General features: G+C 70.5%; 26 protein-coding genes (1 of these 26 running past the window's edge). 14 read left to right on the top strand and 12 right to left on the bottom strand.

What is annotated here, in order from left to right:
• The 4 genes from ACFWHU_RS00130 to ACFWHU_RS00115 form a co-directional block, all read left to right on the top strand.
• On the top strand, window positions 1-1108 hold the 3' portion of the coding sequence (locus tag ACFWHU_RS00130) for an FAD-dependent oxidoreductase (protein WP_385793356.1). The gene continues 494 nt to the left of window position 1, outside the view; only the last 1108 of its 1602 coding nucleotides appear in the window; its start codon lies beyond the left edge, outside the window; the stop codon is at window positions 1106-1108.
• 36 nt (window positions 1109-1144) lie between these two features.
• Window positions 1145-3316 carry a glycoside hydrolase family 3 N-terminal domain-containing protein gene (locus tag ACFWHU_RS00125; protein WP_385793357.1) on the top strand — a complete coding sequence of 724 codons (2172 nt, stop codon included), beginning with the start codon at window positions 1145-1147 and terminating at the stop codon, window positions 3314-3316.
• A 189-nt stretch (window positions 3317-3505) separates the two neighbouring features.
• Window positions 3506-5212 carry a right-handed parallel beta-helix repeat-containing protein gene (locus ACFWHU_RS00120; protein WP_387222685.1) on the top strand — a complete coding sequence of 569 codons (1707 nt, stop codon included), beginning with the start codon at window positions 3506-3508 and terminating at the stop codon, window positions 5210-5212.
• A gap of 248 nt (window positions 5213-5460) precedes the next feature.
• Window positions 5461-7110, top strand: a complete 1650-nt coding sequence (locus ACFWHU_RS00115; protein WP_387222683.1) for a protein kinase — start codon at window positions 5461-5463, stop codon at window positions 7108-7110.
• A gap of 29 nt (window positions 7111-7139) precedes the next feature.
• On the opposite strand, the gene ACFWHU_RS00110 is transcribed toward ACFWHU_RS00115, so the two are convergent.
• Window positions 7140-7760, bottom strand: coding sequence for a transcriptional regulator (locus tag ACFWHU_RS00110; RefSeq protein ID WP_385793361.1), 621 nt, complete (start codon window positions 7758-7760; stop codon window positions 7140-7142).
• Window positions 7757-8902 carry a pyridoxal-phosphate dependent enzyme gene (locus tag ACFWHU_RS00105; protein WP_387222681.1) on the bottom strand — a complete coding sequence of 382 codons (1146 nt, stop codon included), beginning with the start codon at window positions 8900-8902 and terminating at the stop codon, window positions 7757-7759. Before ACFWHU_RS00105 ends, ACFWHU_RS00110 begins: the two co-directional genes overlap by 4 nt.
• Window positions 8903-9148: 246 nt before the next feature.
• On the opposite strand from ACFWHU_RS00105, the gene ACFWHU_RS00100 reads away from it, so the two are divergent.
• A complete protein-coding gene (locus tag ACFWHU_RS00100) occupies window positions 9149-9895 on the top strand; it encodes a class I SAM-dependent methyltransferase (RefSeq protein ID WP_385793364.1) in 747 nt (248 codons plus the stop codon).
• 729 nt (window positions 9896-10624) lie between these two features.
• Complete coding sequence (locus ACFWHU_RS00095; RefSeq protein ID WP_387222678.1) at window positions 10625-13378, top strand: AAA family ATPase; 2754 nt, start codon at window positions 10625-10627, stop codon at window positions 13376-13378.
• 49 nt (window positions 13379-13427) lie between these two features.
• Here ACFWHU_RS00095 and ACFWHU_RS00090 read toward each other — a convergent pair whose 3' ends face one another.
• A complete protein-coding gene (locus tag ACFWHU_RS00090; protein ID WP_385793366.1) occupies window positions 13428-13691 on the bottom strand; it encodes a hypothetical protein in 264 nt (87 codons plus the stop codon).
• Between the two features lie 262 nt (window positions 13692-13953).
• Between ACFWHU_RS00090 and ACFWHU_RS00085 the strand changes: the two genes are divergently transcribed.
• Both ACFWHU_RS00085 and ACFWHU_RS00080 read left to right on the top strand, forming a co-directional pair.
• Window positions 13954-15048: a hypothetical protein gene (locus tag ACFWHU_RS00085; protein ID WP_387222675.1), complete on the top strand. Its 1095-nt coding sequence runs from the start codon at window positions 13954-13956 to the stop codon at window positions 15046-15048.
• Entirely contained in the window at window positions 15045-15662 is a 618-nt protein-coding gene (locus ACFWHU_RS00080) for a TetR/AcrR family transcriptional regulator (RefSeq protein WP_385793368.1), read from the top strand. The genes ACFWHU_RS00085 and ACFWHU_RS00080 overlap by 4 nt, the downstream gene beginning before the upstream one ends.
• Before the next feature lie 24 nt (window positions 15663-15686).
• Here the strand turns inward: ACFWHU_RS00080 and ACFWHU_RS00075 are convergent, their stop codons facing one another.
• Window positions 15687-17438 (bottom strand): fatty acyl-AMP ligase, encoded by a 1752-nt coding sequence (locus ACFWHU_RS00075; RefSeq protein WP_385793369.1) that lies wholly within the window; start codon window positions 17436-17438, stop codon window positions 15687-15689.
• A gap of 280 nt (window positions 17439-17718) precedes the next feature.
• On the opposite strand from ACFWHU_RS00075, the gene fabD reads away from it, so the two are divergent.
• The 3 genes from fabD to ACFWHU_RS00060 all read left to right on the top strand — a co-directional run bounded on the left by fabD (window position 17719) and on the right by ACFWHU_RS00060 (window position 30639).
• A complete protein-coding gene (gene fabD, locus ACFWHU_RS00070) occupies window positions 17719-25197 on the top strand; it encodes an ACP S-malonyltransferase (RefSeq protein WP_387222673.1) in 7479 nt (2492 codons plus the stop codon).
• 125 nt (window positions 25198-25322) lie between these two features.
• Entirely contained in the window at window positions 25323-29831 is a 4509-nt protein-coding gene (locus ACFWHU_RS00065; RefSeq protein ID WP_387222670.1) for a beta-ketoacyl synthase N-terminal-like domain-containing protein, read from the top strand.
• 40 nt (window positions 29832-29871) lie between these two features.
• Window positions 29872-30639, top strand: a complete 768-nt coding sequence (locus ACFWHU_RS00060) for a thioesterase II family protein (protein WP_387222667.1) — start codon at window positions 29872-29874, stop codon at window positions 30637-30639.
• Between the two features lie 63 nt (window positions 30640-30702).
• Here ACFWHU_RS00060 and ACFWHU_RS00055 read toward each other — a convergent pair whose 3' ends face one another.
• From ACFWHU_RS00055 to ACFWHU_RS00025, 7 genes are all read right to left on the bottom strand, one after another.
• Window positions 30703-30906, bottom strand: a complete 204-nt coding sequence (locus ACFWHU_RS00055; RefSeq protein WP_329037610.1) for a ferredoxin — start codon at window positions 30904-30906, stop codon at window positions 30703-30705.
• A complete protein-coding gene (locus ACFWHU_RS00050) occupies window positions 30903-32165 on the bottom strand; it encodes a cytochrome P450 (RefSeq protein WP_387222664.1) in 1263 nt (420 codons plus the stop codon). Before ACFWHU_RS00050 ends, ACFWHU_RS00055 begins: the two co-directional genes overlap by 4 nt.
• A gap of 12 nt (window positions 32166-32177) precedes the next feature.
• Entirely contained in the window at window positions 32178-33740 is a 1563-nt protein-coding gene (locus tag ACFWHU_RS00045) for a long-chain-fatty-acid--CoA ligase (protein WP_387222661.1), read from the bottom strand.
• Window positions 33737-40036 carry an SDR family NAD(P)-dependent oxidoreductase gene (locus tag ACFWHU_RS00040; RefSeq protein ID WP_387222657.1) on the bottom strand — a complete coding sequence of 2100 codons (6300 nt, stop codon included), beginning with the start codon at window positions 40034-40036 and terminating at the stop codon, window positions 33737-33739. Before ACFWHU_RS00040 ends, ACFWHU_RS00045 begins: the two co-directional genes overlap by 4 nt.
• 73 nt (window positions 40037-40109) lie before the next feature.
• The gene (locus tag ACFWHU_RS00035; protein ID WP_387222654.1) at window positions 40110-40652 is read right to left on the bottom strand and encodes an FcoT family thioesterase; all 543 of its coding nucleotides are present in this window, start codon (window positions 40650-40652) and stop codon (window positions 40110-40112) included.
• Between the two features lie 9 nt (window positions 40653-40661).
• The gene (locus ACFWHU_RS00030) at window positions 40662-41546 is read right to left on the bottom strand and encodes a TauD/TfdA dioxygenase family protein (RefSeq protein ID WP_387222651.1); all 885 of its coding nucleotides are present in this window, start codon (window positions 41544-41546) and stop codon (window positions 40662-40664) included.
• Between the two features lie 370 nt (window positions 41547-41916).
• Window positions 41917-42687 carry a BTAD domain-containing putative transcriptional regulator gene (locus tag ACFWHU_RS00025; RefSeq protein WP_385793380.1) on the bottom strand — a complete coding sequence of 257 codons (771 nt, stop codon included), beginning with the start codon at window positions 42685-42687 and terminating at the stop codon, window positions 41917-41919.
• 498 nt (window positions 42688-43185) lie between these two features.
• On the opposite strand from ACFWHU_RS00025, the gene ACFWHU_RS00020 reads away from it, so the two are divergent.
• Entirely contained in the window at window positions 43186-44103 is a 918-nt protein-coding gene (locus ACFWHU_RS00020) for an ATP-binding cassette domain-containing protein (RefSeq protein WP_385793381.1), read from the top strand.
• A complete protein-coding gene (locus ACFWHU_RS00015; protein WP_387222648.1) occupies window positions 44100-45722 on the top strand; it encodes an ABC transporter permease in 1623 nt (540 codons plus the stop codon). Before ACFWHU_RS00020 ends, ACFWHU_RS00015 begins: the two co-directional genes overlap by 4 nt.
• A gap of 227 nt (window positions 45723-45949) precedes the next feature.
• Here ACFWHU_RS00015 and ACFWHU_RS00010 read toward each other — a convergent pair whose 3' ends face one another.
• Window positions 45950-46444 (bottom strand): GbsR/MarR family transcriptional regulator, encoded by a 495-nt coding sequence (locus ACFWHU_RS00010; protein WP_385793384.1) that lies wholly within the window; start codon window positions 46442-46444, stop codon window positions 45950-45952.
• A 239-nt stretch (window positions 46445-46683) separates the two neighbouring features.
• Between ACFWHU_RS00010 and ACFWHU_RS00005 the strand changes: the two genes are divergently transcribed.
• On the top strand, window positions 46684-57671 hold a 10988-nt coding region (locus ACFWHU_RS00005), incomplete at its 3' end, for a type I polyketide synthase (protein ID WP_387222645.1).

Genomic DNA, 57671 nt, shown 5'->3' with positions numbered 1-57671 from the left:
CGTCGCCGACGCCACCGAGCTGGGCGACCTGCTGGAGCTGGCCGGCGTGGAGCACGTCATCGGCGCGGAGGGCCGCGACGAGACCGGGGAACCGCACGCGCCCGAGACCGCCGATCCCCTCGACCAGCAGGCCGTGTCCTGGTGCTTCGCCCTGGATCACCGCCCCGGTGAGAACCATGTGATCGACCGGCCCGCCTCCTACGACCACTGGCGCGACACCGTCGCCCCGTTCTGGCCCGGTCCGCAACTCTCCTTCACCGACATCGTCCCGATCACCCTCGAACAGCGCACCTGGGCGCTGATGGGGGCCGACCGGGAGGCCGGGGAACACTTCGACCTGTGGCAGTTCCGACGGGTCCTGGCCCGCGAGGCGTTCGCGCCCGGTGCCTTCGCCTCCGACGTCACCGTCGTCAACTGGCCGCAGATCGACTACTGGGAGGCGCCGCTGCTCGGCGTCGACGCGGCGGCCCGACAGGCGGCGCTCACGGCCGGCCGGGAGCTGTCGCTGTCCTTCCTGCACTGGCTCCAGACCGAGGCGCCCCGCCCTGACGGGGGCACCGGCTGGCCGGGCCTGCGCCTGCGGCCCGATGTCACCGGCACCGCCGACGGACTGGCCAAGGCGCCGTACATCCGCGAATCGCGCCGTATCAAGGCCGAGTTCACCGTCGCCGAACAGCACGTGGGCGTCGAGGCCCGCCCGCCCGGCTCGGGGAGCGAGGTGTTCCACGACAGTGTCGGCCTCGGCAGCTACCGCATCGACCTGCACCCCAGCACCGGCGGCCGCACCTACATCGACATCGAGTCCTACCCCTTCCAGATTCCGCTGGGCGCCCTGATCCCCGTACGTGTCGACAACCTCCTGCCGGCCAACAAGAACATCGGCACCACGCACATCACCAATGGGTGCTACCGGCTGCACCCGGTGGAGTGGGCCATCGGGGAGGCCGTGGGCGCCCTCGCCGGGTTCTGCCTCGAACGGGCCCTGCCGCCCCGCAAGGTCCGCTCCGACCAGGGCCAACTGGCCGACTACCAGCGGCTGCTCAGCCAGACCCTCGGCATCCAACTGGCCTGGCCGGAGGAGATCCGCAGCAGGCCGCACCACTACTGAGCCGCGGCCCCGATCCACACCTGAGAGGAACCTGCCATGAGCGGCCACGCCCACGAGTCCCGCGTCAAGGAACTCCTGGACCGGATGACCGTCGAGGAGAAACTCGGCCAACTCCAGCAGCTCGCCTGGGCCTGGGACACCGGACCGGGCGGCGGCGGCACCGAGTCGGCCGAGACCGCCGCCCGCGAGGGCCTGCTCGGCTCGGTGCTCAACGTCGTCGGCGCGGAGGCGAGCAACGCCCTTCAGCGCATCGCCGTCGAGGAATCCCGGCTGGGCATTCCCCTGGTCTTCGGCCTGGACGTGATCCACGGCTTCCACACCACCTTCCCGATCCCGCTCGCCCAGGCCGCCGCGTTCGACCCTGCGGTGACGGAGAAGGACGCCGAGGTCTCCGCGCGTGAGGCCCGTTCCAACGGCATCCACTGGACGTTCTCCCCGATGATGGACGTCACCCGCGAGCCGCGGTGGGGCCGGATCGCCGAGAGCACCGGTGAGGACCCGTATCTGACCACGTGTTACGCGGTGGCCAAGGTGCGCGGCTACCAGGGCGCCGACCTGACCGCGCCCGACCGGATCGCCGCCTGCGCCAAGCACTTCGTCGCCTACGGCGGCGCGGAGGGCGGGCGCGACTACAACACCGTCGACGTGTCCGAGCAGCGGCTGCGCAATCTCTACCTGCCGCCGTTCCGGGCCGCCGTCGAGGCGGGCGCCGCCACCGTCATGGCCGGCTTCAACACCGTCAGCGGCGTCCCGGCACACGCCAACCCGCACACCCTGACCGGCATTCTCAAGGAGGAGTGGGGCTTCGACGGCGTCGTCGTCAGCGACTGGACCGGCGTCCAGGAACTGATCGCGCACGGCAGCGCGGCGGACGAGGCCGAGGCGGCGCGGCGGGCACTGACCGCCGGAGTGGACATGGAGATGGTGTCCACCACCTTCGTCGACCACGGCCGGGAACTGCTCGCCGCCGGGACGCTGAGCGCGGAGCGGCTGGACGACGCCGTGGCCAGGGTGCTGCGTCTCAAGCTGCGACTCGGCCTGTTCGAGCGCCCTTACGTCGACGAATCCGTGGCCCTCACCGGCCCGACCGCCGAGACGCGTGCGGCGGCGCGCGAGGTCGCCGGGCGGTGCATGGTCCTGCTGAAGAACGACGACGGTGTCCTGCCCCTCGACGCACCGGCCCTGCGTTCACTCGCCGTCGTCGGCCCCTTCGCCGACTCCGATGATCTGCTGGGCACTTGGACCCTGCCCGGCGCACCCGCGTCGGCGCCCGTGCTGCGCGCCCTGCGCGAAGCACTGCCGTACGCCTCCATCACCCATGCCGTCGGAGTGTCCCCGGAGGGGTTCGACACCACCGGCATCCCGGAGGCCGTGGCCGCGACCGAGGCCGCCGACGCCGTCGTGATCGTCGTGGGCGAACCGCCCGCGATGAGCGGCGAGGCGGCGGTACGCGGTGAACTCGGCCTGCCCGGCGCCCAGGAGCGGTTGATCGACGCGGTCACCGCGACCGGCAAACCCTGTGTGGTGGTGCTGGTCGGCGGACGCCCGCTCACGATCGGCGCCTGGGCGCGGAGCGCGTCGGCGATCCTGATGGCCTGGCACCCGGGCATCGAGGCCGGCCCCGCCGTCGCGGACGTACTGACCGGTGCCGTGAACCCGGGCGGCAAGCTGCCGGTGACCTTCCCCCGGGCCGTCGGCCAGATCCCGCTCTACTACAACCACGAGCGGACCGGCCGCCCCTACGATCCGGCGGCACCCGAGGTGAAGTACGTCTCGAAGTATCTCGACATCGCCGACGGACCCGAGTTCACCTTCGGCCACGGCCTGAGCTACACCACCTTCACGCTGGGCGAACCGCTGCCGAGCCGGGAACGGATCGGGGCGCGGGAGTTGCGGGAGGGCGCGACGGTGGCGGTGACCGTCGCTGTCCGCAACACCGGCGACCGGGAGGGCGAGGAGGTCGTCCAGCTCTACGTCCAGGATCCCGCCGCGACGATCACCCAACCGGTGCGCCGGCTGCGTGGGTTCCGCAGGGTCCGGCTGGCGGCGGGGGAGGAGCGGGAGGTCAGCTTCACCCTGGGGGCCGACGACGTCGGTTACTGGACCAACGACCCGGCCGGGACCTTCACCGTGGAGCCGGGCGAGATCCACATCCACACCGGCGACAGCTCGCGGACACAGGCCCGGCGCACGCTCCTGATCACCTGACCACTTGGTCACATGACCACCGGGAACAGGCCGGCACCGGAAGGACCGTCTCGACCCGGACGCCCAAGCCGTCCGCCGAAGGGAGCGATGCGCCGAGGAGATTCACTCGACCGTTCTTTGAACCATGCCTCAACACGAGTCGTCATCTGCGGGTCCGTGCGTCGTCACGCTCCCGCAGTGAGGAGAAGCATGAAAGCGAAGACATGTGCGGCAGTGGTGGCCCAGGCAATGCTGGGCCTGCTGCTGGCGGGTGCCGCCACGGGCACCGCGCACGCCGCCGCCGCCACTTACTACGTGTCACCCAGTGGCAGTGACAGCAACAGCGGTCTGTCGCCGGACCAGGCCTGGAAGTCGACCGGGAAGGTCAACGGCTTCACGTTCCCGCAGGGTGGTGCGACCGTCTCGTTCCAGGGCGGGCAGACGTTCACCGGCTGCCTGGCCTTCAACGGGGACAAGGTGCCCGGGTCGTCGGCATCGACGCCCTTCAAGGTCACCTCCTACGGCACCGGACAGGCCACCATCAAGTCCAACTGCACGGGGGACTACTCGGCGGCGGTCGCCGCGGACAACGTGAGCGGCTTCCAGTTGCACAACCTGAAGCTCGTCAACGGCGGCACGACCGCGGCCGGTGTACTGCTGCAGAACCAGAAGACGTCGACGGCGACCAAGAGCCTCAAGGTGACCGGCTCCGACATCTCCGGCTTCGCCACGCCGAGCGGCAGCGGCAGTACCTTCGGCGGCCAGATCATGGTGCTCGGATACGCGGTGAACGCCAACAGCGGGCCGTTGGACGACGTGCAGATCCTCAACAACAAACTGCACGGTGCCAGTGTGACCTCGAACGCCGGACCGGGCATCTACGGCTGGGGTTCGGGGGTCAACATCACCAACGTCAGGGTCGAGGGCAACACCGTCTACAACCTCGGCATGGCGGCCCAGAGCACGGGAGCCGCGCTGACCGCAAACGGCTGGGACGGCGCGGTCATCCAGCGCAACCTGGTCCACGACATCGGTGCCAACGTGACGTCGTGCGGCGGCGCCAGCGGCATCATGACGTACACCTCGAACAACGTGAAGATCCGTCACAACGAGGTGTACAAGGTGCAGCCGGTTCCGGCCTTCACGGCCGGGTGCGACTGGGACGGGATCGACCTCGACGGCGGCACCACGAACTCGGTGGTCGAGTACAACTACACGCACGACAACGCGGGCAGCGGTCTGCTGGCCTACACCTCGACAGCCGGCTCGCGGGTGTGGGGACCGAACACCTACCGCTACAACGTCTCCGAGAACGACGACTGGGCGAACGCCCAGGGCGGTCTGTTCGACGTGGTGCCCAACGCGCCGAAGAACCCGCTGTCGATCTACGGCAACACCTTCTTCACCAACAAGGACCAGAGCGCGAACAAGCGGACGGGCGCCAGCGCGTGCTTCATGTTCGGTTACGCCTCCGGGACCTGGGCCAGTGGTTCGCAGATCAAGGACAACATCTGCCACATGGCCAACAAGGGCACGTACGGCAAGACCGGCCAGCTCTACTACAACCCCAACGGGCAGACCGGGATGACGCTGTCGAACAACCTGTACTACGGGACGAACACCGGCGGTTGGCGCTGGGGCGGTACGACACACGCCGACTTCGCCGCGTGGAAGGCGACCGGCCTGGAGTCGGGCTCGGTGTGGGGTGACCCCCTGTTCACCTCGCCCGGTGCGGGTGGCGTCTGCTCGTGGTCGCCGACCTCGGGCACGGGGCCGCAGCCGTGCCCGCAGGCCTACACCCTCAAGTCCGGTTCCCCGGCGCTCAAAGCGGGCACGGCCGTGTCCGGCAACGCCGGGGTGGACTACTACGGGACGGCCATCCCGGGCACCCCGAACATCGGGGCCGACGCCGGATAGGCCCTGACCGCACCTCGACCGGCGGTCGGCATCGGCCCGCGACGCCCACGGCGACAAGGGCCGGCGCCGACCGCGCGTGAGATCACAGCGTCCAAGAAGCGGGCGTGCTCTGTTACGGGCTCTGCCGCGACGGGCCGGCCGTCGCGACGGCGGCTGATCCTTCACCACTCGGTCACGCCTCCGACGCCCCACGGCCATCAGTAGCGCCCAACTGCGGCTTTGTCGTTGGCAGTTCGTATGATGCCGCAATGGCAAGTCACGGGGATCTCATAGCGGGGCGCTACCGCATCACGACGCCGCTCGGACGCGGCGGCATGGGCACGGTCTGGCGGGCGGAGGACGAACTGCTCGGCCGGGCCGTCGCCGTGAAGGAGCTGCACATCGACGCGGGCCTCTCGCCCGTCGAAGCGGAGAACAGGCGCGGACGCACTCTGCGCGAGGCGCGCTCGGTCGCGCAGGTGAAACATCCGGGCGTCCTCGTCCTGCACGACATCGTCCAGCACGACGAGCAGCCCTGGCTCGTGATGGAGCTGATCGACGGCTGCTCGCTCGCCGACCGGATCGTGGAGGAGGGCCCGGTCGCGCCCGCCGAGGCCGCCCGGATCGGCCTCGCCCTGCTGGCCGCGCTGCGCGCCGCGCACACGGCCGGAGTGCTGCACCGTGACATCAAGCCCGCGAACGTACTCCTGGAGGCGGCCACCGGGCGGGTGGTGCTCTCCGACTTCGGGATCGCGCAGGTCGACGGGCAGGCGACACTGACGGAGACGGGCGCGTTCGTCGGCTCCCCGGAGTACACCGCTCCGGAGCGGATGTCGGGGAAGCGAACCGGTCCGGAGTCCGATCTGTGGTCGCTCGGCGTGCTGCTCTGCGCCGCCGTCGAGGGCGAGTCGCCGTTCCGCCGCGATTCGGTGGTGGGGGTGCTGCACGCGGTCGTGATCGACGAGATCAAGGTGCCCGACTCGGCCGGTCCGCTGCTTCCCGTCCTGAGCGGACTCCTTGAGCGGGATCCCGGCCGGCGGCTCGGTACGGACGAGGCGGAGCGGGCGCTGCGCGGTTTCCTCGCGGAGGAGCGGCTGCCCACCGTGGCCCACACGCCGGTGGCCCGCGTGTCCGGTGCGCCGCTGCCTTCCGGAGATCCGGTCGTGCTCGGCGCCACCTCGGCACCGGCCGCGCGCACCCGGGTCCGTACGGCGCTCCTCGTCGGAGCCCTGGTGACCGCCCTGGCGGTGGGCGGCACCGGCGCGTGGGTCATGACGAGGGACGACTCCGCCGCGGGGTCGGGGGCGACGGAGGGCGGCGGTTCGGCGGACAAGGTGCGGGAGCAGCAGTCCGAGGGGGCGACGGAGAAGGCTTCCGACGCCCCCGAACCGCTCACCGACGACACCGGCAAGCCCACACCCGTGCCCTCCAAGAAGGCTCCGAAGGACCCTTCCGAGCCACCCGCCGACCCGGCCCCCAAGGGCTATCGGACGGTCTCCGACCCGGCCGGCTTCACGATGGCGGCGCCCACCGGTTTCGTCCGCTCCAACGAACCGCCCCGCGTGTTCTACAACTCCCCGGACAACGCCTTCCGTATCGGTGTCCACCCCCAGCCGCTGGACCCGAACGGCCCGGTCGCGGTGATGAGGGCGGCGCACGAGAGCGGCCCGTCGGACTACCCCGGCTACCGGAACGGTTCGGTGCGCGAGACCACGCACAACGGATTCCCGGCCGCCGTCTGGGAGTTCACCTGGGACGGCGGCGCGGGCGACGGCGGCCCGCGCCACACCTACGACCTGAGCTGGGACGAGGGCGGCAAGATGTACGACCTGTGGGTCTCCGCCCCGGCCGGGCGGGCGGCGGAAGGCGAACGCCACTTCGTCGAGGCGCACAGGTCGTTCGCACGGGCGGGTTCCTGACGCGGGACGAGACCCTGCCGACGCGGCCGTCATTTCAGGTAGTTGTAGACGGTGGCGCGGGAGACGCCCAGGATGTCGGTGAGTGTGCGAACCGCGTTCTTCACGTCCAGGAAGCCCTCGTCCCGCAGATGGCGGACCATCTTCCGCTTCTCCGTGGAGTCCAGGGCGTGCGGCGTCCGGCCCCGTTCGGCAGCGAACTCCTCGGCCAGCGCGCGGAGTTCGACGGTCGTACGGGCCCGCAGGGTTTCGGTGAAGGACCGCTCCTGCTCGTCGGTGCGGACCAAGTTGTGCAGGCTGCGGGCGACGGTGGTGAACAGCGAGACGTCGAGATTCAGGCAGATCGCGGCGACGTACTCGCCTTCGCTGTTCCTGATTCCGATGGAAGTGCTCTTCGCCGGGCGGCCGTCGGGAAACGTGTTGGGGTAGTTCTGGATGACGTTGGGATAGTTGGGGTCCCGGATACGGGCGATACCGAGTTCGGTGGCCGGATCGCCGACGGAGCGGCCGGATTCATTGTTCTCGATCGCGCGAATCGAGTGCTCCGGATTCCGCAGGTCGTGCAGGACGACTTCGCACAGGCCCGGGAACATACGGCCGATCGCGGTCACGATCGTCTCGGCCTCGCGAAGCAGCAGTTCGTCCTCGGTCATGTGACGATCCTCCCCATCGCGGCGGCGGCCTTGAGACCGGACCCGGTCAGTACGACAACGGTCTTCTCACCGGGGCGGATCGCTCCCCGCGCGACGAAGGTGTCGATCGCGGCGGCGGCCGAGGCGGAGGTCGGTTCCGCGTACAGTCCGATCCCCGCCAGCCGGCGGGTCGCCGCCATGATGTCGTCCTCCGGGATCGCGACGGTGTCCCCGCCCGACCGGCGGATGGCGTCGACGACCTCGGGCAGACGGATGGGCGACCTGATCGCCGTGCCCTCGGCGACGGTCGGCCCGAAGCCCCCGATCTCGCCGCCCTGGAACGCGGCGTGAATGGGTGCGCACCGTTCGGGCTGAGCGACCAGCAGCCGGGGAAGCCGCTCGATGTGGTCGGCGGCGAGGAGTTCGCCGAACCCGAGATCGCAGCCGAGGACGATACTGCCCGCTCCGGCCACCGTGACGACCGCGTCCGGCGCCACGAAGCCCAGGTCTTCCCAGAGTTCGTAGGCCAGAGTCTTGGTGCCCTGGAGGAAGAAGGGGTGCCAGTTGTGGCTGGCGTAGACGGTGCTCCGTGCCTCACGCACCGCCCGCTCGGAGGTGGCGGCCCGGTCGCCAGGCACCATCGCCACCTCGGCGCCGTACGCCCGCGCTTGCAGGACCTTCGCCGGGGACGTCCCCTCCGGGACCAGGATCCGGGCCCGGATGCCGGCGGCGGCGCAGTAGGCCGCGACCGAGGAGCCGCCGTTGCCGGAGCTGTCCTCGATCACCGACTCCACTCCGGCCTGAGCGAGCAGCGACACCATCACGCTGGTTCCGCGGTCCTTGAAGCTCCCGCTCGGATTGAACCATTCGAGCTTGAAGCGCACGTCCTGGTCGCCCCAACGCCCCTCGATCAGTGGGGTACAGCCCTCGCCGAGCGACACCGGCCGGGCGAAGGCACCGGGCAGCGCGGCGCGGTAGCGCCACAGGGAGCGGGTGGCCCTGTCCACGCTCTCCGGCCCGATGCCCGGCCGTGGCCGGACGGTGAGGGGCGCTCCGTCGTCGCCCTGCCAGCGCCGTGCGTCGAGCGGGTAGGTCCGGCCGGAGCGGGGGTCGAGATAGACGTCCATGGTCACTCCCCAGGGGTAGACGACAAGTCTAGCCATGGACGAAACGTCCATGACGTGGGGTCGTCGACAGACATTGAATTTCGCCCGTCGAGTACCGGTGGGAATGCCGCCACAGCGACCTGGGCGGGGGCCTCACCGGACGCGTGCCTACGATCTGGAGGACGGGTCCGCCCCGCGTGTGACCGGCCCGTCGAGCGCCCGTCACACCTTCCACCTCACCCCGTCTGACCTGGTCTTTCATGGTGTCGGACCGTACTGTCGTCGGATCGGGAAGGGGATCTGATGGACCGGAACATACGCACGGTCGACGATGTGCTGAAGCTGCTGGACGGCCTGTTCGCGCCGGAGGCCGACCGGTGGACGCGCGGGGCCTCCGACTGGTGGGACGCCTTCTACGTCGACCGCTCGCGGGAGGTGCCGTTCTTCGTCGGGAAGCCGGACGAGAACCTGGTCTCGTATCTCGACCGGGGCCTGGTCGCTCCGCCGGGCCGGGCGCTCGACCTGGGCTGTGGACCGGGACGAAACGCCGTCCAACTGGCCGCCGCCGGCTTCGAGGTGGACGCGATCGACCTCTCACCGACCGCCGTCGCCTGGGCCGAGGAGCGAGCCCGCGAGGCCGGAGTCGACGTACGGTTCCGCCAGGGCGACGCCTTCGATCCCGACGGGCCGGGTCCGGAGGGACCGTACGACCTCATCCACGACTCGGGCTGCTTCCACCATCTGCCGCCCCACCGCCGTATCAGCTATCTCGCCCTGGTCGAACGAGTCCTCGCGCCCGGCGGACATCTCGCCCTCACCTGCTTCGCGTCGGGCGCGATGGGATCCGAACTTCCCGACCGCGACTTCTATCGACGCTCCGGGCTGCACGGCGGTCTCGCTTACACACCGGACGCACTGCGCCGGATCTTCGCCGGCCTGACGGAGATCGAACTGCGCCGTATGCGCGACGAACCGCCCGAGTCCGCCAGCTTCGGCGAACCCTTCCTCTGGACGGCTCTCTTTCAAAAGCCGGGCGGGCATCAGACATAGGCTGATATGCGGCGTATCGGGCGCCGTTCGAGGTGTGACGTATGCGCTGCGGACGGGGCGGCGGGGGGCGCGGGGTGCCGCCCGCCGGTGATGTTCATCCGCGCGTAATCGGAAGCCGAAGTCGGGCGCCGACACTGGAGTCGAGGGCGCGTGGCGCGCGGTACGGGGGCTGGGGCGGGGTTCGTTGGCCAGGTGGCGGGACCTCGAGGCCGTCGCACCGCTGTGAGCTGCGGTTCTGTCGGACCGGGAGGTATTCGGAGTCGGCTGTTCCGGGTGTGATGTGCCTTGTGTGTCACGGCCTGGCGCGAAAGGGCGATGCTTATCAATTGTATCGGGAACGGACCGGAATGGGTGAAAGTTCCCGTGCGGGGGTGGTGTTGGGGTTGAGGGGGCGTGCGGAACGGGAGGCCCGTGCTCCGCAAAGAGGCCTTGGATGAGAGGGAGTCCAGTGGTTATGGTAGGTACCGGCCGGTGGTGAGGGAGGCGGGGACGCGGCGTGCTGCCCCATTCGGTAATCATTTTATCGTTTTTGACCCCAGATTGCCGACAGCGAGGCAATTGAAGCCGGCTGCGGACCCTTGAGGTCGGTTCATTTGACTAAGCGATTGTGGCTGGTGGAGCATGTTTCCTGCGACAGGATTCGCTCTTTCGGCAGCTTCTGACCAGAGTTCGCCCAACGGGTCCTGATGTCGCAGGTTCAGAAGTGTTCGGGGGAACAGGGGGATAGGCGTGATACTCGCCGAACGAGCACGTGTGCTTTCCGAACTTCAGGAATTGTTGCAGGATGCCCGAGCGGGTGACGGAAGCGTCGTATTGATCACGGGGCCCGTTGCAGTGGGGAAGACGGAATTAGCGCACTCACTGGCCGGTAGTGCGGAGAAGGAAAGTCAGCTGCTCGTGCTCCGTGCGCAGGCGTCCGCCTCCGGTAAGAACCGGAATGCGGATCTGCTGGAGCAGTTGACGGAAAGTCTTCAGTCGACGAATTACTGGGCGGACGACGAACTCCCGCTCACCCGACGTGGAGTCGACCGCACTCCGTCTCGTGTCGTGTACGAGATCGCCCGCTGTTCGAAGACGATTCCGCTGCTCATCGTGCTGGACGATCTTCAGCACAGCGATCCCGAGTCGCTCGACGCGATTCTCCATCTCATCCGGCTGTCGCGTACTTCCCGCATCATGCTCGTGCTGGTGGTGGCCGAGGGGTCCCAACTCCTCATTCCGCTCATTCACGCCGAGCTTCTGCGTGCGCCGCACTGCTGGCGCAAACGGCTGTCTCCGCTGTCGCCCTCGGGTGTGGCAGAGGTGGTGACCCGGGCCTTCGGCCCGGACGTGGCGGCGCGGACGGTGGACGACTACTACCGGTACAGCGGCGGGAACCCGCTCGTGCTGCGCGCGCTCATCGAGGAGCAGAGCTCGACCTCGATCCTGCGCAGGGCGGACGGGGAGCCGGCGGCAGAGGCCGTCGGCGAGCTGGAGGCCGGCCAGGTTTCGGCGTTGGCCGTCTTCACCTCGCTGCACCGTGGCGGTGCCGAGACCATGGCGGTGGCCCGTGGTATCGCGCTTCTCGGTGTCGCGGCGTCGGTGGAGCTGCTGGCGCTCGTCCTGAAGGCCGACGTCGACCACGTCGCCGGGCGCGTCATGGCGCTGGAAGAGGCGGGATTGTTGAATGGAGGTCAGTTCCGCCATCCGGGAGTCGCCGAAGCGGTGCTTTCCGACCCGGAATTCACTCAGCTCCAAGTGCTGAGGTACGAAGCGGCGAGAGTGCTGGAAGCGGAAGGGCACAGCCGGCAAGTTGTTGCCAGACAACTGGTTGCCTCCAGGGCTGTGACCGAGCCCTGGACGGTCGACGTTCTCCGTGAATCCGCCGTGGAGGCGGTCAGTCAGAACGACTGGTCCTTCGCTTCCAAATGTCTGGACCTGGCTCTGCAGGGACAGATGAGTGAGGCGGACAAGGGCCTGCTCATCACGGACCTGCTACAGGTGCAGTGGAAGCTCAATCCGGCCCGGTTGATCAAGTACTTGCCGGAATGCTTCCAGCTTCAGCAGGCGGGACACATTCCGGATCTGCGAGTCGTGGCCGTGCTCAAGCTGTTCCTCTGGCACGGTCATGTCGACGAGGCCGCCGAAATAGTGCTCGACATAGCGCGCCGGGGCGAGGGGAGCGAAGTCCAGCAGCAGTTGTACGGATTCCTGGAGTGGGCGCGCATGGGCCATCCGCCACTCTACAAGCGTGTGCGGGAGGCCAATCGTTCCCTTCTTCCGGCGCTCGCGGAATCAGCCGGATACGAACTGCCGCGTCCTGTCACCGCCCTGCGAACAGCGTTGTCCGACGAGAATCACCGTGAGGCCGCGACAATCGCGGAGGAAATTCTCGCGGCGGAGCCGGCGGACAGCGATTCGGCGACCTCCGCGCTCCAGGCCCTGCTCTACGCGGACGAGCTGGTGCTGGCGGAGAGCTGGTTCGAGCGGACGATGCGGGACATGGAGGCGTTCGACTCCATGGGCTCGCGTGCGATCCACTACTCGATCTGGGCGGAGACGGTGCGCAGGCGAGGAGACCTCCAGGCCGCGGAGCGGAACGCCGCGACCGCGCTCAGATACATGGCCCCACGTGCCTGGGGCGTCGCGCTGGGGCTTCCGCTGGGAACGCTGGTCGCGGCCCACGCCGCCCGGGGGAGCCTGGAAAAGGCCCAGGAGTACCTCTCCTGGGTCGTGCCCCGCGGCATGTTCCTCACCGTCTTCGGTCTCAACTACCTGGAGGGGCGCGGACGTTACTTCCTGGCCGCCGGTCAGTACGCTGCCGCGCAGCAGGATTTCCTGGAGTGCGGCGAGTTGATGAAGAGGTGGGACCTGGACATACCGTCGCTCGTCTCCTGGCGGGTGGGTGCGGCCGAGGCGGCCCTGGCGCAGGGCGACCGGCGCGAGGCCCGGCGCCTCATCGGCAAACAACTGCACCATCCGAGGGCGCAGTCGCCGCGTCTGCGCGGCATGGCGCTGCGGGTGTACGCCCCGCTGGTCGGGCGCCATCACAGGGTGGCGATGCTCCAGGAGGCGGCCGATCTGCTGTCCGACGGCAGTGACCGCTACCAGCACTTCCTCGCCCTGACCGATCTGAGCCGGGCCCACCAGGGCTCCGGGGACGCGGCCGAGGCGCACATCACGAGCCAGCGGGCCTGGCGTGGCGCCGTACGCTGCGGAGCCGAGCGGGTGGCCCGGACGCTGCTGCCCGAGAGTGCGCGAACCGCCCCGGTGGAACCCGAGGAGCCACCCGCGGACAGCCAGGACGCGGTCCAGCTCAGCGAGGCCGAACTCCGTGTCGCCAAGCTCGCCGCGGCGGGCGAGACGAACCGGGAGATCTCCGTGAAGCTCTTCATCACGGTCAGTACGGTCGAGCAGCACCTCACCCGCGTCTACCGGAAACTGCAGGTCTCCGGCCGCGCGGACCTGCGCGACTGCCTTGCCTATCGCCTGACTTGCGGCTGACGGGCGGGTCGGAGGGCCGGCGGGCTCCGGTGGGAGACCGTCGGCCCGGTCAGACGTCGTAACCGAGACCGGCCCAGAGCTCCCGTTCGCCGGGGGACGCGGGCCGGGCCTCCAACGTGTCCGGGTGCCCGGCGGGCGGCCCGTCGCACATCCGTGGAGCCGCGCCCTCCTCCGGGCCGGTCCCGGCCGGGGCCCGGTCCGGCTCCTCGTCCGCGGTCGGTACGGCCATGCCGCCCCACGCGCCGGGGCAGAAACTGAGCCCGAAGATCGCGAACTGCTGAGCGGCCCAGCGGAGGAACGGGAGCATACCCATGTCTGGAGCCCTTTCGTCGGGCCCGCCGGTTCTCCTTCAGGCACTCGATGCGGTGCCATGTTCGGTCGTGACTCTAAAGCGGGAATTAAGAGGACGCACCGCTTCCCGCCGTTGCCCCCTCGCCGGCCGACGCACCGAACTCGGCCGGAGATTAAGGCAGTTCGCCGCTTGCCGACGCTGTGACGCACTGGCAGACTCCTCAACAACTGTTGAGCACATGCATCCCTTAACTGGGGTTTTCTTCGTCACGAGGAGTCCTACGGTGCCGTCCCCCACAACCGCTCCCGACACCACCGCGCCGCCGCCCGTACCGGCCCCGGACACGGCCGCGACGCGCCGGATGCTGCTCGGCCCCATGGCCATCGGTCTGTTCCTCGTCCTCGCCTTCGCGGGGCTGATGATTCCGGCTCTCCAGGACCCGAAACCACATGACGTGCCCATCGGTGTCGTCGGCCCGGCCGGCACCGGTGACAAGATCGACCAGCAACTCCAGGCGGGGAGCCCGGACGCCTTCGACGTCACCTCCTACGGTTCCGAGGGCGCCGCCCGGGACGCGCTGATGGACCATGAGATCTACGGCGCCATTCTGTTCACCGCTCCGCAGGAGCCCCCCACGCTCCTGGTGGCAGGAGCGGCCGGTGACGCGCCCGTGCGCGTCGTGACCGCCGCCTACGAGGAACTCACCCGCCAGGCGGGCGCCCCAGGAGAGATACAGGACGTGGCGCCCCTCCCCGAATCCGACTCACGGGGCGTCAGCGGCCTGCTCCTGAGCATCGCGCTGGTGATCGGAGCCCTCCTCTTCCAAGCGGTGCTCAGCCTGATGGCCGCGCGCCTCCCGGCCCGCAAGCGGTTCCTCGCCGGACTCGGTTACGCCGTGATCGCCGGAGGCGTCGGCGCGCTGCTCGCCGGACCCGTCATCGGCGCGTTCGACGGCAGCTTCCCGCAGCTCTTCGGTGTCGCCGTACTCCTCTCACTGGCCGTCATCGGCGTCGTCGCGGCCTGCCAGGGCCTGCTCGGTGTGCTCGGCGTGGCCGTTGGCGCGCTCGTGGTACTGCCGCTCGGTGTCTCCTCCTCGGGAGGCCCGGTGGACTACCACTTCCTTCCCGACTTCTACTCGACCATCTCCCAGTACATGCCGATGGGCAGTGCCATCACCTCGCTGCGGCGCATCTTCTACTTCGACGGCAACAACGTGATGACCCCGCTGCTGACGCTCGCCGTGTGGGTGGCCGCCGCCTGGATCATCGCCCTTGTCGCGGAGCGCGTGCGGCCCTTCCGCCCGGCCGTGCTGGTGGTCCCCGTCTCGGAACTGCCTCCCGGTTACCTTCCCGACCGCCGTTCCGGGCGGGCGAGTTGACGACCGCTTCCCACGGCACGGAGCCGGGAGTCCCGCCCACCCGCCGGGAGCTGATCCTCCAGGCGGCCGTCGAACTCTTCGGCCGGCGGGGCTTCCGTGGCACCACGGTCCGTGCCATCGCCGAACAGGCGGGGGTGGACCCGGCCCTGGTGATGCACCACTTCGGCAGCAAGGAAAAGATCTTCTCGGTGGTGATCCGGGAGGCGATGCGCGCCGACGCGTTCCTCCCGGAGCCCGGCGAGGGCACCGACTCCGCTCCCGGGCGGAAGCTGCTGCGAGCCTTCCTCGTCCGCTGGGAGGCTTCGGCGGCCAAGCCGTCACCGCTCATGGTCGTCTTCCGCTCGGCGATGGAACACCCCGAGGCGTCGCGGCTGTTCAGCGAAGTGGCCAGCGGGGAGTTCCTGCTCCCGCTGGCCACTCGGCTGCGCGCCCCCGATCCGCACCTCCAGGCCACGGTGCTCGGGGTCCTGCTGGTCGGACTGGTGACCGGGCGCTACGTGGTCCGTGTCGAACCACTGGCGAGCCTGTCACTGGACGCCGTGGTGGATCTGTTCGGACCCCATGTCGACCGGATGATCGGCGACTGGATCACTCCGGAGACGGAGACCGCCTAGCCGGGGACGGTGCGCCGGGCCGCTTCAGGACTTGCGGCCCAGCGTGCCGTTGAGCAGCGACTCCACGACCTTCAGCCGCTGCAACTTGCCGCTCGGCGTCTTCGGGAGCGACCCGCGGGGCACGATCTCCACCCGGTCGGGACGCAGACCCGTCTCCTCGGAGACGCTCCGCACGACCGCTTCACGCAGGGCGTCGGCCTCGTCGCTGGCGTGGAGCTTGGACTCGACCACGATGGTCAGCGCCTCCGTGCCCAGCACGGGGTCCGGGCAGCCCACGGCGGCGACCGCGCCCGGATGGGTGCCCGCGGCGTTGCTCGCCGCGGTCTCGAAGACATACGGGTGGTAGTTGCGGCCCCCGATGATCACGACGTCCTTGACACGGCCGGTGACGTAGAGCTGGCCGTCGTCGAGGAATCCCTGGTCGCCGGTGTGCAGCCAGCCGTCGCGAAGGACCTTGTCCGTCTCGTCCTTCTGCTGGTAGTAACCGGACATCAGGGAGGGGCTGCGGAGCAGGATGTCGCCCTGCACCCGGTCGGACACATCCGTACGTGACTCGTCCACGACCCGTATCTCCGTCCCCAGCACGGGTGTTCCCGACGAAGCCAGCTCCTGGCGGTCCGGGTCGTCAGGACCGGCCTCCACCACCTTGCCGGTGTCGGCCAGTACGTCCCGGCGCACCGTCGTGGTGATCATGGGGTCCCCCGGCACACACATGGTCGCCGCCAGCACGGTCTCGGCCATGCCGTAGCACGGCATCATGGACGTCGCCCGGTAGCCGTAGGGGCTCAGCCGCTCCGCGAACCGGCGGAGCGTGGCCGCGTTGACGACCTCCGCGCCGTTGCCGGCGACCCGCCACGCGCTGAGGTCCAGGCCGGCCAGCTTCGCGTCGGGGATCTTCGTGGCGCACATCTGGTACGCGAAGTTCGGCGCCGAGGTGAAGGTCCCCCGGTAGCGGTGGATCGCCCGCAGCCACCGTTCGGGCCGCAGCGCGAAGGACAGCGGGGGCATGGAGGCCACGGGAAGGCCGTGGAGGAACGGCGCGAGGTTGCAGCCGATCAGACCCATGTCGTGATGCAGCGGCAGCCAGGTGACGATCAGCTCGCCCGAACGGAAACAACGGTCACCGATCGACGCGGCGTTGGACATGATGGCCCGGTGCGTCAGCGCCACCCCACGGCTGTTACCGGTGGTCCCCGAGGTGAACTGGATCAGGGCCAGGTCGTCCGCGTCAGCCCGTACCGATGTCGGCACGTAACCGCCCTCGAAAGGCGGCTCGATTATCTCGACGCCCGCTTCCTGGCACGGACCCGTCACCGCGTCACGGAAGGACGGCGCGGAGATCACGGCACGCGGCTCGGCCCTGCTGATCAGCAGGCGCAGCCGGTCCGACCAGCGCTGACGCCGCATCGTGGACAGCGGGGGCTCCGACACGAACGGGACGGCGCCGAGCAGGAAACAGCCGTGCAGCGCGGCGTAGGCGTCCGCGCTGGTGTCGAGACAGATACCCACCCGGTCCCCGGGCCGGACGCCCGCCTCGGCGAGAGTGGTCGCCGCCGCGCCCGCACGCTCGACGAGTTCGGCGGCGGTCAGCCGCACGGTCCGGCCCTCGGACTCCTCGATGTAGCACATCGGCTGGTCGGGGTAGAGCTCCGCTCGCTCCAGCAGGGCGGCGCCGATGGTGGGGGCAGACGTCAGGGCGACGCGCTCCGCCGGCGCATCGGGCCGGTACTCCGCCCGGTCCTCGTGCACGTCCTCGATCGCTGCGACAGATGTCATGAATTCATCCCTGTGATTGTGCCCGGTGACGTACTCCGCGCGCCGCAGGGTGACGCGGCCGTCCGGAGACAAGGAAAGAAATACTGCTTTGTGCAGGGCGCGTGAGATTTCCTCGCACGGCTCGTGCACAAATTTACGCCGCTTATCTCGGGGTGACATGCGGCAAGCCTCAACCTTGCCCAAGGGGAGTGTCGCAGTCAAGAAGTTCAACAGCGCCGTGCGTCAGCTTTAGGGCTGTTTAAGAAAGACGCTAGACGCTGGCCGGAAACTATGGCCAATAGTGTCGCCGCGTGCTGTTCGATCAGCTACCTCGAAGGGTACCCATACTGTGCTCGCTCTAGTCTTTCCCGGTCAGGGTTCGCAGCGTCGAGGTATGGGTGCGCAGCTCTTCGAGGCGTTTCCCGAGCTGGTCGTGCAGGCCGACGAAATCCTGGGATATTCCATCGAGACCCTCTGCCGGGAGAATCCGGACGGAAATCTGGAGAAGACCCAGTACACGCAGACGGCGTTGTATGTCGTCAGTGCGCTGAGCTATTTCGAGCATCTGGATTCCTCCGGCGAGATCCCTGACTTCCTGGCCGGACACAGCCTCGGTGAGTACAACGCGCTTCTCGCCGCAGGCGTATTCGACTTTCCCACCGGATTGCGGGTGGTCCAGAAGCGCGGAGAGCTGATGTCGCGCGTGAACGACGGCGGAATGGCCGCCGTCGTGGGCCTCGACGCAGACCGGGTGGCCGAGGTACTCGCCGGCCCCGGACTGGAATCGCTGTCCGTCGCCAACTACAACAACCCCGCCCAGATCGTGATCGCCGGACCCCGCGACCGGATCGAGGCCGCCCGGTCGGCGTTCGAGGAGGCGGGGGCCGGGCTCTACACCGTCCTGCGGGTCGGTGGAGCCTTCCACTCCCCCCATATGGCCGGTGTCCAGGAGGAGTTCGCGGAGTTCCTGGGCGGGGTCGAACTGGCCGCCCCCACCGTGCCCGTGCTCTCCAACGTGACCGCGCGACCGCACGGGCCCGACGTCGCAGACCTGATGGTCAGTCAGCTCACCCGGCCCGTGCTGTGGACCGACAGCGTGCGCCACCTGATCGACCAGGGCGTCGAGGACATCCGGCAGATCGGACCGGGGCGCGCCCTCATCGGACTCGTACAGGCCACCCAGCGGGACGCGGCCGAGCGCCGCGCGCAGGAGCGGAGCGCAACCGAGGACCGGGCGGACGACACGACGCCCACCCCCGCGCAGCCCGACACCACGCGGTCCGCCACCCCGACGCCCGACACCGCTGCGACGGCGACCGCCGATACCGCCGGGGAGCGGATCCGTACGCTGCGGCTGCGCCGTCCCGCACGGGACCGCGCCCAGGGCACCGGCCACACCGAGGAACAGCTCACCGCCCAGCTCCTCGCCGATCTGCGGACCATCGTCACCCGCGTGCTGACGACCGACCCCGGAGCGCTGCGGGCGGAGACCGAACTCAGCGCCCTCGGCTTCGACTCCATCAAACTGATCGAGTTCGCCGACCAGCTCCGCGAGGAGTTCGGCGTCGACCTGACGCCGTCGGTCTTCTTCGAGTACTTCACCATCGGCGCGTTCACCGCACACCTGCTCGCCGAGCACCGGGACACGGTCGTGGCCCGCTACCGGGACAGCGCAGCGGGCGGCGCGGTACAGACGCCCCGGGCGCCCGCCGAGGCCGCCGGGCGTGCCCGGTCCGGCGCCGTACCCGCGCCCCGTGACGGCACCGCCGCCGCGGCGGGCGGCGCACCGCCCGCCGCAGGTACCGGCGCCGACGCCGTCGCCATCGTCGGGGTGAGCGCCGTCCTGCCCGGCTCCGCGGACCTCGACGAGTTCTGGCGGCACCTGGTCGACGGCACCGAACTGGTGACGGACACCCCGGCCGACCGGTGGCGGGACTGGGCCGGACCGGAGCGCGCCCCCGGGGCGCGGGGCGCGCTCATCAAGGACTTCGACACCTTCGACTGCCGCTTCTTCGGAATCTCGCCCGGCGAGGCCGAACTGATGGACCCTCACCAGCGGATCTTCCTCCAGACCGTGTGGAAGGCGTTCGAGGACGCGGGACGGCGCCCAACCGAACTCGCCGGCACCCGCACCGGTCTGTTCGTGGGCCACGGCTCCATGGACTACGTCGAGGTCCTCGCACACAGCGCGGCGGGCACCCAGTCCCACACCGCGACCGGGCTCGCGCACTCGATCCTCCCCAACCGGATCTCCCACCAGCTCGACCTGCGCGGACCGAGTGAGTCCGTCGACACCGCCTGCTCCTCCTCACTGGTCGCCCTGCACCGGGCCGTACGGAGCCTGCGCGAGGGCGAGTGCGACCTCGCCGTCGCCGGCGGCGCGAGCATCCTCATGAGCCCCACCCCCTTCGACTCCTTCCAGCAGGCCGGAATGCTCGCGCCGGACGGGCGCTGCAAGACCTTCGACCGTGCCGCGGACGGCTACGTGCGCGGCGAGGGCGTCGTCGCCGTCGTACTCAAGTCACTCGACAAGGCCCTCGCGGACGGCGACCACGTCTACGCGGTCGTGCGCGGCAGCGCCGTCAACCACGGCGGGCGCAGCGCCTCGCTCACGGCGCCCAGCCCGGACGCGCAGGCCGACCTCATCGCCACCGCGTGGCGCCGGTCCGGACTCGACCCGGCCACCGCCACCTACATCGAGACCCACGGCACCGGGACCAGCCTCGGCGACCCCATCGAGATCGAGGGCCTCAAGAAGGCGTTCGCCACGCTCTACCGGGACTGGGGCCACACCGAGCGGGCCGAACCGCACATCGGTCTTGGCTCGGTCAAGACCTCCATCGGTCACCTGGAAGCGGCGGCGGGACTCGCGGGCGTCGTCAAGATGCTGCTGGCGCTGCGCCGTGAACGGCTGCCCGCGCTCCGGCACTTCGGCGAACTCAACCCCTTCATCCGCATGGACGACAGCCCGTTCAGGATCGTCGACCGCACCGAGGCGTGGCCGCGTCTGACGGACGGTGAAGGGGCCCCGGTCCCACGCCGCTGCGGTGTCAGCTCCTTCGGCTTCGGCGGCACCAACGCACACGTGGTGCTGGAGGAGTTCATCGCCGCGCCGGCCCCGGACGAGGCCGCGGACCCGGCGGCCGGACCGTATCTGGTGCCCCTGTCCGCCCGTACCCCCGGCGCCCTGCGCGAGTACGCGGACGCGGTGGTGCGCTGGCTGGACGAGCACGCGCCCGAGAACGGGGCACCGGCCTTCGATCTCTCCGCGCTGGCCGACACCCTCCAGCTCGGCAGAGACGCCATGGACGAGCGCCTGGCCCTCGTGGTCGCCGACACCGACGACCTGTACGACGGGCTGGTCCGCTATCTGCGCGGCGAGGACGCCGACACGGCCTGGTACGCGGGCAACGCGGCCGGCGCCGGCGCGCTCTCCGGCGTCCTGCTGAGCGACGCGGAAGGGGCCGCCTATCTCCAGGCCCTCCTGGACCGCGGAGCGACGGACAAACTGGCCCGGCTGTGGGCCGCCGGCGCGGACCTCGACTGGCGGGAGCTGCGCGGCGACCGCCCCGTCCGCCGGACACCGCTGCCGACCTACCCCTTCGAACGGCGCCGCTGCTGGCCGCAGGACCTCGCACCCCGGCAGGCCGTGACGCCGACCGGAGCCGCGCCCGTCTCCTTCGCGGGCGTGCCCGTCGCCCCGGCGGGCCCGGCCGCCCCGGTGACGGACGAACAGGTCGGCGCCCACCTCGCCGCCGTGTTCGCCGAGACCCTGAAGTGGCGCCCGGAGGAGGTCGACCCGGGCGTCGCCTTCGACGAGCTCGGACTCAACTCGCTGGTCATCGAGCAGCTCCGGCGTCGCCTGGTGGCCCACTACGGCCCCATCGACAGCACGACGTTCTACGTCTACAAGAACCTCGCCGACCTGACCAGGTACGTCGCGGGGAAGGCACGCGCCGAGGGCCTGACACCGCCCGCCGTGGGAGGGCAGGGAACCGCCCTCGCTCCCGCCCCGGCACTCGCTCCCGCCACCGCCGTCGCGCCCTCGCCCTCGCGCCCTGTCTCCACCCCCTCCGCCGCGGCCGGCACCGGCGGCGGTGACATCGCCATCATCGGCATGAGCGGGCGCTATCCGAAGGCCTCGTCCCTGGCCGACTACTGGAGGAACCTCCTCGACGGACGCGACTGCGTCGGCGAGATCCCCATGGACCGGCCCGGCTACCGGCGCTACGCCGAGCTCGCACGCGAGCGCTACGGCGACAAGTGGTACCGCTGGGGCGGGTTCCTCGACGACGTCGACGCGTTCGATCCGCAGTTCTTCCAGATCTCGCCGCGCGAGGCACGGGCACTCGACCCGCAGGAGCGGCTGTTCCTGGAGACCGCGTGGGAGACGCTGGAGGACGCCGGCTACACCAGGAAGAGCCTGGCCGACCCGACGGCGGGCGACGCGCGGGGATCCGTCGGTGTCTTCGCCGGAGTGACTTTCAACAACTACCAGATGTTCGCGGCGAACGATCTGGAGCACGGGCAGTGGCAGCCCATCAGCTCGCAGACCTTCTCGATCGCCAACCGGGTGTCCTACCTGTTCAACCTGGGCGGCCCCAGCCTGACCGTGGACACCGCCTGCTCGTCGTCGCTGTACGCCATCCACCTGGCCGTCGCGAGCATCAGACGCGGCGAATGCGAGACGGCGCTGGCCGGCGGCGTGAACCTCTCGCTCCACCCGAGCAAGTACATGATGCTTGCCGAAGCCGGTTTCCTGGCCGAGGACGGCCGCTGCCGGGCGTTCGGCGACGGCGGCACCGGATACGTACCCGCCGAAGCCGTGGGCGCGGTGCTGCTCAAACCGCTGGAGCGCGCCCTGGCCGACGGAGACCAGGTGTACGCAGTCATCAAGGGCTCCGCGGTCAACAGCGACGGCCACACCTTCGGCTACAGCGTGCCGAACCCCGTCGCCCAGAGCGAGCTGATCACCGCGGCACTGGCGGACGCCGGAGTCGGCGCGGAGACGATCAGCTACGTGGAGGCCCACGGCACCGGCACCAGCCTGGGCGACCCCATCGAGATACGCGGTCTCACCGACGCGTTCGCCGCTTCCACCGACGCCCGCCAGTTCTGCGCCATCGGGTCCGTCAAGTCCGGCATCGGGCACGCCGAAGCCGCGGCCGGTATCGCTCAGGTCACCAAGGTGGCGCTCCAGATGCGGCACGGCGAACTGGTGCCCTCCCTGCTCCACTCGGCCACGACCAACAGCAACCTGGAACTGGAGAGGACACCGTTCAAGGTCCAGCGGGAGAGGACACCCTGGGAGCGGCCCCGCACCTCCGGCCCGGCCGGGGGTGAGCTGATCCACCCCCGCCGCGCGGGCATCAGCTCCTTCGGCGCGGGCGGCGTCAACGTACACCTGGTGCTGGAGGAGGCACCGGCCGTCGCCACCCCGCCGGCGCCCGCGCGTGACCTCGTCCTCCCCCTGTCCGCCCGCGAGCCCGAGACCTTGCGGGACCTGGCCGCACGGATGGCCGGCCATCTGCGGAGCCTGCCCGCCGGAGCGATCCGGGTGGCCGATGTCGCCCACACGCTCCAGAGCGGTCGTGAACCGATGGAGCACCGCGCGGCGTTCGTCGCCGACGACCTCGCCGGGATCCTGAAGGGGCTGGACGAGATCGCGGCGCCGACCGGCGGCCCCTCATCCGTCAGCACGGGGCACTGCGAACCCCGTTCGACCCCGCCGCCCCTGGCCGACGGCGCGTCACCCCGCGAGGTCGCGTCCGCGTGGGTCGCGGGCGCGGCACCGGACTGGGCCGCGTACCTGCGGGGACTGTCGCCCCGCCGCGTCTCCCTGCCGACCTACCCCTTCTCCCGCCGCCGGTACTGGATGGCGGAAGCCGGACCGACCGCCCCGGCGCCCATAGCCGCGCCCCCCGCGGTCGCGGCCGACGCCGACGCCCGGCCCGGTGACACGGGCGAGACCCTGCTGAACCGGCTCGCCGACCTCCCCGAAGGGGAGCGCAATCCGGCGCTCGCCTCCTACCTCCAGACCGAACTCGGCCGCCTCCTCGAATTCCCCCCGGACGCCCCGCCGGACCGCCGGCGCGGCTTCTTCGACCTGGGCATGGATTCGGTGATGTCGGTGCGGCTCGGCAACACCCTGGAGGAACTCCTGGGCATCGAGCTGTACACCAGCGTCACCTTCGACTACCCCTGCGTGGACGACCTCACCGGGTTCCTGCTGGAGCAGCTCGACCTCGACACGCCCGAGCCCGCCGCGGAGAGCGTCACGCCCACCCGCGTCGAGACCGTGCCCGTCCAGCGCACCGTCCACTACCGGGTGGACTGGGAGCCGGCGGCCGGTCCGCCGGAGAGTGACGCCCGGCTCACGGGCTCCGTACTGGTCTTCGACCCGGACGGACGGCTCTCCGAACTGGCGCGGGAGCGCGCCGGGGACGGCGCGCGGATCGTCACCGTGCGCACCGGCGACACCTTCGACGGCTCGGCGGACTCCTACCGGATCCGGCCGGACCACGACGAGGACTACGCGTCGCTGCTCGCCGCCCTGGGAACCACACCCACCACCGTCATCCACGCCTGGCCGGGCCCCGAGGCCGGTCTCACCTCGGCGTTCCGCCTCACCCAGGCGCTGATGCGCGGCCGAGTCTCGCGCCCGCTGCGGCTGCTGCGCGTCGAGACGTTCGGCGGTGAGAACCCCGACGCGATGGCGGAGGCGTTCGGCGGATTCGCCCGCTCCGTCCGCCACGAGAACCCGAATCTGGTCTACCAGGCGCTGACCGTCGCCGTCACCGGCGACCCGGCCGCGGACGTCCTGCGCGCCTGCGTCGACGAACTGGCCTTCGACGACGCGGTGGAGGCCGAGGTACGGCACGACCGGGCCGGGCGCTGGACCCGCCGGCTGCGTGAACTGGCGCCCGCCACCGGGACGCCCAAGGTCGCCGTACGCGACGGCGGCACCTATGTGATCACCGGCGGCGGTGGCGGCCTCGGCCTCATCTTCGCCGAGCACCTGGCACAGCGGTCCCGGGTACGACTCCTGCTGCTCGGCCGTTCCGAACTGGACGCCACCCGCCGGGAAGTACTCGACCGGATCCGTTCGCTGGGATCCGAGGTGGTCTACGAGAGCGTGGACGTCAGTGACGCCGCCGAAGTCACCCGCGTACTGGACGAGGCCCGGGGCCGCTGGGGCCGGCTGCACGGCGTCATCCACTCGGCCGGAGTCCTGCGCGACGCGCTGATACTGAACAAGAGCGCCGGGGAGATCGGCACCGTCCTGTCCGCGAAGATCGACGGCGCACTCGCCCTGGACGAGGCGACCCGCCTCGACGAACTCGACTTCTTCATGACGTTCTCGTCCCTGGCCGCACTCGCGGGCAACCCCGGCCAGGTGGACTACGCGTTCGCCAGCCGGTTCCTCAACGCCTTCAGCCGCGGCCGCGAGCGGCAGCGCGCACAAGGCGAGCGCTCCGGCGCCAGCATCACCGTCGTATGGCCCTTCTGGCGGGACGGCGGAATGCGCGTGGACGCCGAGACCGGCGGCTTCGTCCGCAGGCGGCTCGGACTGGAACACCTGCCGACGGACGCGGGTGTCGAAGCGTTCGACATCGCCCTGCGCACCGCCGAACCGGAGATCGGAGTGGTGCTCGCCGACCGCGAGAAGCTCGACCGGGTCCTGCGGATCGAACGTCCCGAGGAGAGCCCCGACGACGTCTCTCCCTCCCGCACCACCGCTGTGGAACTGCTCGACACCTTGGAGGAACTGGGGCTCTGAGAGCCCCGCTGGATCGGGCCGTACCGGCGGGCGACCCCCGGACGCCCCCGGGCAACGTCCCGGACCCGCCGCCCGGACACGGTCGGCACCGACGAGTACGGCTCCGACCGAGGAGGACACGAGCGATGACCGACGATGTGCTGCTGAGGCGTTCGCTGAACGCCATCCGAGTCCTCCGCGAGCAGATGCGGGAGCTGCGCTCGGCCGCCGAGGAACCGATCGCTCTGGTCGGTATGGGCTGCCGGTTCCCCGGCGGCGCCGACAGCCCCGAGCGGTTCTGGGAGCTGCTGCGCGACGGCAGGGACGCCATCACCGACGTACCGCCCGAGCGCTGGTCCGCCGACCGGTTCCACTCGCGGTTGCGCGACGAGCCCGGTACCGCCTACACCCGCAAGGGCGGCTTCCTCACCGAGGACGTACACGCCTTCGACGGGCCGTTCTTCGGCATCACGGACGCCGAGGCACGCGAGATGGACCCCCAGCAGCGTCTGCTCCTGGAGACGAGCTGGGAGGCACTGGAGAGCGGCGGCCTGCTCTCCAACGCCCTCAGCGGTGAGCGGATCGGCGTCTTCGTCGGCGTCTCCGGCTCCGAGAGCTCCCTGCTGAACCGCCCGCTCGACGACACCGGTCCCTACACCGCGACCGGTGTCGCACCGAGCATCACCGCCGGCCGCATCGCCTACGCCCTCGGGTTGCGGGGCCCCGCACTGGCCGTCGACACCGCCTGCTCCTCGTCCCTCGTGGCGATCCACCTCGCGGTCGAGAGCCTGCGCAGGGGCGAGTGCACGGCCGCCGTCGCGGGCGGTGCCAGCGCCATGATGTCGCCGGACGTCTTCGTCGCCCTCTGCCGTATGGAAGCACTGGCCGCCGACGGCCGCTGCAAGGTGTTCGACGCCGAGGCCGACGGCTACGTCCGCTCCGAGGGCGCCGGCATGGTCGCCCTGATGCGGGCCTCCGACGCCGCCGCGGTGCGCGCTCCCGTCCTCGCCCTGATCGCGGGCTCCGCCGTCAACCACGACGGGCACACAGCCGGTCTCACCGTCCCCAACGGACGCGCCCAGCGCGAACTCATCACCGCGGCCCTCGCCGCCGCCCACACCCGCCCCGACGAGGTCGACTACCTGGAGGCGCACGGCACGGGCACCCCGCTCGGCGACCCCATCGAGGTCCGCGCCGCCGCCGAGGTGTTCTGCGCCGACCGGGACCCCGCAACCCCCCTGCTCATCGGGGCGGTGAAATCCAACGTGGGCCATCTGGAGGCCGCCGCGGGAGTCGCCGGTCTCATCAAGACCGTACTCGCGCTCCAGCACGCGCAGGTGCCGGGCAATCTGCACCTGAACCAGCTCAATCCGCAACTGCGCGCGGACCGGCTGCCGGTGGACTTCTGCGACTCGGCCCGCCCCTGGCCCGCCTCCGCCGACCGCCCGCGCGTCGCGGGAGTCAGCGCCTTCGGATTCAACGGCACCAACGCACACCTGGTGGTACGGGAGGCCCCCGCCGCCCGCACGCCACAGACGGGCACCGGCGACCGTCCCGCGCACCTGCTCGCACTCTCCGCCCGCGACCCGCGCGGACTGCGGGACTCGGCGCTGCGGCTCGCCCACTGGCTCACCGAACACCCGGAAGCCTCCGTGGCCGACGTCTGCCACACCGTCAGCGCCCGCCGTCCCGCGTTCCCGTACCGGACCGCCCTCGTCGTACGCTCGGCCGACGGCCTCGCGGACCGTCTGCGCGCCCTCGCGGACGAACCGGCCCGCCCGCCCGAGCGGACGACCGGCCCCGTCGCCTTCCTGCTCAACGCCACCGGGGACCGCGCGTGGCGGTCGGCGGACCGCCTGTACGCCTCGCACCCCGCGTTCCGCGACCACTTCGACCGGTGCGACGCGCTGCTGCGGCCCGTCGTCGGTGAGCCGCTCGCCGCCGCGCTGGCCCAGGGCCCCTCCGGTTCACCGCTGTTCCGGGACGCCGTCGCCCTCGCGTACCAGATCGCGCTCGTGCGCGCGCTCGACGGCTGGCGGGTGTCGGCCGGCGCCGTCGCCGGCTCCGGACCGGGTGAACTCGCCGCCGCCTGTCTGGCGGGAGTCTTCGACGCCGGGACGGCGGGGCGACTGCTCGCCGCGCGGCACGAGGACGCGCCGGCGCCGGCGCTCACCGAGGCACGCGGTCCGCGACTGCGTCTGCTCCACGGCCCGCGCGCCGACGCGGTGACCGCCGAGCGCGCGGCCGACCCCCTGTTCTGGGCCCGCGAGAGCGAGGGCACGACGGCGCGCGCGCTGACGCAGGCGCTCGCCGGCCACGGGTACGGCACGCTGGTGTCCCTCGGCGACGCCGGCACCACTGACGAAGCCACGCATCACGGGAACGCGCTCGCCCACTGGGCGGTCCCCGGCGACGACGTTTGGGAGGAGCTGCTGACGGGCGCCGCCGGCAGATATCTGGCCGGAGCCGATGTGGACTGGTCCGATCTCGACCTCGGCCACGACCGGGCACGGCTCACCCTGCCCACCTACCCGTTCCAGCGGCGCTCCTACGGCCCCCTGGGCACGGCCGCCCCCGCCCCCGCACGCGACCCCGGAAGCGCGCGCCCGACCGGGGAACTCGGCCTGCGTACGGTGCCCTCACCCCTCGACCAGCACCAGTTCGACACCGTCGTCAGCCGTGCCCTGCTGCCCGAACTCGCCGATACGGCGGGCGTTCTCCACGTCGGCTACTACCAGGAGATGCTCGCCGCCGCGATCGCCACGAACGGCGCGCGCGACGGCTTCCAGGTGCGGGACGTCAACTTCCACCAGGCGCTGCGGCTGTCCGGCCGTCAGGAGCGCACCGTACAGCTCGTCGTGGAGCCCGCCGAAGACAAGGGCTGGGCGGACTTCGCCTTCTACAGCCGTCCCACGGCGGGCACCGAATGGGACCGCCATGTGCGCGGCAGCGTACGGCCGGGCCCCGCCGACCGGACCGAGGAGGAGTCGGCGCCCCTGACCGGGACGGAGCGGGAGCGGGTACTCGACCGCTGCACCGAGCGGATCGGCGGCGAGGAGTTCTACAAGCTGATGCGGGACCGGGGCGTGGCCCTCGGCCCCTCCGTCGAATGGGTCGAGGAGGCATGGGCGGGCAACGGCGAAGTGCTCGCCAGGCTGCGGCCCGCGGGCGAGGCCGCCGTGCCCGCCGGTCGGCCCGGCCGCGCACTGCCCGCCCACCCGGGAGTGCTGGACGCCTGCGTACAGCTCTACGCGCTGGCAGCCGGAGGGGCCCTCGCCGACGACGACCTGTTCATCACCGCCCGCCTGGGTGAGGCCGACGCCGTGAGCGCTCCGGTCACCGGGCCTCTCTGGTGCCATGTACGGCTGAGGTCGGCGGTGGGACAGCGGCTCGTCGGTGATCACATGCTGTGCGACGACCGGGGCCGGATCGTCGCCTCGGGCCGGGACACCGAGGTCCAGGTCATCAGCCCGCAGGAGAGCCTCAGCCTGCTGGCCGTGACCGACGGCGAGCAGAGCGGCGACCACCCCGGCGCGATCCTCGCCCGCTACCGGGCCGTCGCTCCCGCCGATCGCCCCCGGGTACTGATGGACTTCCTCGCCGAGACGGCCGCGGGTCTGCTGCGGCAGCCCGCCGACGAGATCCCGGCCGGCCGGCCGCTGGCCGAGCTGGGCCTGGAGTCGCTGGCGGCCATGGAACTGCGCAAGCGGATCCGCACCGGCACAGGTGCCGATCTGCCGGTCGAACTCCTCGTCGACGGACCGTCGTTGGACGAACTCGCCCGGCACATCGCCTCGGAGATCGACACGGACGACGAGCCGGACACCACCCGCTCCGCACCACGCGACTACGACCTGGACAGCGCCCGCTGGCTCGGTACCGCCGTACGGGAGACCTCACGGCTCAGGCTGTTCTGCCTGCCCTACGGTGGTCGCGGCGCGTCCCTGTACCGCGACTGGCCGCGCGAGCTCGACGGCGGCGTCGAGGTCTGCCCGGTCCAGCTGCCGGGCCGCGAGGAGCGCGCCGACGAACTGGGAATCGTCAACGTGGACGAGGCGGTCGAGAGCATCGCGCAAGTCCTCAAACCGTATCTGGACCGGCCCTTCGCCTTCTACGGCCACAGCATGGGCGGCCTCCTCGCCTACCGCCTGGCGCACCGTCTCGGCGCGGAGCACGGTTCACTGCTGCGCCACCTGTTCGTCGGCGCGTTCAGCGCGCCCACCGGCGCCGTCAATCCGCTGGACGACCGCATCCTCGCCGTGATGCGGTCCCTCGGGTTCCCCGGCATGCCCGCGCAGCAGGACCTGCTGCGGCTGCGGCGCGAGCGGCCGGGGGAGTACGAGCGGGCCCTGCGCCGGGAGTTCGACGACCGGGTGGCGGCCAAGCTGGACGCGTCGACCAGCGGCTGCGGCTACGGAGACCTGCGGATCGTGCAGAGCTACCGGCACGATCCGGTGGAAGCGCCGCTGGCGACCGGGGTGACCGCCTTCCACGGAGCCGGCGATCCGGTGGTGCCGGAGGCCGACATGCGAGCCTGGGAGGGCGTGACCAGCGGTCCCTTCGAGCTGCGGGTGGTACCGGGCGACCACTTCTTCCTGCACGGCGACCAGAGCGGCCCCCGGCTGCTGGAAGCCTTCTCCGAGACACTGCGCTGAAGGCGCGTCAACCCACCGACGAGGTAAGGAAAGAACAGTCATGGCAGGAGCTACCGAGGCGACCAGCCCGTGGATCATACGGTTCCACCCGGTCCCGGAACCCCGCGTCAGGCTGGTGTGCTTCCCGCACGCCGGGGGATCGGCGTCGTACTACTTCCCGGTCTCGCGCGTGCTGTCGTCCGCTGCCGAGGTGCTGGTCCTCCAGTACCCCGGCCGGCAGGACCGCCGCGACACCCCGTTCATCGGCACCATCACGGAACTCGCCGACGCCGTCACGGCCGAGCTGCGCGGCGGACCGGACATCCCGACCGCGCTCTTCGGGCACAGCATGGGCGCGACACTCGCCTTCGAGGTCGCGCGGCGGCTGGAGCGGCTCGGCGAGAAACCACTCGCGCTGTTCGCGTCCGGCCGGCGGGCCCCGGCGGAGGTGAAGGACGAGGGACTGTACAAGTCGACCGACGCCGAACTCATCGAGCATGTGGCCCAATTGAGCGGAACGGGCGTGGAGGTTCTGCGCGATCCGGACATCGTGCGCATGATCCTGCCCGTCATGCGCAGCGACTACCGGGCGGCCGAGACCTACCGCTACCAGCCGGGCGAGAAGCTGACCTGCCCCGTCTACGCGCTGACCGGCGACAACGACCCGCAGGTCAGCACGGTGGAGGCGGACGCCTGGACCCACTACACCGACGGACCGTTCGAGAAGAAGGTCTTCGAGGGCGGCCACTTCTTCTTCACCACGGGGCCCGAGAAGCCGCTGGCGTACGTCGCCGAGTGCCTCGCGGCGCTGACGTCCGGCACCGCCTGAGGGTGCTCCCACGGCACGACGGCGGTCCCGTCGGCGCGCACCGGCGCGGACGGGACCGCCGGGCTACGGCGTGTCGACGGAGATCACCTGGGCGGGGCAGTTGCCGATCGCGGCGCGCACCGCGTCGTACTGGTCATCGGCCGGATCGTCCCGCAGGACCACGACCACTCCGTCCCGCTCGTCCTGGTCGAAGACCTCCGGTGCGCTGAACACGCACATGCCGGAGGCCACGCACCGCTCGGCGTCCACCCTCACCCGCAGTGTCATCCGTCCTCCCCGGCGGGCAGGACGGCGTCCCACTCCACGGGGAGCGCGGCCGGGCCGACCACCGGCGTACCCGTCTTGAACGGGATGTCGGCGAGGTCCGCCGCCAGGCGCAGTGACGGGATCCGCCGTGTCAGGGTCTCCAGCACCACGCTCATCTCCAGCCGCGCGGTCTGCTGTCCGACGCACTGGTGCGGCCCGTACCCGAACCCCAGATGCCCCTCGGTCCGCCGGCCGACATCCAGCCGCTCCGGATCCTCGAAGACGGCGGGGTCACGGTCGGCGGTCTGCACGGCGCAGACGACGTAATCGCCCTTGGTCAGCGGCTGTCCACCGATCTCCGTGTCCTCGGTGACTTCACGGGTCAGGCCGGCGGCGCCCCCGAAGTAGCGGGCGAACTCCTCGACCGCGGCCGGCAGGAGCGACGGATCGGCCCGCAACCGCTCCCATTCCCGGGACGCCCCGGACTTCCCGGAGTCGACCAGCAGGGCCAGCAGGCCATGGGTCAGCGTCGTCGCCGTCGTGTCGAAGCCGCTGATCAGCAACCCGGCGCTCATCATGACCAGTTCGGTGTCGGTGAACGGCTCCGCCGACGCGGCGCTGCGTCCGATCATCCGGCTGATCGCGTCGTCGCCGGGGTTCTTCCGCCGGTCCTGGACCAGCCCGTGCACATACCGGAACAGCGGCTCCGTGCTCGCCCTGATGCCCTTCTCACTGGTCGCGGAGCCGAACATCGCCGCCGCCGCGTCGTGGAACAGCCCCCGGTCGGAGTACGGCACGCCGAGCAGGCCGCCGATGGTGGCCGTGGTGACCGGGACCGCGAAGTCGCCGTAGAACTCGGCCGACCCGCCGGCCGCCGCCATCGCGTCGATCCGTTCGTCGACGATCCGCCGTACCAGCGGGCGCAGTTCCAGCAGCCGCCTCGGCATCCCGATCTCGGGTCCGAGATGGTGCCGGAAGCGCTGGTACGCCGGCCCGTCCATCCGGGTGAACTCACCTTCGGCGACCGGGCGGTCGGGGTTCATATGGGCCAGGACGTGCGCCGCCTGCCCGGGGCGGCTGCTGAACCGCTCCGAGTCCCCCAGCACCTCACGGACGTCGGCGTACCGGGTGATCAGCCAGGCGGTGATGCCGGTCGGGCACTTGACCCGGATCACCGGGTCGGTCTCCCGCAGTCTCGTCATCTCGGGCGCCGGCCCGAAGGGGCACTCCTCCAGCCGGGGAGTGGGCAGCGCCGGGAGTTCTTCGGTCGGTCGTGACATGGAGACTCTCTTCTAGAAGCGGTCGCGCAGCTCGCGGCGGAGGATCTTTCCCGCGGCGTTGCGCGGCAGCGAGTCCACGAAGGTGTAGGCCGTGGGGATCTTGTAGGGGGCCAGCAATTCGCGCAGGAACAGCATCAGTTCACGGGCGGTGAGCCGCTCGCCCGCCCTCACCACGACACAGGCCCGTACGGCCTCGCCGCGCACCTGGTCGGGCGTGGCGACCACCGCGGCCTCGGCGACCGCCGGGTGCTTGCTGAGCGCGTTCTCCACCTCGGCCGGGTAGACGTTCTCGCCCGCGACGAGGATGACGTCCTTGATGCGGTCGTGGAGGTAGACGTAGCCGTCCTCGTCGACATGGCCGGCGTCGCCGGTGTACAACCACCCGTCGGCGAGGGCGAGTTCCGTCTCCTCGGGCCGCTGCCAGTAACCGGTCATGACGGCCGGGGTGTCGATGCGGATCTCCCCGACCCGGCCCGGCGGCAGCGGGTCCCCTGACCGGTCGACGGCCTGCACGGCCACCCCGGGGTAGGGGCGGCCGACCGCCTTGAGCCGCGAGTTTCCCGGCACATGGTCGGCCGGGGGCAGACAGACCGCGGAGGCACAGGTCTCGGTGAGACCGTAGATCTGCGCGAACTCACAGCCCATCACGTCCAGGCACTGTTCGAGCAGCGGTTCGGGGATCGGCGCGCCGCCGTAGACGACCTTCCGCAGACCAGTGAAGTGCTCGGGTCCCACCCCTGGTTCGGCCAGCAGGATCCGCAGCATGGAGGGCACCATCAGCGTGGTGGTGATCCCGTCTTCCGCGAGCAGAGCGAGAGTGCGTCGGGCGTCGAACCCCTGAGCCACGACATGCGTGGCACCTGCGCGGAAACCCTGCATGAACCACCAGGGACCACCGATGTGGTGACCGGGCAGCACCTGGAGGAGGCGGTCCTCCTCCCGCCAGTCGATCCAGTCGAGCCCGTGCCTGGCCAGCAGGTCGTTCACCGCCCAGAAGGTGTGCTGGCCGAGCACCACACCCTTGGGCCTGCCGGTGGTGCCGCTGGTGTACATCTGGGCCAGCGGTCGCCTGGCGCCGGCGGGGGCGCCGGGCGGGGTGTCCGGCCGGTCGGCCTTCCAGTGGAGGAATCCGCCGGGCCGCGCGCCGTCGTCGTCGAGCGCCAGCACCGTACGCAGGGACCCGAGCTCCAGGCTTTCGACCACCGGCAGTTTCTCCTCCTCGGTGACGAGGAGTTCGGTTCCCGAGTCGCGCAGCACATGCTCGATCTCACCGGGTGTCAGCCGGGGGTCCACCGGGACCAGGACGGTGCCACCGGCGGCGCACGCGAGCAGCAGGTCGTAGTAGTGCTCGGTGTCCTTGGCCAGATACCCCACCCGGCTGCCGGGGACGAGGCCCTCGGCCAGCAGCGCGTGCGCCGTACGGTTGCCGCGGAGGTACAGCTCCAGGAACGTCACCTCCCTGTCCCCGCACCGCACGGCGACCCGGTCGGGGCGCGTCTCGGCGTGGTGGGCCGCGGTGGCGGTGAGGGTGGGAAAGCGTCGCACGGCGGGACGCGCGGCGTGGGGAGCGTTCATCGCGTCTCCTCCGGTGTGGTCAGGCGCTGCTCGATGAACTCGGTGAGCAGTGCCACGGACGGGTGGTCGAAGACGCTCGACGTGGACAGGGGGACGCGGAACTGGAGCTCCAGCCGGTTCTTCAGTTCGACCGCGGCCAGGGAGTCCAGGCCCACCTCGAAGAATCGCGCGTCGGGCGGGACGTCGTCGGCGCCGTCGAAGTGCAGCAGGTCCGCGATGGCACCCCGCAGCACCTCGGAGACCGCCTCCAGCCGCTCACCGCGCGGCAGGGCCAGCAGGACCCGCGGATCGACCTGGACCGTCACGTCCGCGGTGCGGCGCCCGACCTGGAGGTAGAGGGCGTTCGGTTGCGGCCGGGTCGCGGAGTACCGGTCCCAGTCGACCTCGGCGATGACGATCTGGGCGGCGGGCCGGTCGAGGACACGGAACAGGGCGCGGATGCCGACGGTGGGCCCGAAGAACGAGAAGCCCTGGTCCTCCACATTCGCGATGTGCCGCTGTTCCATTCCGCTGGCCAGCCCGATGTCGCCCCAGGCGCCCCAGTTGACGCTCAGGGCGGGCAGCCCGGCGGTGCGGCGGCGGCACATCAGCGTGTCCAGGAAGCTGTTCCCGGCCGCGTAGTTCGCCTGTCCCCGCGAGCCCACGACCGAGGCCACGGACGAGTAGCCGACGAAGAACCGCAACGACGGGAAGTGCTCGGTGGCCCGGTGCAGCAGCCAACTGCCGTACACCTTGGACCGGAAGACGGTGTCGATGTTCTCCCATGTCTGGGCCGTGACCGGGGCGTCGGCGAGGACACCGGCCGCGTGGACGACACCGCCCAGAGGCTGGGGGAGAGCGCCGAGGACCGCCGTGATCCGGCGGACGTCGTCCGGGTCCCCGATGTCCCCGGTGAGGGTGGTGATCTCGGTGCCGGCCCCGAGGCGCTCCCGGAGCGCGTCCAGTGCCCCGGGCGCCGGGGCGCGGCGCCCCAGGAGCGCCAGATGGCGGGCTCCCAGATGGACGAGGCGCTCCGCGACGACGCCCCCGAGCGCGCCGAAGCCACCGGTGACCAGATACGTCTCGTCGGGCCGGATTCCGGTGTCGGCCGTCTTCTCCGGGGCGCGTTCGCCGAATCCGATGACGACCTTGCCGATGTTGGCGCCCCTGCTGAGCACGCTGAAGGCTTCCTCGACCTCGTCGAGGGTGTACGCGGTGGTGGGGATGGGCGTCAGCTCCCGGCTGTTCACCATCTCCATCACGCTACCGAGCACGTCACGGGCCAACTGCTGGGCCTGAGCGGGATCGTAGACGCCGAAATCGACCGTGTGGTAGGTCACGTCGGGCCGTTTGCGGCGCATCTCCTGCGCGGTCCACGCACTCATGGTGCCGAGTTCGACGAACCGGCCGCCCTCGGCCAGCGCCCGGACGCTCTCCTCGATGAACTCCTGGGCGAGGCTGTTGAGGACGATGTCGACCCCCGCCCCGCCGGTCGCCGCGAGGATCTCGTCGGCGATCTCCGGGGTGCGCGAATTCGCCAGACGGGTGACGCCCTGGGCGCGCAGCAGCGGCCATTTGTGCGGGCTGGCCGTGGCGAAGATCTCCGCTCCCGCCAGCTTGGCGAGCCGGACCGCGGCCTGGCCGACACCGCCGGCGGCGGCGTGGATCAGGACCCGGTCACCGGGTTTGATCCCGGCGAGGTGGTGCAGCCCGTGATACGCGGTGAGGAACGCGGTGGGCAGGGCCGCCGCCTCGGCGAACGACAGATGCGCCGGTTTACGGGCCGCCATCGCCGACGCGCACGTCACCGACTGCCTGAGACAGCCCGGATGGGCGAGGACGACCTCGTCACCCACGGAGAACTCCGCGTCCGGGCCGGCCGCGGTCACCACTCCGGCGCACTCCAGACCGAGCGGCAGTGCCGTGTCGTCCAGTCCGGCTGCCTTCGCGTGCTCCCGGTGCAGACCGAGCGCGTTGAGGACGTCCTTGAAGTTGAGACCCGCGGCGTGGACCCGTACCTGGATCTCGTCCCCCTCGGGGGCGGGCGCCTCCTGGAGTGGCACCGGGACGATGCCGTCGAGCCGGCCGTACTCCTTGACGACCAGTTCGACGTCCGTGCGCGGACCTCCCGTCTCCGCGTACACCCGTCGCACATGGCGCAGCCCGGAGCGGTAGGCGATCTGGTACTCGGCCGAATCGGGGGCCGACCACTCGGCCAGGAGCGGGCTCAGGTCGCGTCCGCCGCCGGGAAGGTCCACCAGCGTCACGCGGTACGCCGGGTACTCCGTCCACATGACCTGGCCGAAGCCCCACAGCGTCGCCGCGGCCGGGGGCGTACCGGTGTCCCACGCGCTGTCGCCGGGCACCCACTGACCGCCCTCGGTGATCAGCCAGAGACGCCGGCCGCCGCCGAAGCGCGCCGCGTCCAGGCCGTCCCGCAGCGCCAGCAGGTCGCGGTAGTTGCGTTCGCACTCGGCCCGCAGCCCCGCCGCGTCCTGATCCCCGCCGTCGGGTACGGAGCCGTTGCCGCGCCAGAACCAGCACACGTCGGTGGGCCGGTCCGCCAGCAGCGCCAGCGCCTGCTCCGCGTCGGCCGCGACCGCCAGCTCGGTGTTCTGCCCGGCCGCGGCCCCCGCGAGTTGGTCGAGGCTCTCCCGTCCGGCGCCGACGAGCAGCACGCGGCGCGGCTCGCGGTTCTCCGTGCGCAGGGACCGCTTCACCCAGCGGACCTCGGAGTACATCCGCTCCCGGTCGGGAGCCGCGTTCGTCACCCGGCGCAGGGCCAGGCCCTCCAGGACGAAGACGGTGCGGTCCCCGTCCAGTATCAGCAGATCCGCGCGGGGCAGGTCGTCCGGATCCGGGGCAGGGGTACGGCGCAGCACGCTGCGCAGTGCGGCGCCGCGCGGCTTGCGCAGCAGCCGGCAGCGGCGGAAGCCGACCGGCATGGCGACCGCGTCACCCTCGCGCGAGAGCGCGGCAAGGGTCTGGAACGCACAGTCCAGTACGGCGGGGGGCAGCAGCTCGGCGGGGGCGGCGGAGACGCCGCGCAACCGGCCCACCACGAGGTCGTCGCCGTGGAGCCCGACATGTTCCAGGCCCCGGAACCCCGGGCCGTAGTCGACGCCCAACTCGGCGAACTCCGCGTACAGATCGTCGGCCCGGTGCTCGGCCCGCGGTGTGCCCGCAGCGTCGGACGCGCCGCGGAGCCCATTCTCCGTCGCCGCCAGCGCGTCACCGTCCCCGGCGTGCCCGTCCGTGGCGATGGTGGCGGTGACATGGAGCCTCTCCAGCGCGGGCCGGTCCCCGTCCCCGTGCCCGGCCTCGGCCAGACTGACGATGTCGACCCCGGCCGTACCGCCCTTCCGCGGGTACAGCCGGGTGCGGATCTCGGTGGTCGCGCTCTCGTCGAGGAACAGTGCCTCGTGGATCGTCACGCCGGTCAGTGGCAGACCGCTCTCGCCGTGGACGGCGTCCTGGAGGGCCAGCAGGATCTCCAGATAGCCGGCCCCCGGGAAGACGATCTTGCCCATCACCTTGTGGTCGGCCAGGTACGCGGGCTGCCCGGCGCCCAGCCGGGCGGTGAACTCCCTTGTACCGGCGGCGCGTTGTTCGTCGGTGGTGATCTCCCGACCCAGCAGGGGGTGCGTGTCGCCGCCGGTGCGCCGCGGCGCGGCGGCGGCCTCGGGGAGCCAGTGCCGCCGGCGGTCGAACGCGTAGGTGGGCAGGGTGATCGTGCGGCGGGGCCGACCGTGGTGGGCCGTCCAGTCGACCGGCGCGCCGCTGACGTAGAGCTGCGCGAGGGACTGCCGCACGACGGTGCCGTCGGTGTCCTCGGGGTGCAGGCTGCTCAGCCAGAGGTGTTCGTCGGCGGGCAGGCACTGCTTGCCCATGCCGATCAGGTCGGTCGCCGGACCGATCTCGACGAAGGCGTGCCGCCCCCGGGCCGCGACGGCGCGCAGACCGTCGGCGAACATCACCGGTTCGAGGAGGTGGCGGGCCCAGAAGTCGGCGGAGGCGAGTTCGCCGGGCGCGGCGACCGCGCCCGTCAGATTGGACACCAGGGTGAACCGCGGCTCGTGGAAGGTGAGTCCGGCGACGACCTCGCGGAGCCGCTCGGCGGCCTCGGCCATCAGCGGGGAGTGCGAGGCGCAGGAGACCGCGAGCCGCTTCGTGCGGATACCGCGTGCCGCGAGGACCTCCACGACCCGGGCGAGGGACTCCTCGCCGCCGGATATCACCAGCTGGTTCGCGCCGTTGACGGCGGCGAGCGAGAGGTCGGGGCGTTCGGCCAGCAGCGGGGCGACCTCGTCGGTGGTGGCCTCGACGGCGGCCATGGCGCCCGGCGGTGACTCGTGCATCAGCTCACCACGCGCCGCCATCAGGGTGACGGCGTCCTCCAGGCCGAAGACTCCGGCCACGGTCGCGGCCACGATCTCGCCGATGCTGTGTCCCACCACGACGGACGGGGTGATGCCCCATGACATCCACAGCTCCGCGACCGCGTACTCCAGCGAGAACAGTGCCGGCTGCATGTAGCGGATCTCGTGGATGAGTTCGGCGTCCTCGACGTCACCGAGGATCATGTCCCGCAAGGATCTGCCCAGATGCGGGGCGAACAGCCGGTCGCAGGTGTCCAGACGGTCCCGGAACACCTCGAACCGCTCGTACAGCGGGCGTCCCATGCCCACGTACTGCGAACCGCCGCCGGAGAAGAGGAAGGCCACCTTCGCGGTGTCCGGGTTCCTTCCGGTCCTGGCGGCGCGGGTCCGGCTCCGGTCGAGCAGCCGGGCGACATCCTCCTGGTCACGCACCACTCCCGCGACGCGCAGCGGGAAGTGCGCCCGGCCGGCGCCGACACCGGCGCACAGCTCGCCGACGTCCAGCTCCGGCCGGTCGGCGAGCAGTTCCTGATAGCGCTGGATCTGGCCCCGGAGCGCCGGAGCGGTCTTCGCCGACAGCGCGAAGACATGCGGGCCGGGCGGCACCTCGCGTCCCCCGTCCGTCTCGGCGGGCGGCCCGGCCGGTGCCTCCTCCAGGACGACCGAGGCGATGGTCCCTGCGAAGCCGAAGGAGTTGACGACGCCGCGACGGGTCGCCGCCTTCCAGGGCCGCAGTGTCGTCGGCACGGTCACCGGGGCGGTGTCCCACGGGATCTGCCGGGAGGGGGTGGTGAAGTTCAGATGCGGGAAGATGGTGGCTTCCCGCAGTTGGAGCGCGGTCTTGACGAGCCCGCCGATGCCGGCGGCGGCCTCCATGTGCCCGAGATTGGTCTTGAGCGAGGCGACGGTCACGGGGGCGTCGGGGGAGTGCGACCGGCCGAACACGGAGCTGATGGCGCCCATTTCGATGGGGTCGCCCAGCGAGGTGCCCGTTCCGTGCGCCTCGACGTAGGAGATGTCGGACGGAGTCAGCGCGGCGCTGTCGATCGCCCTGCGCATGACGCTCTCCTGGGCGGCTCCGTTGGGCACCATGAGCGCGCTGCTCTCACCGTCCTGGCCGACGGCGGAGCCTCGGACCACGGCGTAGACACGGTCGCCGTCCCGCTGTGCGTCGGAGAGCCGTTTCAGGGCGATCATCGCCCCGCCCTCGCTGCGGCAGTAGCCGTCGGCGGAGTCGTCGAAGGTCTTGCAGATCCCGTCGGGCGCGAGCATCTTCGACTGGGAGGCGATGATGTGCCCGCGCGGGCTGTGGATGGTGTTGACGCCGCCGGCCAGCGCGATGCCGCACTCGCCCGAGCGCAGTGCCCGCGCCGCGAGGTGGACGGCGACCAGTGACGCGGAGCAGGCGGTGTCCACGGTGATGCTGGGACCGCGCCACCCGAGGAAGTAGGAGATGCGGCCGGACACGGCGCTGTGCGCCATGCCGGTGCCGATGTAGCCGTTGAGTTCCGCCACGGGCAGCGCCATCATCTCGGCGGCGTAGTCCATGTTGCTGACGGCGACGTAGACGGCGCCGTCCCCGTGGCGCAGCCCGGTGGGGTCGATACCCGCGTCCTCCAGGGCCTCCCAGGCGACCTCCAGCGCGAGCCGCTGCTGGGGATCGATGTAGTCGGCCTCCTTCGGCGAGATGTTGTAGAACTTCGCGTCGAAGTGGTCCGGCTTGTCGAGGAATCCGCCCTGCGCACACCGCATGGTGCCCTTGGCGTCGGGGTCGTCGGACGTCAGGCCCTCGGGGTCCCAGCGGTCGGTGGGGACCGGGCCCAGGCCGGACCGTCCGGCACGCAGGAACTCGGTGAGCCCGTCCGGCGTGTCGTTGGCGCCGGGCAGCCGCAGGCCGATACCGACAATGGCGACGGGCTCGTCGTACGTGGTGGGCAAGGCTCCTACTTCCGGTCGGCCGGTCGGCCGGGAGGGCCGGACGGCTGAGTGGGCTGCTGACGGGAGTACGGGGTCAGGCCGGGGCCGTGACGGCCGGGCGGGGGTTCTTCAGGGCGAGGCGCACCGTGCCGTGGCAGGCCGTCTTCTCGTCCTCGCCGTACCGGCAGGTAGTGCTCAGGATCAGCAACGGGCCGTTCCCGCCGTCGCGTTGCACGACATCCACGATGTCGAGCTCACCCCAGAAGTGCCGGCCGCGCATGGCGCGGCGGAACGTGCTGCGGAAATCGACGATGAACATGTCGGGGAGCTGCCGCGTCCAGTAGTCCTCCATGGTCCAGTCGGCGAAGGCACGGATCAGCCGCTCCTTGACCGCTTTGGCCATGATGAAATAAATCATCTGGTTGAAGCAGAGATTGAACTCGACCGCGTTGAAGTGGCCGGTGTCGTCGATGTAACAGGACTCCGGAATGTGGAATTGGCCGCGCACGCCGACCCGTCCGCCCTGGTCCGCGGGGTCGCCCTTGGCCGTCACGACGGTCGACGTCAGATACCGGCAGTGGGGCTTGTACACCCGCAGCGCCCGCTCCAGCAGGTCCTCGTCATGGCCGAACTGCACGTCGCCCCCTCAGCCGATGCCGGGATAGAAGTTGTGCTCGTCGTGCACGGTCACCCGGAACGAGACGGTCGGCTCCGGGTTCACCGTGTGCAGGGCCCGGTGGACCAGGCTGCGGTTGTCCCACAGGAGCATGTCGCCCTTCTGGAAGGTCTGGAGGTGGATGTTGTCGTGGGTGAAGGTGGTGTCGGCCTGACCGCACGCCTCGAACAGCTCTTCCAGCAGGCCCTGCCTGAGTCCGTTGCCGGCGGCGTCCTCCAGCCGGTAGGTGACGGCTTCGCTGATGTAGAGCACCTGCTCACCGGTGACCGGGTGGGTGAAGACGGTGGGGTGCGCGGCGGCCGGTGTGACCGACTCGATCTCGGCGAGGACTTCGGAGATCGGGCGGTAGACATCGGTGGGCCGGATCTTGAAATAGCGGCGCACACTGTTCAGACCACGGCTGCCCCGGATCTCGGCCTTGAGCCCGGCGGGCAGATTCTCGTAGGCCCGTGCCATGTCGATGAAGTATGTGCCGCGGTGCCGCTGGGGCACGACTTGCGGGTATATCAGCGTCAGTCCGAAAGGACGAGGCATGAACGAGTAGTCGTGGTGCCAGAATTTCCCGGTCTGCGGCACCCCGACCTGAGCCCCGTCCTCCTTCACGTTCGAGGAGACAAATATTTCCTTGTGCTCGGGGTGGTGGTACATCGGCTGGTAGTAGGTCTCCACCTCGCCGAGCCGCCTGCCGAATTCCACGAACTCGGCAGGCGAGAGGCGCTGGTTGCGGAGGACCACGATCCGGTCGGTGTAGATGAGTTGTTTCAGTGCGGTCAGATCCTCCGCCGCAGCGGTCATGGCATCGAATTCGTCCACGTGGACTCCGATGCGGGAGTCTTTCTGCGGGATGGTGATCATGGTTAACCTGCTTGCCGGGTTCGGGATGTGAAATATGCCGGAAATCTAAAAGGCACCTGTGCGGGACGACAGCCTCAGGAACTCGATTAGGGGGTGTCCGCCGTCGGTCTAGGGGGGCGGAGGGGGGTGTGAGCCGGTGGGCGACCGCGACTCTCCGTACGACCGCCGGTGAAACGGCCCGGTAAGGAGGGGTGCGTCGGCCGGAGGGTGCTTCGGCCGGAGGGTGCTTCGGCCGGACGGTGCTCGGGCCGGACCCCCGGTGTCCGGTGATCCGGCCTGTGTCGAGCCGATCTCTACGGGCCTGCGGGCCCGTACGGCGCCGTCGAGCGACGCCGCGGTCCCCGCGGCGTCCTCTCGTGGTCCGTGTCGGTCACGCCGCGGTGGCGATTTCGAGCCGCTCGTCGTTGACGAGGATCGCCCGCTGCATCTCCCGCAGTGCACGGCAGGGCTCCAGGCCCAGCTCCTCGTTGAGGATGCTCCGTGCGTGCTGGTAGACGCGCAGGGCGTCGGCCTGCCGCTCGGAGCGGCTGAGGGCGAGCATGAGCTGGCGGTAGAAGGCTTCCCGCAGAGGGTGTTCGGCCGTCAGCGAGTACAGGCGGCCCACCAGTTCGAGGTGGCGGCCGAGACTGAGCTGGGCCTCCACGAGCAGCTCGGTGCACTCCAGCCGTGTCTCGTGGGTCCAGGCGGTGAAGCCCTCCAGGGCGGGTCCGCCGTGGAGTTCACCCAGTACGGGCCCGCGCCACAGGGCGAGCGCGCTCTCGAAGGAGGCCGAGGCGTCGGTGTACTGACTCGCCTTCATGGACTCGCGGCCCTGGTGCATCAGCGCCTGGAACTGATGGACGTCGATCTCGTCGTCGCCGAGGTTCAGGAAGTAGCCGGGTGGCTGCGTCAGGATGGGACTCTCGGCCCGGTCGGGCCGGGTCAGGAACTTCCGCAACTGCGAGATGTACACATGGATGCCGGCGGTGGCCCGGCGCGGTGGGTTGGTGCCCCAGATCTCGGTGATCGCCTCGTCTATCGAAACGACCTGCTTCGCCCTGATGAGCAGCAGGGTGAGCAGGACCTGCATTTTCCTGGCGTTGATGAAGTAACTGCCGTTCTCGTCAGTCACTCGCAGTGGCCCAAGTATCTCGTACTTCATACGAGCCTCTTCCTGATTGATCGCTTCCTGAGATGACGGCTCCGGTCGAGTGCCATGGGCGACCGTGCCCACAGCACTCGACCGACTCCCCCGTCGTGTCTTCGCCCCAGGACAGTCGAGGCGGCACGCACCCGGCACTGTTCGGACAGTGAGGGGGTGCGGCGAGAAGGACACTAGGAGACCGGGTGGCGGGCTCATAACCCCTACCCCCGCCCCTAGTCGGGCCCAAGGCCCCCTTAAGGATCGTGACTGTTTGTCAGCCCTGTTACGCGTATGTTTCGGGGTCCTGATCCCGCGCCGCGCCGGGGGTCGGGGGGTGCCCGGCGCGGCGCGGGGAAGTGCCGCGGGACGGGGTCCGGGTGGGGTTCCGGACGGGGCCTGCCCCGTCGGCACCCGGTGTCGGTAACCCGGTGCGGGGTAACTCCGTTGATACGACCAGTAGTTGGCTGCGCTCACACATTTCACAAGTTCGCTGATGTTTGATATATGTTGAGAGTGATGAACTCCATTCATGTGTCGAACCTGGTGAAGACTTTTGGTCCGGTGCGAGCACTCGACGGGCTGGACCTGACAGTTGCCAGAGGGGAGGTGCACGGCCTCCTCGGCCCGAACGGCGCGGGCAAGTCCACGACGATCCGCATCCTGCTGGGTCTGCTGCGGGCCGACTCCGGCACCACCGAACTGCTTGAGGGCGACCCCTGGGCCGACGCGGTCGGACTGCACCGCAGACTCGCCTACGTGCCCGGAGACGTGAACCTCTGGCCGAACCTGTCCGGCGGTGAATCCATCGATCTGCTCGGCAAGTTGCGCGGAGGGATCGACAAGGGCCGGCGCGACGAGCTTCTGGAGCGGTTCAAGCTCGATCCGACGAAGAAGTTCCGCACCTATTCCAAGGGAAACCGCCAGAAGGTGGCCCTCGTCGCCGCGCTGGCCTCGGACGTCGAGCTGTTCATCTTCGACGAGCCCACCTCGGGTCTCGACCCGCTCATGGAGTCCGTCTTCCAGGAGAGCGTCCTGGAGATCAAGAACGCCGGGAAGACCGTCCTGCTCTCCAGCCACATCCTGGCCGAGGCCGAGGTCCTGTGCGACCGGGTGAGCATCATCCGCGACGGCCGGACCGTGGAATCGGGCACCATGAGCGAGCTGCGCCACCTCACCCGGATGACCATCTCCGTACAGACCGAGCGTGAACTCGACGGCCTGGAGGGGCTGGCGGGCGTGCACGACCTCAAGAGCGACCACGACGGTGTGCACTTCGACGTCGACACCAGCAACCTGGACGCGGTGCTGCGCCACGTCACCCAGTACGGGGTCCGCTCGCTCACCAGCACGCCGCCCACCCTGGAAGAGCTCTTCCTGCGGCACTACGGCGACGAGCTGCCCGGGCCGAGGTCAGAGGTCGGAGCCAAGCTGTGAGCTTCACCGGAACGGGAAACCTGCTACGGCTCGCGCTGCGCCGCGACCGCATCCAACTGCCGGTGTGGATCGTCGCGCTGACGCTCGTCACGTCGTCGACGGTCTCCGGTGTCATCAGCCTGTACGCGAACGAACAGGAACGCGTCAGCGCCCAGCAGGGCGCGGCCGAGAACGCCGTGGCCCTGGTCTTCAACGGCCTGGTCTCCGGCACCAGTGAAGGCGCCACCGCGATGACGCAGGCGCTGCTGCTCGTCCTGGTCGCCGCCGCGCTGATGAGCTCACTGACCGTCGTACGGCACACCCGGCAGAACGAGGAGACCGGCCGGGCCGAGCTGATCGGCTCCTCCGCCGTCGGCCGGCACGCCGCCCTCACCGCCGCACTCATCCTCGCCGTACTGGCCAACGTGGTACTGGCGCTCGTCACCGCCGTGACGCTGATCGGCAGCGGACTGTCCGCCGGCGGCTCCCTCGCCGCCGGCGCCGCGATCGGCGCGGTCGGCATCGCCTTCGCGGGTGTCGCCGCCGTCACCGCGCAGATCTGGGAGAGCTCACGCGCCGCGAACGGCGCCGCGGCCGCCTTCCTCGGACTCGCGTTCCTGCTGCGCGCGGTCGGCGACGCCGCAGGCACACTCAGCGAGAACAGCACCCGGGTGTCGAGCTCCTGGCCGTCATGGCTCTCGCCGATCGGCTGGGGCCAGCAGATCCGCCCGTTCGACGACAACGCCTGGTGGGTGCTGATCCTGCCGGTCGCCGCCTTCGCGGGGCTGGTGGGCGCGGCCTTCGCGCTGACCAAGGTACGGGACGTGGGCATGGGCCTGCGGGCCGTCAAGCTCGGCCCGCCGAGCGCCGCACCGTCACTGCTCAGCCCGTTCGGCCTGGCCTGGCGGCTCCAGCGCGGCGCCCTGCTCGGCTGGGCGGTGGGCGTCGTGATCATGGGCTTCGCCTTCGGAGCCGTGGGCGACGAGATCAACGACCTCGTCGGCGACAGCGACCGCACGGCCGAGATCGTCGAACAACTGGGCGGCGCCGGCTCGCTGGTGGACTCCTATCTGTCCGCGACCGTCGGACTGCTGGGCCTGGCCATCGGCGCGTACGCGGTGCAGCTGCTCAACCGGATGCGCTCCGAGGAGACCACGGGCGGCCTCGAATCCCTGCTCTCCACCTCGGTCAGCAGATACCGGTGGCTGACCAGCCAGATCGCCTGCGCGGTCATCGGCATCGTGGCCCTCACCCTGCTGAGCGGGCTGAGCGCCGGTCTCGGATACGGCATCGCCTCCGGCGACATCGGCGGCGGCCTCGTCGACCTCACCGCCGCCGCCCTGGCGCGGCTCCCCGCCGTACTGGTCCTGGCGGGTGTCACCGTCGCCGCCTTCGGAATGCTGCCGCGACTGTCGGTCGTACTGCCCTGGGCCGTCTTCGCGATCTGTCTGCTGATCGGTCAGGTCGGCGCCGCGCTGGAGCTTCCGCAGGCGGTGCTGGACCTGTCGCCTTACAGCCATGTCCCGCAGATGCCCTCCGCGGAGTTCGCCGCGGGGCCGGTGCTGGTGCTGCTGCTCATCGCTGCCGTGCTCATGGCCGGTGGCGCCGCGCTCTTCCGGCGGCGGAACCTGAGCATCTGACCGCCCGGGGAGAACCAGAGGGCCGAACCGTCGCCGACGGTTCGGCCCTTCGGCGCGGGACGGCGGAAGGAAGCGCCCCTGAAGACACGGGACCCCGCGGCACGGGAATCACAGCGCGGGAGGCGGTGGGCCGGGAACAACACGGCCGACAGCCGGGGGAGTCGCCCTCGCGACTCCGGCGATACACGGTCCCGCCCCGGCGCACTCCGGAGTGGGAGAGGGGGACGCTACTTCTCCGTCACGCCGTGACGGCCACTGGACTCCTGCCAGCGGCGCAGCATGTCCGCGACCTCGGTCCTGACGAACTCCATGAACCTGCGCGTCTCGTCCAGTCGCTGCGCACCGGAGGAGTCCGGGCCCAGCGCGTCGGACCCGGCGGCCAGCAGTTCCTCCATCTGGAGGAACGCCTCGTCCCGGCGGGCGAACATCTCGTACCAACCCTCGTCGTGCAGACGGTAGTTGTCACGGCGCTGACCGGGCTCGCGGTCCTTGGAGATGAGCCCCACCTGCTGGAGGTACTGCACCGACTGCGAGACGGCGGCCAGGCTCACCTGCAGGGTGTCCGCAAGCTCACGGGAGGTCAGACGGCCCTTCTCGGAGATGAGAACCGCCACGAACACACGGGCGGCCATACGCGGGAAGGCGAACGCGGACAGGCTCAACGCGAACCGCTCGACGAACTGGGCGACCGCCGCGTCCTGCGCCGCCTCGGTATCGGGCATGGCCGACATATTTCGTCCTCTCTTGTCGGTACCTCGTACCATAATCCACTATCTGCTAGAACTTCATGAATCCTTGAAAAGTATAGGTGATCCACTTTCGTTTAGGATCACCACCTTCGTCGGCCAAAGGTCTTGGTAAGAGTGCCTTTAGCCGAGGTGCCGAGCATCTAAGCGGACAGCCGGGCAGTGTCAGTCCTTGCCTGCCTGGGCCACGTGGATGGTCGATGGGAGTGCCGACGATGTCGGTTGCCGGACAGGAATCCCACCAGGACGCGGACCGGGACGGCAGCGCCTTCGCGGATCCCGCGGCGAACCGACGGCCCATCGCCGTCGTCGGCATGGCCTGCCGACTGCCCGGAGCGGGAGGCCCGGACGACTTCTGGACCCTGCTGCGAGAGGGCCGGGACGCCGTCGGCCCGGCCCCCGAAGGCCGCTGGCCCGAGGGATCGCTCTCCCCCCAGGCACTGGTGGACGCCGGCCTGCTCAGCACCGCGCGGGCCGGATACCTGCCCCGCGTCGACGAGTTCGACCCCGCCTTCTTCGGCATCCCGCCGAAGGAAGCCGCCGCCGTCGACCCGCACCAGCGGCTCGTACTCGAACTCACCTGGGAAGCCCTCGAAGAGGCCGGTATCGTCCCCGCCACCCTCGACGGCGCCCCGATCGGTGTCTTCGTCGGCGCCATGGAGGACAGCTACGCGGCCGTCACCCGTGACCACGGCCCCGACGGCATCGGCAGGCACACCGCCACCGGACTCAACCGCGGAGTCATCGCCAACCGCGTCTCCTACACCCTGGGCCTGCGCGGCCCCAGCCTCACCGTCGACACCGCCCAGTCCTCCTCACTGGTCGCCGTCCACCTCGCCTGCGAGAGCCTCCTGCGCGGCGAATCCGACGTCGCCCTGGCCGGCGGCGTGAACCTCGCCCTGGCCGGCGAGGGCTTCCTCACCGCCGCCCGCTTCGGCGCCCTCTCGCCGACCGGAGCCTGCCGCACCTTCGACGCCGGAGCCGACGGTTACGTCCGGGGCGAGGGCGGCGTCGTACTCGTCCTCAAGCCGCTGGACCGCGCACTCGCCGACGGCGACACCGTGCACTGCCTCATCAGCTCCAGCGCGATGAACAACGACGGCAGCACCCAGGCACTCACCCAGCCCAGCCCCGAAGCGCAGGAGCAGGTACTCAACGCCGCGTACCGGCGGGCGGGCCTCACGGCCGCGGAAGTGCAGTACGTGGAACTCCACGGCACCGGCACACGGCTCGGAGACCCCGTCGAGGCGGCGGCCCTCGGCGCCTTCGCCGGATCCCTGCGCGACTCCGAGGACCCCCTGCTGGTCGGCTCCGTCAAGACCAACGTCGGCCACCTCGAAGGCGCGGCCGGTATCACCGGCCTCCTCAAGACCATCCTCGCCGTACGCCACCGGCAGCTCCCCGCCAGCCTCAACTTCACCGAGGCCAACCCGCGCATCCCCCTGGAGGAACTGCGCCTGGAGCTCGTCCGGGAGACCCGCCCCTGGCCCCACCCGGACCGGCAACTGACAGCCGGCGTCAGCTCCTTCGGCATGGGCGGCACCAACTGCCACGTGGTACTGCGGGAGTACGCCTCCGACACCACGGCGGCCACCACCGAGGACATCGCACCGGCCGCGCAGACCACCGGCACACAGACCACGGGCGCGCCCGCGAACGGCCCCCTGCCCTACGTCCTGTCGGCCCGCAGCGAACCCGCACTGCGCGACCAGGCCACCCGGTTGGCGGACCTCCTCGCCGAACAGCCCACGCACCGTCTCGCCGACGTCGCGCACTCCCTCGCCGTACACCGGTCCGCCTTCGAACAGCGCGCCGTCCTCTTCGCCCCCGACCGCGGAACACTCATCACCCACCTCACCGAACTGGCCGGGGGAAGGACCCCCGCGGGAGCCGCACTCGGCACCTCCCTCCGGGGCGGTACCGCCTTCCTCTTCGCCGGACAGGGCAGCCAGCGGCCGGGCATGGGACTCCAACTGGCCGAGGCCTTCCCCGCGTTCCGCGCCGCCTTCGACTCCGCCAGCGCCGAGTTCGACCGACACCTCGAAGTCCCGCTGCGCCGCGTCATCGCCGCCCCCGAAGGCACTCGCGAAGCCGCCCTGCTCCACCGGACCGCCTACACCCAGCCCGCCCTCTTCGCCTACGAGACCGCCGCCTTCCGGCTCCTGGAGAGCTGGGGTGTACGGCCCGACTACCTCCTCGGCCACTCGATCGGCGAAATAGCCGCCGCCCACACCGCCGGTGTCCTGTCCCTCACCGACGCCTGCACGCTCGTCGCCGCCCGCGCACGGCTGATGCAGGAACTCCCTTCCGGCGGAGCCATGGTGGCGATCGAGGCCACCGAAGCGGAACTGGCCACCGAAGCGGAGGCGGCGGGGGAGACCGGCCGCGTCGCCGTCGCGGCCGTCAACGGGCCCAACGCCACCGTCATCGCCGGCGACGAGGAACCGGTACTGGCCGTCGCGGCCCGCTGGCACGCCAAGGGCCGCAGAACAAAACAACTCCGGGTCAGCCACGCCTTCCACTCCGCCCGCATGGACGGCATGCTCGACGCCTTCCGCGAGGTCGCCGAATCACTCACCTTCCACGCCCCGGACATCCCCGTCGTCTCCAACCTCACCGGACAGCTCGCCGACCCCGACGAACTGCGCACCGCCGACTACTGGGTGCGGCACGCGCGGCACACGGTGCGCTTCGCCGACGGCGTGGAGCGGCTGCGCGAGGCCGACGTCACCACCTTCGTCGAAATCGGTCCCGACACCACACTCACCACGATGGCGCGTGGCTGTGTCGACGACCCGGAGCCGGCCTTCGTACCCCTGAGCCGCCGGGCCGGCCGGTCCGAGGCGGACGACATGCTGGCCGCCGTAGCCACGGCGTACACGCACGGTGTCGCGGTCGACTGGAGCGCCGCGCTCCTGCCCACGGGGGCGGCCAGGGTGCCGCTGCCCACCTATCCCTTCCAGCGGCGGAGCCACTGGCTGGCCCCCCGGCCGTCCGCAGGCTCCGTCGTGCGCGAACTCGCCGACGTACGTGAACTCCCCGACGCACCGGACGCGTTCGCGGAGGAGACCGGCGCGTCATCGCCCGACAGCCCGGCCCGGTCCAAGGCGGAATCCTGGCGAAACCGGCTCACCGGCCGGGACGCTCACGACAGCCGACGGCTCGTCCTCGATCTGATCCGCAGCGAGGCCGCCGCGCTGCTGGGCCACGAATCCCCGGACGCCGTCGAGGAACGCCTGGCCTTCCGTGACCTCGGCTTCGACTCACTCGGCTCCGTCGAACTGCGCCACCGGCTGACGCTCGCCACCGGACTCGGCCTGCCCTCGTCCCTGCTGTTCGACCACCCCACCCCCCTACGACTGGCCGCCGCGCTCCGCGACCAACTCCTCGGCGAAACAGCCGACTCGACGCCGGTGACGGCGGCCGGAGCAACCGACGAACCGCTCGCGATCGTGGGCATGGCCTGCCGGTACCCGGGCGGCAGCGACTCACCTGAGGCGCTGTGGCGACTGGTCGCCGAGGGCCACGACGTGATCGGACCGTTCCCCCGCGACCGGGGCTGGGATCTCGACGCCCTCTACCAGCCCGACCCCGAGAGCGCGCGGAACGGCACGTCGTACGTGCGTGAGGGCGGTTTTCTCCACGAGGCGGCCGAATTCGACGCCGCGCTCTTCGGCATCTCGCCGCGTGAGGCGCTGGCGATGGACCCGCAGCAGCGGCTGGTGCTTGAGACGGCCTGGGAAGCCTTCGAACGTGCCGGTGTCGACCCGCAGTCACTGCGCGGCAGCAGGACAGGCGTGTTCGTGGGCGGCACCTTCCAGGAGTACGGGCCACGGCTGAGCGAACAGGGCGACGGGGTGGCGGGGCACCTGCTGACGGGCAGTGCGCCGAGTGTCGCGTCGGGTCGGGTGTCGTACGCGTTCGGTCTTGAGGGTCCGGCGGTGACGGTGGACACGGCGTGTTCGTCGTCGCTGGTGGCGCTGCATCTGGCGTGCCAGTCGCTGCGCAGCGGCGAGTCGTCGCTGGCGCTGGCGGGCGGTGTGACGGTGATGGCGAGTCCGAGCATGTTCGTGGAGTTCAGCCGGCAGCGCGGGCTGGCGCCGGACGGCCGGTGCAAGCCGTTCGCGGCCGGTGCGGACGGTACGGGCTGGTCGGAGGGTGTCGGGCTGCTGTTGGTGGAGCGGCTGTCGGACGCCGTACGGAACGGGCATGAGGTCCTGGCGGTGGTGCGGGGTTCGGCGGTCAATCAGGACGGTGCGTCGAATGGTCTGACTGCTCCGAACGGGCCGTCGCAGGAGCGGGTGATCCGTCAGGCGCTGGCCAACTCGGGTCTGTCGGCGGCGGATGTGGACGCGGTGGAGGCGCATGGGACGGGTACGACGCTGGGTGACCCGATCGAGGCGCAGGCCATCCTCGCGACGTACGGAAAGGACCGGCCGGAAACGGCTCCGTTGTGGCTCGGTTCGCTGAAGTCGAACATCGGGCACACGCAGGCAGCTGCCGGTGTCGCGGGCATCATCAAGATGGTCATGGCGATGCGGGAGGGCGTACTCCCGCGGACGCTGCACGTGGACGAGCCGACGCCGCATGTCGACTGGTCGGCGGGAGCGGTCGAACTTCTGACGGAGAACACCGCGTGGACGGTCGGGGAGGGCCCGCCGAGGCGGGCCGGTGTGTCCTCGTTCGGAATCAGTGGCACGAACGCACATGTGGTACTTGAGCAGGCCCCGGCGATTGAACCCGTCGAGTCAGTAACAGAGCCCGGGTCTTCGGGTGTGGTGGTGTGGCCGGTGTCCGGTCACACGGCCGAGGCTCTGACCGCGCAGGCTTCGCAGCTGCACGCGTGGCTGGAGGAGCAGCCTGACGTTGATCTTCCGGCGGTCGCGGATGCTCTTACGGGGACGCGTGCGACTCTCGACCACCGCGCGGTCGTCTTCGGTACCGGGCGCGGGCAGTTGATGGACGCGCTGGCCGCTGTTGCCGCCGGGACTCCCACCCCGCAGGCAGTGACCGGGCGGTACCGGGCGGGGAAGCTCGCCGTGCTGTTCACCGGCCAGGGCTCCCAGTACGCGGGGATGGGGCACGACCTCTACACCACGCACCCCGTCTTCCGTGACGCACTCGACGAGACATGCACGGCACTGGACCCGCATCTCCCGGTGCCTTTGCTGACGGTGATGTTCGCCGAGCCGGGCACGCCGGAGGCGGATCTCCTGCACCACACCACGTACACCCAGCCCGCCCTCTTCGCCCTGGAAACAGCCCTTTACCGGCTCGTCCAGTCCTACGGGGTGCGCCCCGACGCACTCGCCGGACACTCCATCGGCGAACTCACCGCCGCCCACCTCGCCGGCATCTTCACCCTCAACGACGCCGCCACCCTCGTCACCACCCGCGCCCGCCTCATGGGAGAACTCCCCGCCGGCCAGGGCACGATGCTCACCCTCCACACCACCCCCGACGACGTGACCCCGCTGATCGAGGGCACCGGGCTGGAGATCGCCGCCCGCAACTCCCCCACCAACACCGTCGTCTCCGGAACTGTTCAGGAGATCGAGACCCTCACCACCCGCGCGGCCGAAGCGGGCATCCGTACCCGCGCGCTGAACGTCAGCCACGCCTTCCACTCCGCCCACATGGACCCCGTCCTCGACACCTTCCGCACCACTCTGACCACCCTCGACCCGCAACCCCCCACCCTGCCCGTCATCTCCAACCGCACCGGACTGCCCCTCACCCCCGAACAAGCCGTCTCACCCGACTACTGGACCCAGCAGCTCCGCCACAGCGTCAACTACAGCGGCATCACCGAGCACCTCGACACCACCGGGACCACCACCTACCTCGAACTCGGACCCGACACCACCCTCACCACCCTCACCACCCAAACCCTCCCGAACGCCACGGCCATCGGGACCCTCCACCCCAAACACCCCCACCAGCACACCCTCCACACCGCACTCGCCACACTCCACACCCACCACACCCCCCTCACCTGGCCCACCACCACCCAGCCCACCAACCACCACCCCAACCTCCCCACCTACGCCTTCCAACACCACCACTACTGGCTCAACGACACACCCGCCACCAGGGACCTCACCTCCGCAGGGCTGACCACCACCGACCACCCACTCCTCGGCGCAACCGTCGAGCAGGCCGAGAGCGGTGGCACGCTGCTCACCGGGCGATTCGCCCAGGCGGACCACTCGTGGCTCGGGGACCATGTCATTCTCGGTGCGACCGTGCTCCCCGGAACCGCCCTCATCGATGTGGTGATGCACGCGGCGGAGCACGTCGGGTGCGACACGATCGAGGAGTTGACGCTCGAAGCGCCCCTCGTGGTCACCGAGACGGACGCGGTGCAGATTCAGGTCGCGGTCGGTGCTCCGGACGAGACCGGCGGGCGTCCGCTCGTGGTGTACTCACGTCGGGCCCCTGCCCCGGTGGACGAGCCCTGGTCACGCCATGCGCGCGGCCGGCTGGTGGCCGAACCCGTCACCGCTCCCGTTGACTTCGACTGGCTGCCCGCCGGGGCGCAGCCGCTGTCACTCACCGACGCGTACGACATGCTGGCTCTCCGGGGCTATGAGTACGGTCCGCAGTTCCGAGGGCTTACGGCAGCCTGGCGTTCGGACGACGATGTGTTCGCCGAGGTGCGGCTGCCGCACGACGAACTCGACGCCGCCGACGCCCCGTTCGCCTTTCACCCGGCCCTCTTCGACGCGGTTCTGCACGCGACCCTGCTCTTTGGCCTCGCGCCCGAATCGCCGGACGAGGCGCGGGACGGCCTTCGCCTGCCCTTCGCCTGGTCGGGGGTGCGTGTCCATGCCGTCGGCGGCTCGGCGGTCCGGGCTCGTATCCGCCCCACGGGTGAGGACACCGTCTCCCTCACCATCATGGACGAGACCGGCGGGCCGGTCGCGTCCGTCGAGTCGCTGGCTTTCCGACGTGCGTCGGCCGCCCAGCTCTCTTCAGCCCGGTCGAACGCCGACGTGGCCGCCCACTACGTCGTCGAGTGGAACACGATGGCAGTCGGTGTCTCCCAGCCGGCCCTGTCGACGCAGTCATGGGCCAGTGTCGGCGCGCCGACACGCGGTCTTCCGGATGAATCGGCCCTCTACGGGAACATGACCGAGCTCGCTGCGGCCGTCGCCGAAGGCGCGACCGTGCCGGACTTCGTGTCGCTCATCGTTCCCTCGGAGGCCGCCGACGACCTGGCGGACACGGCGAAGCGCACAACTCGGCACGTTCTGAGCGAACTTCAGATCTTCGCGGCGGATACCGGGCTGGTGGACGCGACGCTGGTCGTCGTGACGCGGGGCGCGGTGGCGGCGGGGGAGGGAGAACTGCCGGGGCTTTCGGCCGCGCCCGTATGGGGCCTGGTCCGCAGCGCACAGGCCGAGAACCCGGGCCGCTATCTGCTGGTCGACCTCGACCCGGAGGCCGCTGAGGAACTTCCCCAGCACCAACTCACCGTCGCTGTGCAGAGCGCCGTGGCGGCTGGCGAGCGGCAGCTAGCCCTGCGGGGCGAGACGGTCCTCGTGCCACGCCTCGGCCGTCTCGACCTATCCCCGGAGCAGCCGGAGAACCCCTGGGACGGTGCCGGTACGGTCCTGATCACCGGCGGTACCGGAGCGCTCGGCGCGGCGGTCGCACGGCATCTGGTCGTACGGCATGCCGTCCCGAGCCTGCTGCTGACCGGCCGCCGGGGTGCCGAGGCCCCCGGCGCCGCCGAACTACGTGCGGAGCTCCGGGCGTTGGGCGCCGAAGTCACCATCGCCGCATGCGACACCACGGACGCCGATGCGCTGGCCGCGCTGCTCGGCCAGGTCCCCGACACATATCCGCTGACGGGTGTCGTCCACGCGGCGGGTGTCCTGGACGACGGTCTGATCGACACCATGACACCGGACCAGCTCGAACGCGTACTGCGCCCGAAGGTGGACACCGCGACCCACCTGCACCACCTCACCCGGGACCTGGACCTCTCGGTCTTCGTCACCTTCTCGTCGGTCTTCGGCGTGCTCGGCAACGCGGGGCAGGCCAACTACGCCGCCGCGAACTCCTTCCTGGACGCCCTGATGCAGCACCGCCGGGCCGCCGGGCTGCCGGGTACGTCGCTGGCCTGGGGTCTCTGGGACACCGAATCGGGTATCACCCGTCATCTGAACGCGGCCGACGTGGCGAGGATGGAACGCAGCGGCGTACTGGCGCTGGCACCCGAGGACGCCCTGCCGCTGCTCGACTCGGGCTGCGCCGCCGACAACGCCCTTGTAGTGCCGACGCGTTGGAACCTCAACTCGTTGCGCGCACAGGCCCTGGCCGGCCAACTCCCGCCCGTACTCGGCTCGCTCGCGCCCTCGACCGGTCGCCCCGGCAGCGCGTCTGGCCGTCCGGGGACACGTAACCCTTCGGCGTCGCTCACCGTCCGGCTCACCGGTCTGAACAAGGCCGAGCAGGAGACCTTGATCCGCGACCTGCTCCGTACGGAGGTCGCCGCCAGCCTCGGGCACGTGGCGTCCGAACAGGTCGACCTGGCCGACAGTTTCAAGGCTCTCGGGTTCGACTCGCTCACATCGGTCGACCTGCGCAACCGGCTCAGTTCGAGCACGGGTCTGCGGCTCCCGGCCACTCTGCTGTTCGACTACCCGACACCTGCCGCACTGATCGAATATGTATGGTCGTCCGCCACCGAGGCCGCTGTCACCGCGATCGCCGGGGGCGCCGCCGTCGCGGTGACCACACCCCGGTCGGACGACGAGCCGATCGCGATCGTGGGCATGGCGTGCCGCTTCCCCGGCGGAGTGACCTCGCCTGAGGACCTGTGGCGCCTCGTCGCCGAACACACCGATGCCATAAGCGAGTTCCCGACCAACCGGAACTGGAATCTGGAGGAGCTCTACAGCCCCGACCCCGACCACTCCGGCACCTCCTACACCAGCGAGGGCGGTTTCCTGCACGATGCCGATGCCTTCGACGCGGCCTTCTTCGGCATCTCGCCCCGAGAGGCGCTGGCGATGGACCCGCAGCAGCGGCTGCTGCTGGAGACGGCGTGGGAGACGCTGGAACGCTCGGGCATCGACCCCACCTCGCTCAAGGGGAGCGCGACCGGTGTCTTCGTCGGCGCGATGTACCACGACTACGCCCACTGGGCCGAGCAGGCGCGGGAGAGCGCGGAAGGCTTCGCGCTCACGGGCACGTTCGGCAGCATCATGTCCGGTCGGATCGCTTACAACCTGGGGCTCCAGGGCCCCGCGCTGAGTATCGACACGGCGTGTTCGTCGTCGCTGGTCGCGCTGCATCTGGCCTGCGAGTCGCTGCGCAAGGGCGAGTCGTCGCTGGCGCTGGCCGGCGGAGTCGCGGTGATGTCGACGCCGAACACTTTCGTGGAGTTCAGCCGGCAGCGTGGGCTGGCGCCCGATGGCCGGTGCAAGCCGTTCGCGGCCGGTGCGGACGGCACGGGCTGGTCGGAGGGTGTCGGGCTGCTGCTGGTGGAGCGTCTGTCGGACGCCCAGCGCAACGGGCACCAGGTACTCGCGGTGGTAAAGGGTTCGGCGGTCAATCAGGACGGTGCGTCAAATGGTCTGACGGCGCCGAACGGGCCTTCGCAGCAGCGGGTGATCCGTCAGGCACTCGCGAACGCGGGGTTGTCGGTGTCGGACGTGGACGCGGTGGAGGCGCACGGGACGGGTACCACGCTGGGTGACCCGATCGAGGCCCAGGCGCTGCTGGACACCTATGGCAAGGATCGCTCTGCCGAACAGCCGTTGTGGTTGGGGTCGCTGAAGTCGAACATCGGGCACGCACAGGCGGCTGCGGGTGTGGGCGGTGTGATCAAGATGGTGATGGCGATGCGGGAGGGTGTGCTTCCGCGGACGTTGCACGTGGACGAGCCGACGCCGCATGTCGACTGGTCGGCGGGGGCGGTGGAGCTCCTGAGGGAGAACATCCCGTGGGCGGTCGAGGGGACACGGCTGAGGCGGGCCGGTGTGTCGTCGTTCGGGATGAGCGGTACGAACGCGCACGTCATCCTGGAACAAGCTCCGGAAGTTGAAGTCACCGAGCCCGGAGCGGAGTCCGGCCCTGAGATTGGGTCGGGTGTGGTGGTGTGGCCGGTGTCGGGTCACACCGCTCCGGCGCTGGCCGAGCAGGCATCCCGCTTGCACGCGCACCTTGCCGCGCACCCCGAGATCACGGCCGGTCAGGTCGCCCACGCCCTGATCACGACTCGCGCTGCGCTCACCCACAGGGGCGTTGTGGTCGCCGCTGACCGTGGCGAGCTGATGGAGGGGCTGGCGGCTCTGGGCGAGGGTGCTCCGAGTGCGCATGTGGTGAGCGGTGTGACTCGGCCGCAGGGTAAGACGGTGTTCGTCTTCCCGGGCCAGGGCGCCCAATGGCCGCTCATGACCGCTGATCTCCTGACTACCGAGCCAGTCTACGCCCAGTCCATCGACGCATGCGCGAAAGCGCTGGCCCCGTATGTCGACTGGTCACTGCGAGACGTCCTGACCGACCCGACCGGGGAACTGCTGGAGCGCGTGGACGTGGTTCAGCCGGCGTTGTTCGCGGTCATGGTGTCGCTGGCGCGGCTGTGGGAGCACCACGGCACCAGCGCTGATGCTGTCATCGGTCACTCGCAGGGTGAGATCGCCGCAGCACACATCGCCGGGGCGCTGAGCCTGGAGGACGCGGCGAAGATCGTCGCGCTGCGGAGCAAAGCCCTGACCTCGCTGACCGGGCGCGGCACCATGGCATCGGTCACCCTGCCGCACGAGCAGGTCACCGAGCAGATCGCCACGTTCGAGAGTCTGTCGGTCGCGGTCATCAACTCCCCGACCCACACGGTCATTTCCGGCACGACCGAGGACGTCCACACCTACCTCGACCAGTGCCAGCAAAACAACATCCAGACCAGGCTCCTCCCGGTCGACTACGCCTCCCACAGCCCCCACGTCGAAACTCTCGAATCAGAACTGCTGGTCGCTCTCGCGGACATCACACCGCAGGCCGCGCAGATCCCGTTCCACTCCACCACCCGCCCCACCACCCAGCCCACCGACACCACCACCCTCAACAACACCTACTGGTACGACAACCTCCGCCAGCCCGTCCACTTCCACACCACCCTCACCCACCTCAACAACACCGGCCACACCACCTACATCGAAACAAGCCCCCACCCCACCCTCACCACCCCCAT

It is taken from the genome of Streptomyces sp. NPDC060366, assembly GCF_042725135.1.
Classification (GTDB): domain Bacteria; phylum Actinomycetota; class Actinomycetes; order Streptomycetales; family Streptomycetaceae; genus Streptomyces.
This window is presented reverse-complemented; position numbering and strand designations above follow the sequence as displayed.

Bases quoted from the DNA above. Each gene is read 5' to 3' on its own strand.
- ACFWHU_RS00100 (WP_385793364.1), top strand. From the start codon at position 9,149: ATGGACCGGAACATACGCACGGTCGACGATGTGCTGAAGCTGCTGGAC.
- ACFWHU_RS00065 (WP_387222670.1), top strand. From the start codon at position 25,323: ATGACCGACGATGTGCTGCTGAGGCGTTCGCTGAACGCCATCCGAGTC.
- ACFWHU_RS00115 (WP_387222683.1), top strand. From the start codon at position 5,461: ATGGCAAGTCACGGGGATCTCATAGCGGGGCGCTACCGCATCACGACG.
- ACFWHU_RS00050 (WP_387222664.1), bottom strand. From the start codon at position 32,165: ATGTCACGACCGACCGAAGAACTCCCGGCGCTGCCCACTCCCCGGCTG.
- ACFWHU_RS00020 (WP_385793381.1), top strand. From the start codon at position 43,186: ATGAACTCCATTCATGTGTCGAACCTGGTGAAGACTTTTGGTCCGGTG.
- ACFWHU_RS00125 (WP_385793357.1), top strand. From the start codon at position 1,145: ATGAGCGGCCACGCCCACGAGTCCCGCGTCAAGGAACTCCTGGACCGG.
- ACFWHU_RS00045 (WP_387222661.1), bottom strand. From the start codon at position 33,740: ATGAACGCTCCCCACGCCGCGCGTCCCGCCGTGCGACGCTTTCCCACC.
- ACFWHU_RS00025 (WP_385793380.1), bottom strand. From the start codon at position 42,687: ATGAAGTACGAGATACTTGGGCCACTGCGAGTGACTGACGAGAACGGC.
- ACFWHU_RS00010 (WP_385793384.1), bottom strand. From the start codon at position 46,444: ATGCCCGATACCGAGGCGGCGCAGGACGCGGCGGTCGCCCAGTTCGTC.
- ACFWHU_RS00055 (WP_329037610.1), bottom strand. From the start codon at position 30,906: ATGACACTGCGGGTGAGGGTGGACGCCGAGCGGTGCGTGGCCTCCGGC.
- ACFWHU_RS00090 (WP_385793366.1), bottom strand. From the start codon at position 13,691: ATGGGTATGCTCCCGTTCCTCCGCTGGGCCGCTCAGCAGTTCGCGATC.
- ACFWHU_RS00120 (WP_387222685.1), top strand. From the start codon at position 3,506: ATGAAAGCGAAGACATGTGCGGCAGTGGTGGCCCAGGCAATGCTGGGC.
- ACFWHU_RS00105 (WP_387222681.1), bottom strand. From the start codon at position 8,902: ATGGCTAGACTTGTCGTCTACCCCTGGGGAGTGACCATGGACGTCTAT.
- ACFWHU_RS00075 (WP_385793369.1), bottom strand. From the start codon at position 17,438: ATGACATCTGTCGCAGCGATCGAGGACGTGCACGAGGACCGGGCGGAG.
- ACFWHU_RS00060 (WP_387222667.1), top strand. From the start codon at position 29,872: ATGGCAGGAGCTACCGAGGCGACCAGCCCGTGGATCATACGGTTCCAC.
- ACFWHU_RS00110 (WP_385793361.1), bottom strand. From the start codon at position 7,760: ATGACCGAGGACGAACTGCTGCTTCGCGAGGCCGAGACGATCGTGACC.
- ACFWHU_RS00030 (WP_387222651.1), bottom strand. From the start codon at position 41,546: ATGATCACCATCCCGCAGAAAGACTCCCGCATCGGAGTCCACGTGGAC.